Below are 57,671 nucleotides of genomic sequence, written 5' to 3' on the forward strand. Positions count from 1 at the left end.
GTTCCTTTCATAATCACTTTTTCACCCATTGTCACTTGACCATCGCCAGCCATCGCTAAATGACCTTGATGGCGGACAGCGACGATTGTAGTTGCTTCAAATTTGATTGGCATAATATTCCTCTTTTATCTATTAGTTTTTAATGAATCGTTATTCCTTGGAAAATATTTCTTGTAATCATCAAGTAAATGCCGCTTCGTAACGTGCGTATAGATCTGGGTAGTTGATAAGCTGCTGTGACCTAATAATTCTTGTACGGAACGCATATCAGCGCCATTATTTAACATTTCTGTGGCAAATGTATGCCTCAGCATATGGGGATGAATACTGGTGGTTAAACTACTTTGTTTGATAATCTCATCCATGATGTATTCAACTCCCCTAGATGTTAGCGGCTTCCCATAATGATTAACAAATAAGTACGAATGGTTCTGATGATAGCGTTTCATCAGTGGCGTTCTTGCATGCTGTTCATAATTGATAATCGCATTTTTAGCGTAATCGCCAAAGGGAACGTATCGCTGTTTATTTCCCTTTCCGGTTACTAGCAGAATTCGGTTATCCAAATCAATATCCAGTAATTGAATGCCGACACATTCGCTCACCCGAATTCCCGTTGCGTAAAGCAATTCAAGAACGGCACTATTTCTAGCTGCTAATTGCTTATCTGGTCCCTTCTTGGCAGCATCAAATAATGCCCGCATTTCGTTTTGATAGAAAAATCTGGGTAAGTGTCGATTATGACTCTTGAGGTGAACATATTCAAATGGATTGACCTTTATAACCTCATTTTTTACTAAGAAGTTATAAAAGGATTTTAACGCCGACACTTTTTGAGCAACTGAACTTTTAGCGTAATGATGATCGTACAAATGTGTTAAATATGATTCAACATCGTAAGCATCAATCTCGGTAAGCGGCTTAATATCTGTTGGGGTTGCTGCTAGAAATGCCATGAATTCCTCGATGGCAATTTGATATGCCCCAACGGTCTTGGCTGAATATCCTCGTTCACTTTTTAAATATTTCAAAAACCAGTTAACGTTTTTTTGATCAAGCATTTAGTTTCACCTACTTACTCACTATTTTGACATCACTAACGAATTTGTACCATGTAATCGTCATCATGCGCTAATACCATAATAGCAAATTAGACCAACTTTTGTCCGAAATTATGATAATAATTATGGTGGTAACCAATAATTTAGGGTCGGTATCATTGGTAAATGCTTAAATGCATGTTAAGCATTTTAACACTTTTTATCTAAATAAGTGGCTAAAAAACAAAAAAGGATTGAATCAAAGGTATCTGATTCAATCCAATCGTCATAATTATGAACGAGTTCTAAGTGATGCCCGAATACGAGCAGCCTTACCTTGCAATGCACGCAAGTAATAAAGCTTAGCACGACGAACGTGACCATGTCTGATGACTTCAATTTTGTCAATTCGTGGTGAATGAAGTGGGAAAATTCGTTCAACACCAACACCATTACTTACCTTACGAACGGTATAAGTGGCTTGAATGCCTGAACCCTTGCGTTTAATAACAACGCCTTCAAACAGCTGAATTCTTTCTCTAGTACCTTCAACAACCTTAACGTGAACTCGTAAAGAGTCACCTGCACGGAAATCAGGAATATCATCGCGTAGTTGTTCATTGTTGATTTTCTCAATCAATTGATTCTGTCGCATAAACAAATCTTCCTTTCACTAACATTCATTATCTGGTTTGACAGCGGAATGTTGTTTTGCGGCTTGCGCCAATGGCTAGTTTACCATAAATATTAGTTCTGTGTAAAGGGCTTTTTCTTGTCACCATTTGAATCGACTGCCCTTTCTTCCTCTTCAATCCTGACATCAGCGAGTAAATGTTTTTGGGTACTAGTCAGTTTTTGATGATCGATTAAATCTGGTCTCCGCCGATAAGTCCTTCGTAGTGCTTCCTTTTGATTCCAAAGAGCGATTTTTTTGTGATCACCATTCATTAAAACCTCAGGAACTTTCATTCCCCTAAAATCCGCCGGCCGCGTATACTGAGGCTCTTCTAATAAACCAGTTGAAAACGATTCTTCTACCTTAGATTGATTATTCCCTAAAACACCTGGAATTAACCTGGTAATAGCATCAATCATAACCATCGCCGGTAGTTCGCCACCCGTTAGGACGAAGTCACCAATCGAGTACTCATCAGTAACAATGGACCTAATTCGTTCATCGTATCCTTCATAATGACCACAAATAAAAGTGAGGTGATCATCCTGGGCAAGCGTTTCCGCCGCATGTTGGTTAAACTGTTTACCAGCAGGATCCAATAAAATAACCTTACCGGCAGCGACACCAGCATTCGCAGCCGCTGCTTTAGTCTGTTGATACGCATCAATAATTGGTTGGGCCTGTAGGAGCATTCCCGCACCACCACCAAACGGATAATCATCAACGTGACGATGTTTATCTTGAGTAAACTCGCGAAAATTTGTGACGTTAAAATCAATGATTTCATTTTCGATTGCTTTGCCAATAATTGAATCATGCATTGGCACAGAAAACATTTCTGGAAATAAGCTTAGAACATCAATTCTCATTCGTCTAACCCCTCCGGAATATCAACCAAGATCTGACCTTTATCAAGATCAACCTCCTTGATCACAGAATCAATTCTCGGCAGTAATAAATCTTTTTGGCCTTCTCGTTGTACAACCCACACGTCATTGGCCCCAGGAGATAGAATTTCTTTCACAATGCCGATTGGATGTTTATCGAGATCAATTACGTTAAGACCAATAATTTGATGATAATAGTACTCTCCAGGCTTTAAATCATCAGCTGACTGGGCAGTTTCATCGATCAATAGTTGAGATGGCTTCAAGAATTCAATATCGTTAATTGTTGGGTAGCCTTCAAAATGTAATAGAATAAATCCCTTATGTTTTCTAACACTATCAATTACCAGGGAAATTAATTTGGATTTCTTATCTATTTTGGCATAAACTGTATGACCGACTTGGAAGCGTTTATCCGGGAAGTCAGTTGTCGCAATTACCCTGACCTCTCCCTTAAGGCCTTGGGTATTCACAATTTTGCCAATGGTATAGTAGTTCATAAGGAATTCCTCCTTTTAATTTATGTATAAGAAAAAAGTTCCTAAACAAAACCTCCGTTTCGCTCAAGAACTCACTGTTTGCCATCGTCAACTATTAAACGAGCTTTCTTTTGACCCTCAACCGGAACGCTATACACGATCGTTCGAACGGTTTGAATAACGTGGCCATGTTTACCAATAATTCTACCAATATCATCTTCATTTAACCGAAGATGATATTCCATAAAACGATCGGACTCATTATGAGAAATCTCAATTTGTTTAGGATAATCAACTAATGGTGAGACAATCTTTTTTATTAATTCATCAATACTAACCATGATGTCTAATCACTCACTTACTTTTTTGAGTATTTAGCTTCGTGATATTTCTTCATGATACCAGCATCTGATAATAAGTTACGAACAGTATCAGATGGTTGTGCACCATTGTTTAACCAATTGAGGATTGACTCTTCTTCAAGAGTAACCTTAGCTGGTTGTGATAATGGGCTATAAGTACCAACGTTTTCGATGAAACGACCGTCACGAGGACTACGTGAGTCGGCAACAACAATACGATAGTATGGACGTTTCTTTGAGCCCATGCGCTTTAAGCGAATCTTAACTGACATGCATTTTACCTCCTATAATCATTTAACGATTAATAATATACCAGTAATTTGAAAGGTTGTAAAGGTTTTTTTCTTTACACCGTAAAAGAATGTTACCACGGGGTTAACGACGCTTCTTTTTCTTATTGCGGCGGCGTTTATTCTTTTTCATTTTCCGACTTAACTGCTTCATCGCTAACTTGGATAGTTTGCTGCCGCCCATTCCACCGGCATTCATCATGTTTTCCATTCCAGACATGTTGCCCTTGGAGACTTTGTTCATCATCGTTTTCATCTGACCAAATTGTTTGATCATCCGATTAACTTCTTGAATCGGTCGGCCTGAGCCCTTAGCAATCCGCCGCCTTCTTGATGGGTTTAAAACGTTTGGATCAGTTCTTTCCTGCTCAGTCATCGAATAGATAATGGCCTTTAAATGGTCCATATCCTTCGGATCCATATTGACGTTTTGAAGAGCCGGATTGTTAGCCATTCCAGGAATCATTTTCATGATCTCATCCATCGGCCCCATCTTTTGGATTTGAGATAGTTGATCCAAAAAATCATTAAAATCAAACGTATTTTCTTGGATCTTTTCCTGAAGTTCTTCAGCTTGTTTTTGATCGTACTCTTTTTGGGTCTTTTCAATAAGCGATAACATATCGCCCATTCCTAAAATTCGTGAAGCCATTCGATCTGGGTAGAAGACATCTAAGTCACTCATCTTCTCACCTTGACCAACAAACTTGATCGGTTTGTCAGTTACTGCCCGAATTGAAAGGGCAGCCCCACCACGAGTGTCACCATCTAGCTTAGTAAGGACCACTCCGGTAACGTCGAGGGTTTTGTTAAATCCTTCAGCAGTTGCAACGGCATTTTGACCAGTCATTGCATCAATTACCAGCAGAATTTCATCCGGATGAACCGCATCCTTGATATTCTTCAGCTCGCCCATCAACTTTTCATCAATCTGGAGCCGACCGGCGGTATCAATGATCACATAATCATTGTGATTTTCTTGTGCTTGTTGTAAACCACGTTTAGCAATTTCGACAGGATCAACGTCAGTTCCAAGCTGAAATACCGGGACGTCGATTTGCTGGCCAACCGTTTGTAATTGTTCAATGGCAGCTGGTCGGTAGACATCATCAGCGATTAACAGTGGTCGCGCATCCTGTTCATTCTTTAACTTTAATGCGAGTTTACCAACTGTTGTCGTTTTACCAGCACCTTGAAGACCAGACATCATAATAACTGTTGGGATCTTCTCGGATTTATTCAGGGGAACAGCTTGCTCCCCCATCATTTTCGTCAATTCCTCATCAACAATCTTAACGATTTGTTGTGATGGATTTAGACCTTCAAGCACCTTGGCGCCAGTTGCCCGTTGCTCAACAGTTTTGACAAATTGGCGAACCACTTGGAAGTTAACATCGGCTTCGAGAAGCGCTAACCGAATTTCACGCATCGTTTCCCGTAAATCAGCTTGGGAAACCTTGCCCTTTCCACGTAACTTCTTCATGGCATTTTGCAGCCGTTCAGTTAATCCTTCAAAAGCCATTATTTCACCACTTTCATTGTTCTTCCGTTGTTTCCAAGCTAGTGATTAATTTATTGAGCTTGGTATCACCTGGATAGTTCTTCTTAACGTATGTTTGGATTTTATCTAACTTATTATTTCGATCCACAAAACTATGGTATAAATTAAGTTTATCCTCATATTGCTGCAGAATTTTTTCTGAGCGCCGAATATTATCGTAAACCGCTTGGCGACTGACGTCATATTCCTCGGCAATTTCTCCTAGTGAAAAATCGTCAGCATAGTACAATTGAATGTAATTTGCTTGTTTTCTAGTTAGGAGCGGTTCATAAAATTCAAATAAGGAATTAATATAGTTATTCTTTTCCAGTTCCATTTTGAAACCCCTTTTATGATCCAATACGTACTCTAGATTACAGATTTTTCAACGGACCGTCAACAACAACTATCAAATAAATAATCAACCTATTCAGAAATCAATCCCTTAAATAAGCCATACACAAAATCATTCGGATCAAACGGTTTTAGGTCCGCGACCTGTTCGCCTAAACCAACGTATTTTACTGGTAAATGAAGTTCACTTCGAATCGCTAAAACAATCCCCCCACGAGCGGTGCCATCAAGCTTTGTTAAGACGATCCCAGTAACGTCAGTTGCTTCTTTAAACATCTTAGCCTGAGTCATCGCATTTTGGCCGGTTGTCGCATCAAGGACCAACAAGACTTCATGAGGCGCTTCAGGGATTTCGCGGGTTAAGATCTTTTTCATTTTACTTAACTCGTTCATTAAGTTAACTTTGTTTTGCAGTCGGCCAGCGGTATCGACCATTAACACGTCGTAATTCTCATCACGAGCCCTTTTAACAGCATCGAATACGACTGAAGCTGGATCGCTTTTGGCCTTACCCTTGACGATATCCACGCCATCACGTTCAGCCCAGACATTTAACTGTTCAATTGCACCAGCTCGGAAAGTATCCGCAGCTGCCAAAACAACCTTCTTACCCTGGTCCTTATACATTTTAGCCATTTTGCCAATGGTTGTTGTTTTACCAACGCCATTAACCCCAACAAAAAGTAAAACAGTTGGGCCGCTTTTAGCCATGTTGATAGCTGGATTTTCACCATTACCGGCTTTGTCGTACATATCAATTAGTTTTTTAACAATAACATTTTGAACGTCCTTAGGCTTCTTAGCGTTTTGCAATTTAACTTCTTCACGTAATTCATCCGTAATTCGCATTGACGTTTCAAAACCGACATCAGATTCAATCAGCATATCTTCCAAATCATCAAAAAACGATTCATCAACGTGGCGAAAATTAGCTAACAAAGCGTTTAACTTCTCGCCAAAGGTTGATCGCGATTTCTCAAGTCCTCGTTCGTAAGAAGCGGTTGCGTTGTCATCGCCGCCAGTCTGATCACTTTCATTAGTAGCAGCCAGTTGGTCTGATGAATCGCTAGCCGCCTGACTTGTTGCCGCCTGACTTTTACTTGAAGCAGTAACGGGCTTTGATTCGTCACTATCCACAGCGTCGGTTTCTGGTTCAGCAACCTTTTGAATCGCTTGTTGACTCGTATTTGATGAACCTGACAGTGTCTGGTCAGATGACCTGGAAGCAGCCGATTGTTCATCCCGTGTCTCCGATTTTGCTGCCGATGGGGCTAGTTGATCACTGGCCGTTGCTGATGATTCTGATGCAGTTGATTCTGAAGATGCTGATTTGGCAGCTAATGACTGTTCAAGCATTTGAGCATCAGAATTCGGTTTAGTAGCCACTTTCACTGTTGGTTGTTCTTTCTTTTCTTGTTCTACTTTCTTTTCAGCATTCTTTTTAGAACGCCGTTTAAAGATATCAAATAAGCCCATTAGCTCACCTCCGTTTGTAAATTATCTAAATTGACGGTTACGACTTTAGAGACTCCTGATTCCTGCATCGTAACCCCATAAAGTTGATCTGCGTAAATCATCGTTTCTTTCCGATGGGTGATTACAACAAATTGGGTTTCATCCTCAAACCGCTTCAAATACTTGGCAAATCTATCTGCATTAAACGGATCTAGTGCCGCTTCCGCTTCATCTAGAATGCAAAACGGCACCGGCCGAACCTTAATAATCGCAAAGAGCAGTGTAATGGCGGTTAAGGCTTTTTCACCTCCTGATAACAAGCTCAGGTTACGATAATTTTTGCCGGGTGGCTTCACCATAATTTCAATGCCCGTGGTCAACAAATTATCTGGGTCAGTTAAGACTAACTTAGCTTCGCCACCACCAAACATCTCCACAAAAACCTTAGAAAATGCCTCAGCAACTGCTCTGAAAGCAGAATTAAATTTCACACTAATTGTTGAATCCATGTCAGCCATTGTTGCCGTCAAATGATCTTTAGCGTCAACTAAGTCTTGTCGCTGCTTAATCAAGAAATCGTAACGTTTGGAAACGTCCTTAAACTCCTGAATTGCTGAAATATTAACGGGACCAATCTCATCGATACCCTTTCTTAGCATCTTAATTTGCCGGTTAACATGATCAACATCAATATCGGATTCAACGGCTTTTAACGCTCCCGGGGCAATGTGATAATTCGCTTGGAGCTGGTCGAAGTCCGCCTGAAGCTTTTGCTGATCTTGTTTTAGTTGAGCTAAAGTTTCTTGGTGCTCGTGGGTAGCATTATTCAAGTTTAGCTGATTGGTTTGAACTGCTTGACTGACCGATTCCAGCTTCTCATCATCGTTATTAATCTGCTGCTTGACTTTTTCTAGCTCAGCTTTCAAATGATCTTGACGGGAAGTTTGTTGGTTGATTTGAGCATTTAGCTCACCGGCAGCCATTGTTTCATTGAGAGCGTCCGTTTGCGCAGTCCACTGCTTGTGTAAATCAGCCAAACTAAGCTGATGTGATTTAATTTGGTCATCAAATTCTGTTTGCCGCCGACCAATTTGGGCAAGCTTCTGCTTAGTCACAACGACTTTGTCATGATAGCGTTGTCGACTTAGTGAAAGTTGCTCAGTCAGCTTTTTAACGTTGGTGAGTTGTGCTTTTTGTTCCGATAACTGCCCATTAGTGCGATCAAGCTCAATCTGTAAGGATTGATTTTTAGCATTCAAATCACCTTGATCAGCAGATTCCAAGTTGTTTGTAGAATTATTAATCGCCAGCTTTAAAGTCTGAAGTTCCCGTTGCTTTTGGCTTACCTGTTTGGTCATATCCTGACGCTGGACACGTTTACTTTCATATTGTTGCTTTAATTCAAAAACTTGTTGCCGGCCACGATTATAGGAATCCTCAATTTTTGCGAGTTCACTTTTAGCACTCGCAAGCGCTTTTTCCTTTTCACTTAACTGGCGATCCATTTCCTGAGTCGATTTAGTCAGTGATTCTAATTCGGTTTTTTGAATAAGAACGCCCTGATTTTCGCTGCGGTTAGCGCCACCAGTCAAGGAGCCGCCAGCATTGACGACTTGCCCATCTAAAGTAACAATTCGAGTCCGATGATGAATGGCTTTACTGATCGCAATCGCATTATCCAACCGTTTGGCAATAATTGTCGTTCCTAGAAGGAATTCTTTGATTTTGGTTAACTTGGTTGGCATCGATACTAGGTCACTTGCAATACCCACATAACCAGGAACTGTGCTAGCAGACCGAATCACATCAGAATTTAGATGACGCCCAGAAATGGTTGAAATTGGTAGTAAGGTAACCCGCCCCAACCGATTCTCAGTCAAATACTGAATTGCTGCAGAGGCACTTGCATTATTGGTAACAACCACGTGTTGAACCTGACCACCAAGAGCCGTGTTAACAGCCTTAACGTACTGATTAGCCACATCCAAATAATCGGAAACCGGGCCTAAAATCCCCGTCAGCTGCTCCTTATGACGCAATAAGTTGGAAACGCCGCGGTAAAACCCGCGATACGAATCATGCAATTGCTTTAGGGAGTCAGCTTTGGCCTTGGCTTGTTCGGCAACTTTTAGTGCCGCAAGCCAGTTGGCCTGATTACGATCAACCACTTGCTTATTGTGATTAAGGACCCCTTCGAGGTTGGACAGTTTCACTTGAGTCTCACTAAATTGGTGTTCACTTTTTTGAAGTTGCTCATCAAGATCTTGAGCTTGGGCGGTTAATTGAGTCAATTCTCGAGATGCTTTATTAACCCGCGCTTGTTGGGCGGCAGATCGCTCCTGGCTGCGTTGATTATCGTGTGCTCTTTCAGTAATTTGGTTTTTGACGTCCGTTTGCGCCTGTAAGAGGTCAACGTAATGATTTCTTAAATCATCGATTCGCTGCTCGATTGCTGAGACGCTATTTTGCTTTTCTTTGGCCGTAACTTTTTCTAGTTCAGCTGTTGCTTCATCTAGTTGACCAGCAAGCTGCTTTTGCTCGGCATTTGCCTGTTCCGACTTGACTTTGTAATCATCGATTTGGCTCTGGGTTAACTTGATTTGCTCGTTAAGTCGGTTTAAATCAGCATTTTTAAAGCTTTTTTCCTGTGCCGTTAATTGATGTTGGCTGTTAAGAGACTGAATTTTGTTAGAAACAGTTAGCAGCTGACTATTTAAATCATCAATTTGTTCACGACCATTGGCAAGCTGTTTCTTCAGGACCGCTCGCTGTTGTTCTCCCGCCGAAACTTGACCGCTTAGTTTGGTAACAATGGCTTGCTTTTCGGCTACCAAGGCCTTTGAGTGAGCGACCCGTTGAGCTAAGTTAGCCGTTGAAATAATTAACTGTTGCTTTACAAGGCCATCAAGACGTTTTTTTTGATCAAGATAATCCGTGGCTAGGCTGCTTTGTTCCTCTAATGGCTGCAAACGAACTTTTAATTCATGAACGATGTCCTCAACCCGGCTTAGGTTGTCAGCAGTCTCATCAATTTCTCTTTGAGCGGTCAATTTATGCTGTTTGTATTTATAGACGCCAGCCACATTTTCAATAATTGAGCGTCGTTCAATGGGCTTACTGTTAAAAATTTCTTCAACGTTTCCTTGAGAAATAATTGATAAGGAGCCTTGACCAATACCACTGTCCATAAATAGATCAGTGACATCCCTTAGCCGACATTGTTTATTATTAATAAAATAAGAACTATCGCCGTTACGAAACAACTTTCTAGAGATCAGCAACTCATCAGCCGGTGTGTCGATGTAGTGATCCGTATTATCCAGTGTGAGGGTAACTGAGGCCATGCTTAAAGAACGGCGATCTGCTGAGCCAGAAAAAATGACGTCTGGCATTCTTGATCCCCGCAAATTTTTAGCAGATTGTTCCCCCATTACCCAGCGAATGGCTTCAGCAATATTACTTTTACCACTACCATTAGGGCCAACGATTCCCGTCATCCCACCAGGGAAATCTATTCTGGTTTTGTCCGCGAAGGATTTAAAACCAATCATTTCGATGGATTTAAGCTGCACGTTGATTCTCCATTCTAAACAAGATTATCGCCCTCAGTATCAAAATGAGTGAGCGCTTGTTGAGCAGCCCGTTGTTCAGCCGCCTTTTTTGAGTGACCAATTCCGACCCCAAAGAGCTTGTCCCCAATTGAAACGTTAACCTTAAACGACCGATCATTGTCCGGACCAAATTCATCAATCAATTCGTAATCAATATCAACCGGGCCATCAGCCTGAGCAAGCTCTTGAAGTTCTGTCTTATGATCAAAGAACTCCGCAAACATCCCTTCATCCAGCTTAGGGAAAATGACCTGTTGGACAAATTTTTCGACCGTTGCTTGGCCCTGGTCAAGGTAAACGGCACCGACAAATGATTCAAAGATATCACATAGTAATGAATCACGATTACGGGCACCGGCCTTTTCTTCACCACGACCCAATCGAATATACTTATCGAAGGTACATTCACGCGCAAAAGTACTGAAACTTTTCTCATTGACCATCGCTGCTCTTAGTCGGGTAAGCCGTCCTTGTGGCATTTTGGGGTATCGTTGAAAAATATAGCTGGAAACAATGAGCTGAAGGACAGCATCCCCAAGGAATTCCAAGCGTTCGTAAAATTTAAGGTTTTGGCCCTTATGTTCATTAACGTAAGATGCTTGCGTAAACGCCTCGTCAAGCAAATCTTGATTATCAATATGAATGTTGAAACTTTTAGCCAACATTTCGTTCAAGCCTTTTATCAATCCATTGCCTCCAAATTTATTTCGTTAAACAGTAAAAAATTGAAATTATATCGGTTGCGAAATAATTTCAATTAACTAAATCATCACGAACGATACGATCGTTGTTAGAAAATCTCTTATTTTTGATGGCTGATGACATAATCTACCGCTTCATCAATGGTATTTAATTTTTCAGCATCTTCATCAGAGATTTCTGCGTTAAATGTATCTTCAAGGTCTAAGACAAACTCTACGAAATCAATTGAGTCTGCATCCAGGTCTTTTTTAAAATTGAGTGTTCCAGTGATCTTATCACGATCAACGTCAAATTGATCGGCAACTAAGTCTGCAATTTTGTTAAAAGCTTCTTTTTTATCCACTGTTATCCACCTATTCCAGTTTAATAATTAACCTAAGTCATATTATATCAAACTACTTACTGTTTTTGATACTATCTTTAATTTGTTTTAAGTCCTCAGCGTGATCAGTTAAATATGTGTTTAAATCGGAAATCATATTGGAATCAATAATGTCACGAATTTGGCCAATCGTATTCTTAATTGTCGGTGCCTTACTGCTGCCATGAGTTTTGACAACCGGCGCTTTGACACCTAGCAATACAGCACCGCCATATTGAGAATAATCCATTGAATTAGCAATATCACCAAACGTCCCTTTCAGCATTAATGCCCCAAACTTAGATTTAGTGCCACCAGCCATAATACTTCCTTTGATAAGCTTTAGCATCGATAGGGCAGTTCCTTCAATGCTTTTAAGCACTGCGTTACCGGTAAAACCATCGGTGACGACTACATCCGCAACCCCATTCAAAAGTTCGCGTGATTCCACGTTGCCAACAAAGTTAATATCTTTGTCAGCAGCCAGGAGATCGTGAACCTTACGATGGGCCATATCACCCTTATCGGCTTCGGTACCGTTGTTCAGTAAGCCGATACGTGGATTAGCCACCTTGTGAACGTTCTGGGCATAATACTTACCCATTAGGGCATATTGATAGATATTGAGAACCTTCGTATCAGCGTTAGCCCCCACGTCAATCATGACAAATTTGCCAGCATCCTTACCAGTGATGACTGGTAGTGTCGTGGTAAGTCCTGGGCGGTCAATCCCTTTGATCCGACCGACAATAAATAATCCAGCTGCTAGAATGGCACCGGTATTACCAGCAGAAAAGAAAGCATCCGCATCCCCTTCTTTAACGGCAGTAGCGGCCAAGACGATGCTTGATTGCTTTTTTGTGCGAACCGCTTTAACTGGCTCGTCACCCATTTCGATCACTTCATCGGCTTGAATAACATCGATGTTTTGATCATTTTTGAGATATTGTTTGATCTGATCTGATTTGCCAAACAATTGGAACGTCACGTCAGGATAAGCATCCCTGGCAAGTTCAATTCCTTGAACAACTTCCTTAGGCGCGTAATCGCCACCCATTGCGTCAACTGCAATTTTCATTTTTTATCCCCTTTAATCAGTGGTGATGGTTTGATTGTATTTTAAATACTTAGCTAATTGTACATTCTCTGGCTTTTTTTGCCAATCGTCATTAATAGTAATATTTTGGGCTTCTTGGTTAGCGACCGTTAAAATATTAAGATCTCCAACTGGATCAGCAACTTTAAAATCGGGCAAACCAGATTGTTTCAATCCCGTAATGTCACCCTGGCCACGAAGCTCAAGGTCCTTTTGTGACAAAAAGAAACCATCGGTACTGCTGGAAATAGCCTTCATTCGCTTCTTGCCAATTTCATTTCTGGGATCGGCAATCAAAATACAATACGATTGTTTAGATCCCCGGCCAACCCGACCACGAAGCTGATGGAGTTGTGCGAGGCCAAAATGATCAGCGTCAAAAATTAACATTGTGTTAGCGTTGGCAACGTCAACACCAACTTCAATCACGGTAGTCGCAACTAACACTTGAAATTGATTATCTTTAAAATCGGTCATTGCATCGTCTTTTTCTTGATTAGACATTCGCCCATGCAAAAGGCCCACTGTAAATTTTGGCTCAAAAATAGCTTTGAATCGTTCAAAAATAGCCATTGCATTCTTCACATCAACAGCTTCTGATTCTTCGATTAGTGGCGTCACTACGTATACCTGATTGCCAGCTTCAAGCTGCTTTTTGACAAACCCTAAGGCCGAATCAGTTTTAGCCGAAGTGATCCAGGTAGTTTTAATTGGTTTGCGGCCCTTTGGCAGTTCATCAATAACCGAAACATCCATATCACCATACATCGTAATCGCTAAGGTTCGCGGAATTGGCGTTGCCGTCATTGCAAGCATATTCGTGCTAGTTCCCTTTTGGCGAAGCGCTTGGCGTTGGTTAACCCCGAACCGATGCTGTTCATCAATGACTGCCAGACCAAGATTTTGATAATCAACCTGATCTTGGAAAAGCGCATGAGTACCAACAATTAAGTTAACCTCACCACTTTGAATACTCGGTAACATCGCCCGTCTCGCTAAAGCAGAGGTGGCCCCGGTCAATAAGGCAATATTGATATCAAAATCGGCGAACATCTTAGCAAAGCTGTTTGCATGTTGTTCAGCCAAAATTTCGGTTGGTGCCATGATTGCCGCCTGTTTACCGGAACTAATTGCTGCTAGAATTGCAATTGCGGCGACAACGGTCTTGCCACTACCGACATCTCCTTGCAACAAGCGATTCATTTCGATTGGTCGTTTGAGGTCATGTAGAATTTCATCCACAACTTTTTTCTGTGATTGTGTGAGTGAGAAGCTCAGACCCTGCTGAAAGTCGGTGATTTGTTTGGTGTCATAATCGATCGTTGCATGGGAGTCTGGTTTTCGATGGGTTGCTTTTAATATCTGAATTTTCATTGCAAATAAAAAAAACTCCATGAACTTTGCAGTTCGAAATGCTTTTTTAGCAGCAACGGGCGAATCTGGAAAATGAATATTCTTGATCGTATCATGAAAGCTTTCTAAACGGTATTTGCGGCGTAGCCAATCAGGAACGATGTCCACTAACTGGTTTTCATACTGATTGAAAGCTAACTGGATTAATTGCTTAATCGTCGCCTGCTTAACGGCTTTGTTACTTGGATAAATTGAGTCATAGGTGTCACTTTTATCACCATTTAAAACTTTCATTCCCTGAATCTGATTACGATTTTGGTTAAACGTTCCAAAGATGATAACCGCCGCTTCTAATACAAGCTGTTTTTTTAACCATGGCTGGTTGAAAAATGTCACCCCATAGATTTGATCGTTGATTTTTAACCGAAAACTTAATCGGCTTTTTTTACGACCGAAAAAAGTCAAAGTAGGTGCTGTAATCACCTGACCCTTTACGGTCACTTTTTGACCATCAACGGCTGTTGAAAGGTCTTTTAACGATAGGTCATCATATCGGCGCGGAAAATACGTCAACAAGTCGTTAATCGTATTAATGCCAAGTTTATTAAGAGCAGTCAACCGTTTTTGACCAACTCCCTTTAAGACTGAAACTGAATCGACGAGACTGCTCACATTACTTCCCTCACTTCAAAAATACAAATAAAAGTTTGGTCAGTTAGTGACCAAACTTTTAATGATTACTTATTCAACGGAAATCAAGAATGGGTATACTGGTTGGTCACCCTCGTGAACTTCAACCTCTAAATCTTCATCCATCTTGGCAACGGCTGTTTGGACTTTATCTGCCAAAGATTCACTGGCACCATCACCCCAAATAACGGTAATCGCTTCACTATCATCATCTAACATTTGGGAAACCATCTCAATGGTCGTTTGAACGAGATCTGCTCCGGTCGTGACAATATCACCATCGACAATGCCCATGAACTGGTCTTTTTTAATTGAGAAACCATTAATCTGGGTATCCCGAATTGCGGTGGTTACCTGACCAGACTTGACAGTCGGTAAATTGTCTTCCATTGCTTCTTGGTTATCCTCAAGTGAACTCTCTGGGTTAAAACCAAGCATGGCGGTTATCCCCTGAGAGATCGTTTTCGAATGAACAATAACGGCGGGAATATCAGCCACTTTTGCGGCTTGCTCAGCTGCTAGAAAAATATTTTTATTATTAGGTAAAACAATTGCTTTTTTTGCATGGGTATTATTAATTGCATTAACAATGTCTTCGGTACTTGGATTCATCGTTTGGCCACCGCTAACGATGTTATTAACTCCGAGGCTGTTAAACAGCTTGTTAAGCCCCTTTCCTGATGAAACGGAAATAACCGCAATATCTGACACAGGTTTGTTGGTATTATTGAGATCTGCAGCCTTATCAATTGGTGAGGCTGCCTCTGTGGCATCTTCCTCGTCATTTTCAATGATGGTCTCTTGCTGGAGACGCATATTATCAACTTTAACAGTTGCCAAATCACCAAACTCTTGACCCCAAGCAAGAACTTTACCGGGATGTTCCGTGTGGACATGGACCTTAACAATATCTTCGTCATTAACAACCAGCAATGAATCGCCTAATTTGGCAAGGTAATCATAAAAGGTTTGATAATCGAATTGATGATCGACTTCCCTGCCCTTACCGATCCGCACCATAATTTGGGTACAATAACCGTAGACGATATCTTCCGGGTTAAGCTTGCTTTGAACACTTTGATCAGCGGCATGAATCATTTGATTCAATTCAGCGTCATTGGGTTGATGTTCACCACTTTGAGCCTCAGTTCGGCCATTTAAAACATCATCAAAGGCTTCAAGTACAAAAGCAAGGCCTTGACCACCAGAATCAACAACGCCCACCTGCTTTAAAATGGGAAGTAAATCAGGCGTCTTTTCTAGGGCAGCTTTAGAACTATCATAAATTGCGTCCATTACAGCCACAACGTCATTAGTCGTGCCAGCTTTTTTCTTGCCTGCTTGAGCCGCCATCCTGACAACTGTTAAGATTGTCCCTTCAGTAGGCTTCATCACTGATTTGTAGGCAGTTTCTGTTCCGGCAACAAAAGCATCAGAAAGGTCTTGAGCGCTAAGTGTTTCCTTACCCTCAGTTGATCGCGAAAAGCCCCGAAAAATTTGGGATAAGATCACACCAGAGTTACCACGAGCACCCATCAATAGCCCTTTAGCCAGTGCACCAGCAAGATTACCAACGTTAGTGCTAACGTCCTTGTTAACGTATTTATAGCCACTTGCCATCGACAGGCTCATGTTGGTTCCAGTATCCCCATCTGGCACTGGAAAAACGTTTAATGAATTGATAAATTTAGAATTATTGTTTAATTTATTGGCTGCTGCTTGAACCATTGCCGTAAATTCGGTATTGGTAATTTTTGCTACTTTCAACTACTTGTCCTCCTTGGTCAATATCAGTAATTAATCAGTCGTTTAGTACTTGAACGCCTTGAACAATTACATTGACCGAATTTGCAGTTACTCCAAGCATGCTCTGCAGATTATATTTGACTTTTGCTTGAACGTTTTTAGAAATTTCAGAAATCTTATTACCGTATGCCACAACAATATAAACGTTAATTTCAATCTCATTATCGTGCTGTTTAACTTCAACGCCCTTAAAATAATTTTCTCGATTTAAAATAACGTTCACGTTATCACGGATTTGGTTACGGCTAGCCATTCCGACCACACCATAATTATCAGTAGCGGCGCCACCAACAACATTTGCAATTACGTCGTTATCAATGTCCACCGTTCCAAACTTAGTCTTAATTTTGACGGCCATAAACTGCAGCCTCCTTAAGTTTAATCTCTATTACTTATAACGATAGTTAATATTACCACAATCACAGCAAAAACCAAAGTAAACTTAACTGGATAAGTCACTGGTGTCAAGTATAATTACTTGAAAGAAAAGTATTGCAATGTCGGGGTAACTATGATAAATTGTTCTAGTGTAATGAATCAGAAAGTAACACTAAAATTGCAGAGAAGGGAGATTTGTTACCCATGGCTAAAGATTTTATTAATGGCAAGCGTACTCATTTTGGCAATAAGCGGTCACACGCTTTGAACTCAAGTCGTCGTAGCTGGAAGCCAAACTTGCAAAAAGTTCGGATCTTAGTTGACGGAAAGCCAAAGAAAGTATGGATTTCTGCTCGAACACTTAAATCAGGTAAAGTAACACGAGTATAATACTCACGGATCGATTAGTAATCGGTCTTTTTTATTGCCTACTTATAAAGAGCTAGCAACCGAAATCAATATCATGATTTCGGCTGCTAGCTCTATTTTGTTCATATAAACTGATCGAATGAACTTTTCAGATACATAACTTGCCTATTTAGTTAAAACGATCAATATCCTTACTTTGAATCACACACATAACACCACTGGCAAATTTAAATCGTGCTTCATTACCCACAAATTCATTGCTAGCGAGTGAAATTGGCCGCTTGACCTGATAATCGTCAAGTCGATACTTTTCATCAAATAATGTCAGGTGCTCCATAGGCGTTAACGCAACAAATGCCAAGTACTTTTTATCAGGTTCCTTGGAGATCGTGTAGTCTCCCGGCAAAAAGAACGTGATCGTATTTTGTTTATCAATCATTCTGATCTTAGGAGCGTATTCCTTAAACCGTGGTTCAAGAACCATCCAAAGATTAGCTAAAAAATGATCAAGTCGGCCCCCCGTTGCACCATAGATATCCAAGCGATCAGCATGATGTTCCTCAATTGCCACTTTAAGGCCTAACTGTGTATCAGTATCATCCTTTTCGGGAATTGATTGGCGAATATCACTTATATGGTCTTTTATTAGTTGAAATTCAGCTGGTTTGAGAGAATCGAAATCACCGATGGCAACTAACGGATCAATCCCCATATGAATGAGATGAAGGTTGCCGCGATCAACGCCAATCCAATCGCCTTTAATTTGCCCGTTCTTTAATGCTTGTGGCCATAAGTCGATTGGGCCACCAACTAGCAAATTTAATAATTTCATTTATTTAGTCGCGTCCTTTAATGCTTGAATTCTTGATACTGGATCGGCATCATCAAAAACATAAGAACCGGCAACCGCAACGGTGGCGCCAGCTTGATATGCAGCCACAACGGTCGAATCATTAACGCCGCCGTCAATTTCAATATCAAAATCAAGTCCCTGGGATTTTTTGATTTCGTTTAGTTCAGCAATTTTCTTAACCGTTTCTGGTAGAAACTTTTGGCCACCAAAGCCAGGATTAACTGTCATTACTAGCACTTGATCGACCATATACAATACGGGAGTGATGGCAGCAACGGGAGTTCCTGGATTAATAACAACTTCTGCCTTGACCCCCTTATTCTTAATCATTTGTAAGGCTCGGTGAATATGTGGGGTTGCTTCGGTATGGACACCGATAATATCAGCACCCGCGTCAGCAAATGTATCAATATAACGTTCAGGTGATTGAACCATCATATGAACGTCAAGGGTAAGATCTGTAATTGGCCGAATGGCTTTGACCCAACCTGGACCATACGATAAGGCTGGAACAAATGCCCCGTCCATAATATCAATATGTAATAGTTCAGCACCACCCTTATCAACCATTTCGATATCTCTTTGAAGATTGACGTAATCAGCGCTCAAAATTGAAGGTGCAACTTTAATCATAATTAACTTCCTCACTTTATTTTTTATAATTTGGTTTGCGATTCTTAATATCCGTGTACAACTGTAAATAATTAGTATACCTAGATTCCATGATTATACCATCACTAACTTCCCGTTTCACTTCACAATCAGGCTCATTAACATGAACACAACCCCGAAAACGACATTTAACTGAAGCCCGCTTAAATTCAGGAAAATAGTTGGCTAAGTCACGATAATCAATATCTAGTGTATCATACGATGAAAATCCTGGTGTATCCGCGATTAAACCAGTACCAACCTGAAGTAGGGCAACCTTTCTGGTTGTATGCTTTCCACGATTCAAAGCCGCAGAAATTTCGCCGGTCTTTAGATTAAGTTCCGGCGCCAAATGATTGAGCAATGTTGACTTACCAGCCCCAGTCTGACCCATAATGACGTTTTCCTTGCCAGCCAAAAGGGTTTGTAGTTCATCTAATGATGAGTCATCAAAAGCCTGTTCTGGAAAAATAACGTCGTAGGGAATTGCCTGATAACCCATTGCAACCGTTTGGAGCTGATCACGTTGTGCGGTGCTCAAAAGGTCCGTTTTGGTGAAATAGATGATTGGCTTGATATGACTAATCTCAAGAGCAATTAATTGTCTATCTAATAGGTTACTGGAAAATTCTGGTTGGGTTGCAGCCGTCGCCACAATTGCCTGATCGATGTTAGCGATTGGCGGTCGAACTAATGAATTTTTTCGCGGCAACATCCTTAGAATATATCCCTTATCGCCATCTTCAATTTGAAATTCAACGTCGTCACCAACTAATGGGGTTATTTTTCGTTTGCGAAAGTTTCCGCGGGCTCGGGTCCGGTAAACCTTACCATCCGCATGAACATCGTAAAAACCACTTAGAGATTGAAAAATTTTACCTTTTATCAATTAATCACCTCGAAAAAAAATTACTTCACCTTTCATTATAGGAGAAGTAACTTTAGTTTGCAGTAATTAATTATTGTGAATCTTGAGTAACGTTGTTATCACGGAGAATTGTTTTCCCATCTCGAACGATTTTGTAACGGCCAACCTCATTTTTAGTTAGCTTGAAAGGTAACATGACGGTCGTATCTTTGGTGATAACCATTTGTTTGTAAATGGTGTCAAAATCATGGTCATGGTCCTTCAGGTAAATAAAGACCACATTTTCGCTGCTGCCACTAGTTTGGGTAGCTTCAGAGCTATCGTCAGAATTAGTAGGTGCCGTCCCACTGTCATTACCTGCTAAAGGTTCTGAGCTGCTGGTAGCATCACTTTTTGCATCAAAGTACGGTATTGTTACCCGTACATTAAAGCTCTTTAGTGCATCTTTTTGACTACTTTTTGGTCCCCTGGACAGCCATACGGCAACGTTACCACCCTGCTGGATAATTTCATTAGCGCCTGGTGATTGCCGAACAACCTTGCCCTTAGGCTGGTCATTTGAATAAACATAGTCAAAGGTAGGATTGATTTCCTCCTTATTAGCGTAATTGACAACCTGGGCCTTTGTCATCCCCGTAAGGTCCTTTAGGGTAATTTGTTTAACCCCGGTCGAAACAACAAAGGTTAGTGTGTGTTTTGTTGGGGTTAATTTAGAACCAGACCTAAAGTCTTGTTGCAAAATTCGGCCTGCCTTAAAGGTTCCCGAAGGCGCATTTCGTTTGCGAATCTTAAACCCTTCTTGCTGCAGCCGTTGCTTAACTAAATTATAATTTTGACCAACGTAGTTACCAACCCTAACCTTTCTTGGACCAGAACTGACAACAAGCGCTACCTTCGTATTTTTCTTAACTTTAGTGTTTTCAGTTGGACTGGACGAAATGATTCGGTTACGATCAATCTTATCGCTGCTGTGATAACGAACTTTGCCAACTTGGAGACTGGCAGATTGGAGCTTTTGAGTAGCTTCACTTTCCGTCGTGCCTGTAATGACCGGCACCCTCGTTCGCCCACTTGCAGTGACGACCATAATGAATGTGATTAAAAGAACGAGCAGAGCCAAGACTGACGCGATAATAATTCGCCGCCGCTTTTTCTTCTTATTGGTCGCCTTCTTTGGCGTTTTATCTTTTTTAATTGTCCCAACTGATTCGTCTCGTTTATTGGTATCATTCTTAGCGGCAGCCGCATCGGATAATGGTGGAAATGGCATCACCCTTGTTTCCTCGTTAGGATCCGTATGATGTTCCGGAATCACAAACCTTGGCTCATTCGCCCGTGAGCGGTCTAGTGACGTATTTAAATCATCAGCCAGCTGGTCCACGTTAGCATAGCGGTCTTTAGGGTCCTTGGTGGTTGCCTTTAACACGACGTTTTCCATTGCTTGGGGAATTCGTGGGTCAAAGTCACGAACTGATGGGATGGCTTGTTGAGAATGTTTAATCGCAATAGAAACAGCCGTGTCGCCAGTAAATGGTACTTTTCCCGTTAATAATTCGTACAAGATAATTCCCAGAGAATAAATATCAGATTGCTGTGTTGCCATTTGTCCCTTAATTTGCTCGGGGGATAAATAATGAATTGACCCAATAATGGAGCGGGTCTGAGTCATGGTGTCTTCAGTCCCGGCTCTCGAAATACCAAAATCAGTGATCTTAATATAACCATTCTTATTAACCAGGATGTTTTGAGGCTTTAAATCTCGATGAATAATATTATGCCGATGAGCTTCACTAACTGCGGAACATATCTGTTCCATAATATTAACAACTTCAGCATATGGAATGGGAAAATGATCGTTAATGTACTTTTTAAGGTCTTCGCCGTCGATGTACTCCATCACCAAGTACTGCATCCCTTCAACTTCATCAACATCAAAGATGCCGACAATGTGGGGATTATCTAGTTGAGTCGCAGCCATGGCCTCGTGCTGGAACCGCTTTTTAGCTTGGGGATTATCCCGGAAATCTAGCCTTAAGAGCTTAACGGCCACTTTACGCTTTAAAATCAAGTCTTCAGCAAGGTACACATCGGCCATTCCGCCCTCACCTAAACGATCAATAATTTCATAGCGTCCATTTAATACATAGCCCTTATTCATCGGTTGACACCTCCGAATCATACTGAGCAATCAAAACGGTGATATTGTCTAACCCCCCGTTTTGATTAGCGGTGGCCACCAATAAATCGCACTTAGTCTGCAAGTTTTCATCCATCGCCAAAACTTTCTCAATCTCGTTATCAGTAACCATATTGGTCAATCCATCCGTACAGAGGAGAATTTGATCTTTGGGTGCTGCCACATAAGGCTTAAAATCAGCCGCAGAATCGTTATTAATGCCAAGACTCTTAGTGATGATATTTTTATACGGGTTATTTCTGGCTTCATCAGGTGTTAAATCGCCATGTTTAACGAGTTCATTCACATAAGAATGGTCTTCAGTGATTTGTGTTAATTGGCCATTAGCATATACATACCCCCGACTGTCGCCAATGTTAGCAATCAAACTTTGCTTACCATCAATTAATGCAGCAACAATTGTGGTTCCCATTCCTTCAAGTCGGCTGTCAGTATTGGATTCTTTAATGATTGTGCTGTTTTCTTCGGTTAGTTTATTTTCAAACCAGGTCTCCAACTCGTCCAAACTCTCAATGGACGTGCTTTTGAAGCTTTCACCAAAATGGGTAACAACCATTTGAGATGCAACCTCACCGGCGTTATTCCCGCCAATACCATCTGTAATGATCGCTAAAACCAATCCCTTTTTATTTGAAAATGAACCGACAGCATCTTCGTTCTTATCACGAACTTTGCCTGTCGATGATTGATACGCAATTTGCATGTAAATCAACTCCGTTAAGATTTCCTCACTAGGGAACTAACAAAGAAGCCATCAGAACCGTAGTCATCGGGATAAATTTTAAGCATTTGGTCATTTTCGCTTTCAAGGTTCAATGCCGTACGAGGGGCAGTAACCTCAAAGTTAGAATGGGTTTTGATAAATTTATCAATTACATCTTGATTTTCCTGGTTAACAATTGTACAAGTGCTATACGTAATCATACCACCAGTTTTGACCTTTGGCGCAACTGCGTTAAGAATTTGCAACTGAATTTCACTTAAGCGCTTAATGTCTTCAGGAGTCTTGTCGTATCGGATCTCAGGCTTACGCCGTAATAATCCTAAACCAGAACATGGCGCATCCACTAAAATTTGGTCAAACAACTCATCATCAAATTTTTGGTCAACCTTTCTCGCATCAAGTTCGAAGGTTTCAATATTCTTATCGACACCCATTCTGGTGGCATTCTTTAAGACCGTTTTCAATTTATTTTTATGAATATCTAAGGCAAACACTTTGCCACTCTTTAAGCGACTAGCAATTTGAGTCGTTTTACCACCTGGGGCGCTGCAGGCGTCCAGAATCATATCATCTGGATTGATTGGCATTGATTCAACTGGCAGCATTGCACTCTCATCTTGAATAGTTAATAAACCGTCCTTAAAAAACGAACTGTGAACGATTTGCCCATCTTTAATGATGATGCCCTCACTAGCAACTTGACTCTTCTCAACGTCAAAATCCGCAGCCGCCAACTTGGTGATTAAATCGGCTTGGGTCGTTTTAGTCGCATTTGCTCGAACGGATTGTTTAGGCGCCACATTAAGTGATTGGAGAATTGATTTGGCTTTGGCCTTACCCAGTTGTTCTTGAAGCATGGTTACTAGCCACGTTGGGACACTATAAGCAATTGATAACCGCTTATTCTCATCTTGAATCGCATTAACGTCAGCAACGCCCTTACGATCCATTTGATGCAAGATACCAGTCACAAACCGCCGTGTGCCATCGTGTCCCATTGATTTAGCAATTTTGATAGTTTCATCAAAAATTGCTCTCTTAGGAACCCGATCTAGATAGGTTAGCTGATACATTGCCGTATATAGTAATTCTTTCACCCACGTTTCGGTGTTTTGAGGCTCTCGAATAAATGGGTTTAGCTGGTATTGTAATGTCAATCGATGTTGAATAACGCCGTAAACGATATTGGTAAAAAGGGCTTTATCAGCTGCGTTCATCGATGTTGATTGGATGACCGCGTTAATTTGTAAATTAGAATATGACCCGTTGCTGGTTCTTACGAGCGTATCAACTGCAAGTTCTCTTGGATTGTTTGTTTTATACTTCATTTAATCACCTGTTGACCAACTTTTAATGATTGGCCGCTTCCATTTAAATAATCTGTAATTGTCTGTTTCGGCTTTCCGGCCGGCTGAACTTCCAATAATGTTACAACGGTACCACCACCAGCTGCCAAGGATAATTGGTGCTTAGTTCTCTGAACAACGGTCCCTGTTTCTTGACTCGTTTGCAAGTCACTGACCGCAGTTTTCCAAATCTTTGTTCGTTTACCGTTAAGTATTGCGTACGCCCCTGGATCTGGTCGTAATGCCCGAACTTTGGCGTCCACCAGAAAAGCTGACTGATTAAAATCAAGTGCCTCCTCACCAGGCTTAATGGTTGGTGAGAAGACCACTTCGTTTTCGGCTTGTTTAATAGGTTGAACCTCACCCGAGATAATCTTTGGCAGGGTCGTTAATAAAACATCACGCCCCACAAGACTCAGCTTTTCAAACATAGATTCAGTATCATCAGTCTTTTCGATTGGAATTGCCTTTTGGGCCAAAATATCGCCAGCATCCATCTTCTTAACCATGTAAATTAAACTAATTCCGGTTTCCTTATCGCCATTCATAATGGCATATTGAACTGGTGCCCCGCCACGATACTTTGGCAACAATGAACCGTGGACATTAACTGCGGCAATTTTGACAGCGTTCAATAGCTTGGTGGGTAGGAACTGACCATAAGCGGCAGTTACGATAAAATCAGGATGTAAGTCAATTACTCGCTGCATTTCAGGACTGCCACCGAGCTTATCAGGTTGAAATACCGGTATCTTCAGTTTCACAGCTAATTGCTTAACTGGTGTCTGCTGAATACGATGTTTTCTGCCAACCGGTCGATCCGGCTGAGTAACTGCTGCTAAAACATCATAGTGGTCATCAACTAGTCCTTGTAGAATTGGAACCGCAAATGCTGGCGTCCCCATAAATACGATAGTTGTCAAATTAATCGTTCCCTTCTCTACATAAAGTCTAATGGTTCGTTATCGATCGCAATTTGCAACCCATGCCGCTGTTTTTTCTGTGATTGCATCAGAATTTCATCAAGGGCGGGTTTTAAATTGGGTTCTTTACGATATTTAATAATAATTTGGTAATAGTAACGATTGTTAATTCGGGTAACTGCCTTGGGAGTTGGCCCTAAAATGATTGCTTGAGCCGACAAGTGGCTCTTTAAGTAGGTCAAAATGTCAAACATCTCCGAAGCAGTTTGGTTTTCACTGGGAGAATTACCCGTTAGTTTAACCGTAAAATAATAAGGTGGGTATTTGCCATCATGGCGAACCCGCATCTCAGTTGCGTAAAATCGTTCATAATCCTGCGTTTGGGCTAACTGAATTGCATAGTGATCCGGGTTAAAAGTTTGAATCACAACTTCCCCTTGTTTATCAGCCCGCCCTGACCGGCCAGAAACCTGGGTAAGGAGCTGAAAGGTGCGCTCACTAGAACGAAAATCAGGGAATTGAAGCGCAGAATCAGCATTCAACACGCCCACCAATGTCACCTCAGGAAAGTCGAGGCCCTTGGCAATCATCTGCGTTCCTAAGAGAATGTCAGCTTTATGGGCACCAAATTTATCGATAATCGCCTCATGAGACCCTTTTTTGCGCGTTGTGTCAACATCCATTCTAAGGACTCTGGCGGTTGGAAATAGTTGCTTAACCTGTTCCTCTAGTTGTTCACTACCGACACCGAAAAAGCGAATCCGCTTACTATGACACTTTGGGCAAACCGTTGGAATCGGCTCTTTATGACCGCAATAATGACAATTGAGCGAGTGCGTATTTTTATGCATGGTTAATGAAATATCGCAGTTAGGGCATTTGGGAACGTAACCGCAATCCCGACACATTAAAAACGCTGAATACCCTCTCCTGTTAAGCAGAAGGATAATTTGTTCATGTTTATCGAGCCGATCTTGAATTGCATTCGAAAGTTGATTGGAAAGAATACTCCGGTGCTTAGCCATTTCTGTTTTCATGTCAATAATCGAGACATGTGGCAAAGCATGTCGATTAATTCGATGCGGAAGCGTTAATAGCTTGTAGACCCCCTTCATCGCCCGCGCTCGAGATTCTAACGACGGGGTAGCACTTCCTAGAACAACTGGGCAATGATTGTAAGCAGCCCGCCATTTTGCAACGTCCCGAGTTTGGTAACGTGGATTATCAGTTTGCTTGTAACTACTGTCATGTTCCTCATCAATGATAATTAACCCGATATTTCTTAAGGGGGCAAACACCGCTGAGCGAACACCTACCACCACCTGAGCCTGACCTGAATTAATCCGCTGCCATTCATCGTAGCGCTCTCCATTTGACAAAGCGCTATGTAGCATTGCAACCTGATTGCCAAACCGACTGCGAATCCGGCCAACAATTTGGGGAGTAAGCGTAATCTCTGGTACTAGCATTAGCGCGGTCCTTCCAGTTTCAAGGGCATGGGCAATTGATTGGAGATAAACTTCTGTCTTACCAGAACCAGTTACCCCTTCTAATAAAAAGACTTGGTCCTGCTTACCAGAGATAGCCTGATTAATCCGGGTAACCGCCTGTTTTTGATCGGGCTGTAAAGTCAATGGGTTGGTATGGGCAACTGAGCGCAAAAATGGATTTCTAATATGTCGTTTTAGCGTTTGCTTAAGCCACCCGTTTTTCTCACCCGTTTTAATTGCTGATTCCGTCACCCCTTGAGTAATTAACTGATTCCGTAAAAATGTTTCATGGGGGTGAGCAGACAAGATGCTCAGTAATTTGAGCTGGCCCTTAGCGTTCTTTCTAACGACCGCAAGTTGGCTGTCAGCTTGCCCTTGATCAAGTTGGCCTTGGTAAGCTTTCATCATAATCGGTTTAGCATGATGAGTGAGATTGTATTCAACTTGGATTTTGCCTTCCTTTTGTAGCCGAATAATCTGAGCAATCGATTTATCCGTTAATTTTTGCCGATTATAATCAATTTCATGATTGCCATCAAAAATTTCTGGATGTTGATTAACAACTGAATCATCATTAGCAATTAAGCGTTTCTTATTTTTTATCCGCATCCCACCGGGAAGCATTGTTTGCAGACAACTGATTTTAAATGAATATGTTTCATCAGCCATCCAGGATGAGAGTTGTAATAATTCTTCGTTGATAACTGGGGAGAAATCTATCAGTGAACTGATTGGCTTGAGCTTACCCGCAAAATCCGAATTATTGACAATTGCAACCACAAAACCGGTAATTTTACGATTACCAAATGGGACTTCTACCCGCATCCCAGGAACAACCTGATCTACCAAGTAATCCGGGATTAAGTAACTATATGGATTATTTGTTTGACGAGTTGGAATATCAACGATTACTTGGGCAATCTGCAAAGTGGGCTGCTCCTTTCATTTTATTTGGCTTGATTGAAAAAGCGCTTATAAATAGTATCAATTAAATGGCTCGCAACTTCCCGCTTGCTCTCAATGTCAGTCTTAACCTGCTGGCCATTTGCAAACAAAAAAGTTGCCTGATTATTCTCAGAGTTAAAGCCAATTTGAGGGTTTGAAACGTCGTTAGCAACAATCATATCTAACTTTTTTGCTTTTATTTTTTTGGCTGCATTGGCAAGTAAATCATTAGTTTCAGCAGCAAAGCCAACAATAATTTGGTCATCTTGTTTAATTTTGGAAATGGTTTGAAGAATATCCGGATTCCTAACCAGTTTGAGATTGATTGTCTGATTGTCAGTCCGTTTTTTAATTTTTGTACTAGCAACGTGTTCAGGACGATAATCGGCAACTGCGGCAGCCATAATTAAAATATCGGCTGATTGGAATTGTTCCTCAACGGCTGCCAATAGTTCAGCAGCCGTTTGAATTCTGACCAAGTTCACATTGGTAGGAGTTGGCAATACAGCATTTGCTGAAATTAACGTGACGTCTGCTCCTGCTGATTGGGCTGCTTCAGCAATTGCGTACCCCATTTTTCCCGAGGAGCGATTGGTTAGGTACCGGACGGGGTCTAATGGCTCTCTTGTACCACCGGCAGTCACAATAACCCTTTTGCCGGCCAATAGTTGTTTGGCTGGCTGATATGTATTACTGATCCAGTCAAAAATCTCCGATGGTTCAGGCATTCGGCCACGGCCGGAATACCCCTCTGCCAAAAAGCCCTGCGCTGATGGCATTACTTGCACGCGATGTTCAGCTAATTGTTGGAGATTGTTCTGAGTCGCAAAGTTTGCCAACATGTGTGTATTCATCGCGGGCACAACAAATATTGGTTTGCTCATTGCAAGTAGGGTCGCTGACACGACATTATCCGCAAGCCCAGTTGCCATTTTAGCAATCGTATTGGCCGTTGCTGGGGCAACAATTGCCAAGTCAGCATCGTCAGCAACTTTAACGTGCGGAATTGATTTAGGATTCTCACCAGAAAAGTCATTAGTAATAACACGATTTTTACTGAGTACTTCAAATGTTACTGGGTTAATAAATTGCTGTGCTGACTCAGTCATGAGGACATGAACATCGTTATGATGTTTAACCAATAATCTCGTCAGCAGCAAAGCTTTGTAGGCCGCAATACTGCCGGTTACAAATAAGGCAACGTTTTTTCCTTGAAGCAAATCACTCACCACCATTTAATAATTCATCATTAATTGTAACAAATATTTTCTACGGAAATAAAGAAGCTGGTTCAAAACAAACAATTGTTTTGTCCCAGCCCTTCATCATTGATTAATTAAAATCTTTTTCTTTTGGATCAATTTTTAAAACGCCAGCAGCAATTTCTTCTAATGCCTTACCGTCTGACTTTTGTGATTTGTAACTATCTAATAGTGGCTTTGCGCCGGCATCTAATTCATGTGCTCGCTTACTTGCCAACATGATTAACGAATAACGAGAATCAATTTGATCCAGCAACTTATCAACTGATGGGTAAAGTAACATAATTAATCTTCTCCTAACATTGATTCATAATCGGGCATTACCCGAGCAACTTTTAATCGTTCGCTTCTAATAATTGATTTAATTCGATCAACAGCCAGTGGTACCTTATCATTCAAAACAGCATAATCATAATTCCGCATCATACTAATTTCGCCGACCGCCTTCTTAATGCGTCGATTGATAACGTCCATTTCATCGGTCCCACGCCCGATTAATCGGTGCTTCAATTCCATAAGATCCGGCGGGGTTAAGAAAACAAATACTGCATCAGGACAGTTGGCCCGTACTTGCATCGCACCGTTAACTTCAATCTCTAAAAAGACATCTCTACCAGACTCTAATGTCTTATTGACGTATTTTAATGGCGTTCCATAGTAATTGTCAACGTATTTTGCGTATTCCAGCATTTCACCATCTTGAATGTTCTTCTCAAATTGCTCCTTGGAAACAAAATAGTAGTCAACACCGTTTTTCTCACCTGGTCTGGGTTGTCTGGTGGTCATTGATGTTGAATATTCAAAATCAACATCTGGTTCCTCAAACAGTGCTTTTCTGACTGTTCCCTTACCAACCCCTGATGGACCTGACAAAACAATCAACATTCCTCTTTTAGCCATTGAAAAAATCCCTTCAATTATTTATAGTACCCACAATTATCGCCCTTTTTGTCCAATTTGACAAGTCCTACCATCGTTTAATATTAAGTTGGTCGGATTTAAAACAACTTTATGAAATAATGACAGCGTCTAAGTATTTATAATTGCTAATCTATCCTGAAACCCATTACCAAGGTTTAGGCTAAAAATACGCGATGCACTGTAAAAGTTATCCTTGCATTTTCGAACAGTTGTTCGTATAATGAAATCACAAACAAACGTTCGGGGTGAACAAAATGCAAAACAAACAATCCTATTTATCGGAACTAACTAAAACCGTCAGAGATAATTATAGTCGTTTTTTTGAACTAAATAACAGTCAAGTCAAACAAATGCCGACTTTCCAACTTAACTTATTTATTGAAAAAGCCTTAGTCAATAACTTCCCAGTGATTGTTCAATTTAACGACCAAACACCAGATACCGCTGGATACTTAAAGCAAATCGCTAAGGGGCGCTTTTTGATCACTTCTGCAGACAAACGTTTTCACCGACTCTTTTCCGTTAGTGAACTTCAAGCAATTAAAAAGTTTTAAGCAGCGTACCATTAAATCGATAATAATTATCATCTTAGTAAGGTTGTAGTCAAAACAAAATGACTGCAGCCTTATTTGTTATCATTGAGCAAATAATTATTTATGATTGGCTAATTTTTTGTTTCTCAACATCCGCCAAGTTTAGCAGTTCGCCAGCGTGCTCCTTTGTTAATTTAGTAACCGCAGTCCCAGCTAACATTCTAGAAATCTCAGTCACACTTTGCTGGGCAGTTAGCTCTGTGATTGTCGTTGTTGTCCGATTATCGTTGATTTTCTTTTCAATGAAGTAATGATGATCACTCATCGCCGCAACTTGGGGGAGATGAGTGATACAAAGAACCTGTGATTTTGTTGAAATTGTGTAAATTTTGTTACCAATCGCTTGAGCAACTCGGCCTGAAACTCCTGTATCGACCTCATCAAAGATAATCGAAGTTACCCCCGCCGCCCTAGCAAACATTGTTTTAAGGGCCAGCATGATTCTGGATAGTTCACCACCCGAAGCGGATTTTACAAGTGGTAACATTTTCTCGCCAGGGTTTGTCTGAATATAAAACTCGACGTGATCAGCCCCTAGTCTATTAAGTGCCTGATTCTGCTTAATGTTGACTTCAAAAACGGCTTTGTCCATATATAAGTCAGCGAGTTGTTTATGAACGGCTTTTTCTAATTCTTTAGCAGATTTTCTTCTAATTGCGCCAATCTTTTTGGCATCCTTAATCAGGGACGCTTTGATCACTGTAAGCTGTTCATCAAGATCCTGGTCTTTACTGACACTACCGGACATATCATTGAGCTCTTTTCGAATCTTGTTAAGATACTTGAGGATCTGATCAACAGAATCACCATATTTATGCTTGAGTTGATAAATCGTGCTCAGGCGCTGTTCAACCTGATCCAACCGATCCTGATCAAACTCAAGGCTGCTAAGTTGGTCCGAAATTTGGCTGGCAACATCTTGCAACGTAAAGAAAGCGCCCGATAAATTGTCCGAAATTTGTTTATAATCTGAATCCAAATCTTCAATTTCCTGCATTGAACTCATTGCTGAGCCAATCGAATCTAATGGGCCTGAATCTTCACCGTTGATTCCTTCATAGCTACTTAACAGGGCATCATGAATTTTCTGAAAATTATTCAGCTGGTCTCGCTCAGCGATCAACTCAGTGTCTTCATTTTCATGTAAGTCAGCAGCCTGAATTTCTTTAATCTGAAACTTGAGCATATCCACTCGTTGCGCCCATTGTTTTTCATTTTGATGCTTTTTTTCATTCAGTGCCCTAAGTTTGATAAACTTGTCATACTTTTCTTGGTATGATTTCAAAGTAGTGGTAAGGTCATCATCAGCAAAATCATCTAATAACTGAATGTGGCGTTCAGGTTTCATTAATTCCTGATGTTCGTTTTGACCCTGGATGTCAACAATCGTTTCACCAATTCGCTTCAAAGCAGCAATATTGACCATGATACCATTGACCCGACTGCTGTTTCGGCCGTTAGCAAAGATTTCACGTTCAATAATGATATTCCCATCACTATGCTCAATTCCAAGGTCGTCAAGAACCTCATACGTTGGATTATCATCATGAAGAATAAAGTTACCCTGGATCACAGACTTTTTGGCGCCGGTTCGGATTAAATCGTGAGAACCACGACCACCAACCAGCAAACCAACGGCATCAATAATAATCGATTTACCAGCCCCGGTTTCCCCGGTTAACACAGTCATTCCAGATTGGAATTCAATATCTAAATGTTCAATGATTGCAAAGTCAGTAATTGATAATTCAAGTAACATAGATTAACCCTTTCAGTGATTATTATTCCGTACTTAACATACTATTGATTTGGCCACGAAAACTGAGGGTATCAGCCTCCGTCTTACAAATGATTAAAACAGTGTTATCATCACCAATTGTTCCAAATATTTCACTATAGTTCATCTGATAAAGTAAGCTTGAAATAATTGGTCCACTGCCGGGCAACACTTTTAAGAAAACAAATTTATCCTGTGAGTCAACAGACACAAACGAGTCTCGAATTGTTTGAACTAATTTCTTTTCGGTATCAATATTTTTTTGCGTCGGTAAGCTGTATCGATAACCACCAGTTACAGACGGAACCTTCACCAGCTGCATATCCTTAATATCCCGGGAAACCGTTGCCTGGGTGACGTTAATTCCCTGTTTTTCTAGTAAAGCAACAAAGTCTTCTTGTCGCTGGATATTATTGTTGTTTAATAATTGTTTAATTAATCGCTGGCGTTCTTTTTTGCGCATACCTTCACCCCCAAAAGTTAATGAAAAGGGCGATTACCCTTTTAACTCAGAATAAGCGTTTTCAATCACTTTATCAATTGAAACATTTGCTGCCATGACTGGGGCATCAACTGATCGGAGTTCAACTAGGAATTCAATGTTACCAGCACCACCCTTAATTGGCGAATAATCGAGGCTTTCAACGGTATATCCAGTGGCAACGGCAAAATTCAGAATCTTTTCAAGCACCATCCGATGAACTTCAGGATCTTTGACAATGCCGTGTTTTCCAACGTTTCGCTTACCAGCCTCAAACTGGGGTTTAATCAAAGCGACGACTTCACCGTTAGGAATCAGGATAGATTTTAGAACAGGTAAAATTAGCTCTAATGAAATAAACGACACGTCAATAGATGCAAATTGCGGCTGACCATGAGTAAAATCAGCTAACTTACTATAACGGAAATTCGTATGCTCCATAACGATTACTCGTGGATCTTCCCGCAATTTCCAGACTAATTGATTGCTACCAACGTCTAAAGCATAGCTTAGTTTGGCACCGTTTTGGAGCATCACATCGGTAAACCCGCCAGTTGACGACCCAATATCTAAAACCGTCAAGCCGTTGACGTCAATGCCAAAAGCTTTAAGCGCCTTTGCAAGCTTTAAGCCGCCACGACTCACGTAAGGCATCGGTTTACCTTTTAAATGCAATTCTGTGTCAACGGGAATCTTAGTTCCTGGCTTGTCCAAACGTTCTTCGTTATTGCCGAGAATTTCACCCGCCATTACGGCACGCTTGGCTCTTTCCCGGGTATCAAATAATCCCTGAGTCACTAATAAAACATCAACTCGTTGTTTTTCCATTTTATTTTTCATCCTTAAATTCGAAATAATTGCAGAAATCAGCTAATAGTGAGAGGTCGCTTGAAAGTGTTTCAGATGCTGATTTAAGCGACTGTCTGGCACTATTAACGGTTGTTTGTAAAACGGCATATGATTTATCTAACCCCAATAAATTGGGATAAGTGTTTTTAGTGGCGTCTTGATGCACAGGCTTGCCAATTTGTTGTTCAGTCCCAACAACGTCCAAAATATCATCGTATATTTGAAAAGCAACCCCGTATGCTTCAGCAAACTTGAGTAAGTCTTTTCGTTGCGTACTTGGGACATCAGCAATTATTAGGCCCGCATTAATTGCATAACGAATCAAGGCTCCTGTCTTATTCCGATCTAATTTTTGCAGGCCGCTCAACGTCAATTTTGTTCCTTCAAAATGAATATCATCCGCTTGACCAGCAACCATCCCATGCGGACCAGCCGCTTTAGCCAATTCTAAGACAAGCTCACTTTTAATAGCACTTGGTAAGTTATTATCAACAAGCCATTGAAAGGCCAGTGGTTGTAAGCCATCTCCCGCTAAAGTTGCCATTCCCGCGCCATAAACGACGTGATTAGTCGGCTTACCACGGCGCAACTCATCATTGTCCATGGCAGGCAAATCATCATGAATAAGGGAATAAGTATGCATTAATTCTAACGCACAGCAGGCTTTTAAAATATCGTGATCAATTGATTGGCCTAGACTAGTTAAAACAGCTAAGCTAAATAGAGGTCGCAGCCTTTTTCCGCCAGCGTTAACTGAGTAGCTCATTGATTGGGCCAAAGTCTCCTGATCCGTATCAGGAATAATCTCATTTTCTAGAACATCATTAATTTTAGGAAGCCACCGTTTCTGAAAGTCTTTAAGCTTGATTGCCATTACGATCATCCTTTGGCGTTTGTGACTCAACTGGTGTTTCAAAGTCGACTTCATTGCCGTCCTTGTCCATCATTTTGGCCATGGTATGTTCAGCTTTTGTCAAGGTATCTTGTAGTTGTTCGCTTAATTGAATGCCGGTTTTAAATTTTGCCATTGAATCTTCCAGAGAAACGTTTCCCTGTTCCAACTGGGTTACAATTTTTTCTAATTGGTCCATCTTTTGTTCAAAAGTTTGGTTAACTTCTTTGCCATCAGCCATGTTGGTTATCTTCCTTCTTTGTTATTTTAGTGACATTCGCCACTACAATTCCATCAGTAAAGTGAACGTTAATCGCTTTAGACTTAAGCTGAGCTGTTTTGCTGATAAGGTGGTTTTTGTCATCGGTTGTATAAGTATATCCTCTGCTCAGAATCTTCAGCGGGCTCAAATGATCAAGTGATCCCACCAACATTTGGTATCTTTGACGAATATTTTTAACGTCTTGAATCATTGATTTATCTAGACGAGCCTGTAAGGTTGTCAATTTTTGTTGCTGCTCTTTGATTGTGTATGTTGGGGCAACGAGTCTTAAGCGCATTTTTAAATCAGCAAATCGTTCCTTACGCTTACCCGTGATTTTATCCGCTTGATTGGCTAAACGTTGAGTCAATAAATCTAAACGTTGGGAAAAAGTTTCGTAAATTCGTTGTGGCGCTGTGAATACAGTGGATTGTTGCAATCTTTTTAGACGTAATTTGTTTTGCTCAATAATTTGGTAGGTCGCATTAACAATTCGGTTTTGCGTTGTTTTTAAATCAACTAAAACCTGATCCAACCTAGGAACCGCCAATTCGGCAGCTGCCGTTGGCGTAGCAGCTCTGACGTCAGCAACCAGATCAGCAATTGTCGTGTCAGTTTCGTGCCCGACAGACGAAACAACCGGGATTTGGCTGCCAACAATTGCTCGAGCGACAGTCTCTTCGTTAAATGGCCACAGGTCTTCAATTGAACCGCCGCCGCGACCAACAATTAAAGTATCAAAATTCCCCAGGCCATTAACCCGATGAATTTGGTTGACAATATCTCCGCTTGCTTCCGTTCCCTGTACCAATGCAGGAAAAAGGACAATCTGCGCAATCGGATATCGCCGCCGAACCGTTGTAATAATGTCTCGAATAACCGCCCCACTAGGTGAGGTGACAACCGCAATTCGTTTTGGAAACTTGGTTAGGGGCTTCTTAGGAAGATTAAACAAGCCTTCATCTGCTAACTTTTTTTTGAGCTGTTCATAAGCTTGATAGAGTTGGCCGACACCGTCAGGCTCCATTCGTTCAACATAGATTTGATAGCTCCCAGTTGGCTCATAAACCGAAATATGCCCAACCACCAATACCTTCATACCCTCTGCAGGTGTGAATTTAACCTTATTAAAAGCAGATTTAAACATGATCGCACTAATTTTAGCGTTATCATCCTTTAAGCTAAAGTATTGGTGTGCATTTGGCCGCAATCGAAAATTAGATATTTCACCCGTTAGGTATACTTTAGATAAATACGGATCAACGTCAAACTTTCTTTTAATATATTTAGTTAGTGCGCTAACCGTCAGGTAGTCATTTGTTACTGCATCACTTGTCACTGCGAATACTCCATTCTGCTAAATCAACACTTTGTTGCATCAAAGTTGCAATTGTCATGGGACCAACCCCACCAGGGACTGGTGTAATGTAAGCAACTTTCTCGAAAAGGTCGTCATAATCAGTATCACCAACTAAGTGGCCCGCTTCGTTAATATTTTGCCCCACATCAATGACAACAGCTCCAGCTTTAACCGCGTCCTTTGTCAAAGTATGCAAATGACCAGTTGCTGAAACAATAATATCGGCATTCTGGGTGTATTCAGTAATGTCTCTAGTATACCGGTGAAGAATTGAGACGCTGGCACCAGCATTTAACATCAAAGCAGCCATGGGCTTGCCGACAATTGCACTTCGACCGATCATAACCGCGTTTTTACCTTTTAAAGAAATATGATACTCAGAAAACATGGTCATAATTCCCTTGGGCGTACAAGATACCGGGTAATTAGTTGTGTCATTCAAATATAATTTACCAACGTTGACGGGATGAAACCCATCAACGTCTTTTTCCGGTAAAATTGCTCGGGTAATATTTTTTTCATTAATTTGTTCTGGTAGCGGATCCTGCACCAAAATACCATGAATAGCTGGATCAGCGTTGTAATTGGCAATAAGCTGCAAAAGCGTTTCTTCTGAGGTCTCCGCCGGTAGTTGATTAACCGTTGAATTGATCCCAAGACGCTTGGCCGTTCGATTCTTATTTCGAACATATCGCTCGCTAGCCGGATCATTGCCGACAATGATAACGACTAGCCCAGGCGTTATCCCAAACTGAGATTGTAATTGTGCCACCCGTTTACTTGTTTGCTGATTTAATTTTTTTGCAAGTGCCTTGCCGTCGATAATCGTTGCCATTTAAAAATCTCTTCCTCTCTTAAAAACATTTCCGATAAACTTTATGTATAAAAAAATAGACTTACACATGTGTAAATCTATTTTACCAGTTCTTCTAAAGCATGTGACAAAATCCCGTTAACAAATTTTCGTGAACGGTCATCACTATACTTCTTTGCAAGTTCAATTGCTTCATTGATCGATACCTTCGCGGGCATGTCGTCAACATAGATCATCTCATATAAAGCGATCTCAAGAATAATGAGGTCAGTTTTAGCAATCCGATTTAGTGACCAACCAGAAATGAGGTATTTTTCAATCAGCTTATCGATTTCTGATTTATTTTCCAAAACTCCTGATATTAATTGATGCAGGTATGAAGGATAATCATCCCCATACTTGCCGTCAGTTAAAACCTGATAAAAGTCTTTCCAGTCGGTTTGCTCGTTAGTGTTCAACGCAAATAGCGTTTGAAACGCCAGTTCTCGGATATGATGCCGGGTTAATTCCACTAGTTCTCACCGTCTTCTTCGTCATCGTCAGTAGCGAAAGGATCGTTAGGGTCAACTGAACTCGTTGTCTTTTCCGGGATAACGCCTTGGACATGAACGTTAACCTCATGAACTTTTAAATCAGTCATAAAATATAACTGTTGTTCAACTTGGCTTTGAATTTCAAGTGCAACCTTAGGAACAGAAACACCGTAGTTCAAATAAACGTAAATATCAACCACTAATTCTTCGTTTGTATATGTTAGTTTAACGCCCTTACTATGTTCCTTACGTCGGCCCAGCAATTCATTAACACTGTTTGAAAATGAGCCACGCATGCGGTTAACCCCGTCTACTTGGGTGGAAGCAACGCCGGCAATAATCTCAAGAACGTTTGGCGCAATTTCAATTTTTCCTAACTCGGAATCATTAGTATGCAGGGCAATGTTCGTATCTTCAGCCATTTTAAAGCCTCCGTTTTCAATCAAATCAGTCAATCTTAGTGTTAAGCTCGGGAAATATAGGTACCGTCAGTTGTGTTAATTACTAACTTATCACCCTGGTTAACAAAGAAAGGTACTTGCAAGGTTAAGCCAGTGGTCATTGTAGCTGGCTTAGAGCCACCAGAAGCAGTATCGCCCTTAATTCCTGGTTCAGTTGACGCAACTTCTAGTGTCACTGTATTTGGCAATTCAACGCCTAACGTTTCATTACCATACTGGATAACACTTACTTCCATATTTTCTTGAAGATAATTTAGTTCAGCCTTAATTTGTTCAGCTGGAATTGAGATTTGATCATAAGTATCCATATCCATAAAGACATGCTGATCACCATCTGCATATAAGTACTGCATATTACGAGTATCAATTTGAGCTTGTTCCATCTTTGCACCGGAACGGAATGTTTTTTCTTGAACCGCACCTGTTCTCAAATTCTTTAGCTTTGAACGAACAAACGCGCCACCCTTACCAGGCTTTACGTGTTGAAAACTTAAAATTCTCCAAATTGCACCATCAACTTCAATGGTCAAACCATTCTTAAAATCAGCAGTCGAAATTGCCATTTTTGTTCCTCCTAAATGTAAAGTAACATACTTAATTATATAATACTTTACTCCTAAATATCCAATTTTAATGGATTAATAAATCTTTTTCAATCATTAAAAAAACTGGGAAGCAAAACCACCGTTTTGTCCCAGCTCTTCATTGATTCATAATGTTAAACGATTACTTAGCAGCTTCAGCAACTGGATAAACTGAAACCTGACGCTTGTCACGGCCTTTTCTTTCAAAGCGAACAACACCGTCAACTAAAGCAAATAACGTGTCATCATTACCACGGCTAACGTTGTTACCCGGATAAATATGAGTACCGCGTTGTCGATAGATAATTGAACCGCTGTGAACTGATGAGCCATCAGCAGCCTTAGTACCTAAACGACGACCAGCAGAGTTACGACCGTTGGCAGTTGATCCACCACCTTTATGGTGAGAGAAGAACTGTAAGTTCATTGCTAGCATAGTTACACCTCCGAATATAATTTAATTAATTTGCTATGTTTAATTCAATATATTGACGATAACTTGAAGCTATGTCAGCCATGCCATTTTGGAAAGTATTAAGAATTGCATCAGCTTGAATACTTTTCTTGGAATCGGCAATGACGGGAATATTAACTGAAAGATAACCACCATTTTCATCATCACTATCCACATCAACGTCTAAGCCAACAACTTCTTGAAGTCCATTTACGGTCGTAATACTGAGCACCGAAACAGCTGAGCAAACAATATCTTGCCCATATTCACCCGCATCAGCATGACCAGCAATGGTAAATTGACTCACATGATTGTGGTAGTGGTTAATAGTCGCTTTAATCATCTATCAGTCACCTCAAATATAAAATTAAGCTTTGATTGAATCAATAACAACCTTGGTATATGGTTGACGATGACCCTTCTTTGAACGTGAACCCTTCTTTGGCTTGTAACGGAAGATTGTAATCTTCTTTTGACGCCCCTGTTTTTCAACAGTTGCAGTAACTGATGCGCCATCAACTAATGGAGCACCAACCTTAACTGAATCGCCACCAACCATGACAACTTGATCAAAAGTAACCTTGTCGCCTTCGTTTGCGTCGAGCTTTTCAACGTAAATTGCATCGCCTTCAGATACTTTGTATTGTTTACCACCTGTGGTAATAACTGCGTACATATTGTGCACCTCCTTATAATTTTTGCTTAGACTCGCCGATACAGAGCGCCCTTTACAGAGACTTTCTGGCTCGAATCGAGCGGTTGTAGCTGTGGAAGCCACAATTACAACGTTACTAGTATACCTAATGGGAGATTATCCGTCAATACTAATGCACGAGAAAAAAAGACGGATCCCAACAATGCTGATATTAACGCGTAATTAACGCCTATATCTGCTATCGTTTGGAATCCAAATGTCTTTTTAATTTTTACTTTCTTTGAGCTAAATGCTTGCCGTTCCCCCGTATGGATGTTGAAGAGCCGGCAAAATATTGAAAAATTCCAGTTACAATAAAAATAAAAACAATAAATATGACGAATCCCACAACTTCCACCTCCTAACAAAGTCCTATTGAAGACTATATGTTTATTATGAAACGATTAACCCAGTGGAATCAAATTATTAATTCAAAACACATGGTAACTTAATAAAAAAATAATAATATTAACAAACCACTATTCCAGTTCAAAACATTATGATATTAGACATTGACTCATCCAACAATATCCCATATAATTATTAGTGTTGATTTGTCGCAATAGCTCAGCTGGATAGAGCAACGGTCTTCTAAACCGTAGGTCGAGAGTCCGAATCTCTCTTGCGACATAATCACCACCTTTCATAGGTGTCGATACAACGCACTCAATCCTGATGGGCTATGGGTTGAGTGCGTTTTTTTGTTGTCTTTAAATTACTGTTATTTGCCCTTAATTTCCCGCTTTTGTAGAAATATGTCCACAAAGACTTGAAAACAAAATAACTCTTCCAGACCATTTCACGATGATTCGGAAGAGTTATTTTGTATATTAAGTGGTAACCATTCTTAATAGTTACTATCCTGACGTTCTTCATTAATCTTATTCTTGTCATTGAAGGCATTTTCAATTTCGTCTTCCCGATAACCAAAATCTACTAACCCAAATTTTAATAACAGGCGCCAAGAGTGATTAAAACTATCACCACTATGATTAAAATAAGCATCAAATAGCATCCGTTTCATAGCTAAGTATTGCTTATCCAAATTGTCTTCCCTTTTAAGGGCCTCAATTTTAGAAAGATCCTTTTCAGAATTCAAGATGAAATGATTCCAATTTTTGAGGTTGGCAATTAACAAATAAAAATCCATTGCATCAACGTATTCGTAAAGTAGCGTTTCTCTTGGTGTCTTGTCGGGATCGTGTTTTCCCTTGTGAATTTTCCAAACTTTGAACCATTCGGAAGTATTCGCCATCTCAGATAATTCAACATCCAAGGCAACAAATGCATTCTTAACCCGCGCTTCGTTTGACCAATGAAGCTGCTGCTTGTTCTCAATTTGGCGATTTAAAAATACTGAAGAAGAAAGTAATGATTGTAAATCCATTTAATACCCCTTATCCAAATATAAACTGATTTGAAAGAATCTCCAATTGTTTCTTATTATCCAAATACCATTCTTGAATAAATGGATAATCAAGAAGCAAATACAGCCAATTTTCCGTTTGATTTGTATCGTGAATTGCTGCGCCCCACTTTGGTCGGTCGGAACTACCACGGTTGTAGACTTGTAATTTAGTATCATTATCAAGGGTTAAAGAAGCGCCGCCATTTTGATCAGCCATCAAAATAAATTGCTGGTCAGCTGATTTGACAAACAGCTCATCCATAATGGACTCCGGAATATCACCAGCGGCAAATTCATAAAATTCACCATTAATGCCATCCAAAACATTAAAATCAATTTTAAACCCAAAGCTCTCCTTCAAAATTTCTGCTAACTTAAGGAGGACTCCCAACGCAGCCTTAAGATCGATCACATCGGTTCCTTCTAAATCAACGACAAAATAGTCAATTAACGAGGACCCATGGAACAGTAATTCCTTTGTTTGTAAATTCAAATAAAAGAGCGGTCGGTTATAGTTTGTTGGCCCAAAGAAAAAGCCGGTTGGGTTTTTGCCAGATTTAGTAAATGTGAAGGTATTATCACCTAATGATGTAAATTTACATAGCAACTTTTGAACGTGTTCCGGATTGCTAATCTGTAAACCACCCTCAAGTCCTGAAAGACTCAATAGGCGTTCCAAAAACACCAACTGAACATCCTCATCAGAGAATTGGTGGGGAAAAACAACAAAGTCAGTATTCAATTTATAATTGGTCAGTTTAACGGCCGCCGCAAGCAGATCTTCCTTTTCAGTTGTGTTGTTCAATTGGTTAAACGCATTAACATAGTTAGTCCCATTAGTTAATCCCGTTTTAATTGAATTACTATACTGCTTGAGTAAATCGTTAGTCGTTAGAACCTTTTTTTCAGTCTCATTACTCACCGTCGCTCACCTGCGATTCTTCGGCTAAACTTTCAAGATAGTTTGCATATAGGTGATCATTGTTATTATTAAAAGCATCAAAACTGCCAAATGATGCCCGAATATTTTGCTTTTCTAGATTCAAAATGGTCTCTTCCTTAGATAAAGCCAAAATTTTGTTTTCATTTTGCTTGATTTTGGGCCGACCATTAGCTGCCTGCTCATCAATATTGGTTAACTCTAGTAGCGCATCATTTAGCCGTTGATGTTCTTCCTTAACCTTACCGGCTTCCCAAGGCATTGGAGATTTTTCTTCGTTTTCCTTTAACTGCTTTCTAATCGTTTCCTTTTGATGATCACGTTTATCTTGATCGCCAATCAATTGAGTCAACTTCTCGTTTTCTTCACCGAGTTGGCGCATTTCGTCGTCATTTACCCGTTTATTTTCAAGTTCTAGTTGGAAAGACTGGGCCAAGACGTTATATTCTTCTTCAGAAAAATTAAATCGGACGTTAATTGGGTCAAGATCCCCAAACATCCGGTGATCCCACCAATTACCAAAATAAATGTGAAACTTGCCTAACTCGTACTCATGATAATAAAAGAAAGGGTATGTCTTGCCCAAATACGTAATTAATTTATCACTTAAATGGTGGCTAAGCTGGGCATTTAAATCAGCTGCTAAACTATAATGATCTGGTTTAGCTTCGGTTAACTCTTCCCCCTTTGCCTCAGTTGCGTATCGATTTGGATCGATTAATTCATATATTTTAAGATCATTGCCCTTAATTATTGATTCATTGAGATCATTCAGATAGGTCATCTTTTGGCTTAATGCCGAAGATAAAACCGTATCATTTTGACTGAATTGATCTTCCTCAGTTTTTCTATCCATTACTATTGCCTCATTTTCCCCGATATTTATACACTTAATGTTATCTGAAAACCACTGATAAATAAAGGGCTAATCCAATTATTGCGAAATGTTTTATGATTTTGAAAAGATTTTTAATTAAATCAACAAAAAAAGTTCCCATCAAACGTGCCAACAAGAAATGACATGTTCGATGAGAACTAACACAAACCACGATTATTTTATTAATGAAACGAGAAGTCGATAATCAAGATAACCATTAATACTTTTCAAGGTATTGATCACGTTCCCAACCAGATACTTGAGTCCGATATGAGTCGTATTCCAAGTTCTTTGCTTCGATAAAGCTGTGGTAGAGTCGTTCGCCAAGGGCCTTTTCCATTGTTTCATCAGCAGACAGGTCCTTCAAGGCATTATGCAAAGTGTCTGGTAAGTTTTGGATATGGCTCTTTGCCAGTTCATCAGTGTTCATTCGATAAATGTTTCGGTCGACACTGTCTTCTGGTTGGATTTTGTTTCTCAAACCATCAAGGCCAGCTTCCAAAACGGTTGCAATTGCCAAATATGGATTGGCTGCAGGATCAACGCTTCGAAGTTCCAACCGAGTTGAATTGCCCCGAGCACTTGGAATTCGAATAAGTGGTGATCGGTTCGAACCTGACCAAGCAACATAAACTGGCGCTTCATAACCAGGTACTAATCGTTTGTATGAATTGACGATTGGGTTACATACCGCAGTGAATGAACGAGCATGCTTCAATAAGCCACCTAAGAAGTAATAGGCTTCTTGTGAAAGTTCTAATTCGCCATCTTTATCGTAAAAGGTATTTCCAGAATCGTTAAATAATGACATGTTAATGTGCATCCCAGAACCATTAATACCACTGAGCGGTTTTGGCATGAATGTTGCGTATAGGCCATATTTTCGAGCAACGGTTTTAACAACTAGTTTAAATGTTTGAATGTTATCAGCGGCTGCTAACGCATCAGCGTACTTAAAGTCAATTTCATGCTGACCAGGAGCAACCTCATGATGGGCAGCTTCAACATCAAAGCCCATTTCTTCGAGAGTTAGCACAATCTCTCGACGGCAATTTTCACCAAGGTCCATTGGGGCCATGTCAAAGTAGCTCCCCTTATCGTTCAAGTGTAAAGTTGGTTCACCATTTTCACCCATCTTAAATAGGAAGAATTCAGGTTCTGGCCCAATGTTAAACGAAGTAAAGCCAGCCTTACGCATATCTCCGAGGACCCGAATGAGATTGTTTCTAGGATCAGCTTCAAATGGCTTGCCATCTGGCGTATAGACTTCACAAATAACACGGGCAATTTTGCCTCGATCGGTGCTCCAAGGGAAGATCATCCAAGTTGATAAATCTGGATATAGGTACATGTCACTTTCTTCAATTCGAACAAACCCTTCGATTGAAGAACCATCAAACATTAACTTGTTATCAAGTAATTTATCGAGTTGACCAATTGGAATTTCAACGTTCTTAATTGTTCCAAACAAATCGGTGAACATTAATCGTAAGAATTTGACGTCCTCATCTTTGACCATCTTTCGAATATCGTCTTTTGTGTAATCGTGTTTCGTAGCCATTTATTCAGCGCTCCTATCAGTTATTAAATTTACTAAAATTATTCGGATCATCAAATGTCGAAGAAGGTGGCTTTAGGCCGCCAATATTAAGAAATTCGTCCTGAAGGATCTTTCGAACATCGCTATCCGTCAAACCCTTCTTCATATTCCGCTTTCGTTCATCTTCTAGTTGAGATTGCTTCTTATAAACTTCCTTAATTCCGGAAATATTCAAGCCATCAGCTAAGTAATCTTTGATTTCCAAAAGGCGGTCAACGTCATTCAGTGAATACATTCTTCGATTCCCTTCATTTCTAAGGGGTTTGATCAAATCCTGCTGTTCGTAATATCTTATTTGCCTTGCGGACAAGTCAGTTAACTTCATCACCGTTCCAATCGGCAATACTGACATTGAACGCCGTAGTTCCTTCTCTCGCATTGTTCACCTCCTGAATCTTGTAATCATAATAACATTCTTAAAATCAATGTCAATAGCTAATGTCATGTTTTGTAACATGAGTAGTCGTCATTTTGAAGTTAACCAATTGTCAACGTCCGCCATCAGCCGTTGAACATCCACTGGATTTTCGATAACGTTATACCAATTCGGGCGCGTTTTATTTCTGAACCATGTCAATTGACGCTTCGCATAGTGTCGTGAATCCTTTTTTATCTGTTCGACTGCTTCGTCAAACTGGCAGTTACCAGCAAAATAGTTAAAGAGTTCACGATACCCAATTCCCTTGCCTGATTGAAAATTAACACCACCGCGGTCAAATAGCATACGAGCTTCATCAACTAATCCAGCCGTTATCATTTGGTCAACCCGCCGGTTAATCCGTTGGTATAAAAGCTGACGATTGGTATTTAATCCGATTACAAACGCGTTAAATAATTGAGGTGTATCTTCCTGATCAGAAAAGCGATGACCTGTTTTTATGTAAACTTCCAGTGCTCGGACAACCCGACGAACATTGTTAACGGGAATTTGTTGAGCAGTTTGGGGATCAACCGCCTCTAACCGTGCGTGTAATTTAGCGTTACCTTTCGTATCAGCGTATTGTAATAGTTCCTGACGCAGGCGATCATCAGTATACTGATCGCCACCCAATTGCAGGCCGTTAAGTAACGCTTGGAGATAAAAACCAGTTCCACCAACGATTATGGGTAGCTTTCCCTTATTAGTGATTTTTTTAATCTGATCATTGGCATCTTGAACAAAATTGGCAACTGAGTAACGCTCATCAATATTTCGAATATCAATAAGGTGATGAACAATCCCCTGCTTTTCTGCGTTAGTTACCTTTGCAGTTCCAATGTCCAAGCCTCGATAAACTTGCATTGAATCACCAGAAATAACTTCACCATTGAATTTCCGAGCAATTTTAATTGACATTGCCGTTTTTCCAACCGCAGTTGGGCCAACGATTGCTAAAACCCTTTCCACATTAATCACCTCGCATTTCTTCTCTTAACTGAACCGCCCGCGCTGGATAATCAGTAATGATTGCTGCCATATTTCGCTTAAAACAGTATTGCATATCCTCAGTAGAATTAACCGTCCATGGTCGTAAATGCTTCACAGACGCAAAAAACGGGTGTCGCTTTACCCACCGGATATCTGGATGAAAGTCCTCAATTAATTTACTTTTCTTGAGCGTTTTGGCTTGCTTGGCAGCTGTTTTAAATAATTTGGCTCGGTATGCTTGCGGATCGATGTTATTTAAAATTTCCAATGAATGCGCATTGAAGCTTGAATAGATTAACTGAAAAGGATACTGAATTGAAGCAAAGTATTCATAGACAGCTTGCTCAATACCAGGATACTGAACTTTATTGGTTTTTAATTCCAGATTAAAGATCCCATGAAAATTATTTTGAATTAACAAATTAACAACTTCTTGAAGAGTTGGGATTGTTGTCCCCTTAAATTCCTCAGAAAACCGAATTCCAGCGTCTAGATGTTTTAGCTCAGCTAAGTTCTTTTCATAGATCAAGCCACTACCATTGGTCGTTCTGTCAACTGTTTCATCATGCATGATGATGAACTGACGATCTTTTGAAAAATGCACATCAGTTTCAATTCCATCACAACCGTCGTCAATCGCCGCTTGAAAAGAAATCAGGGTATTTTCAGGCCGCGTTCCCTTACTGCCACGGTGAGCAATTATTTTGGTATCAATTTTCATGTTTTTCTCCTGTAATATTAGAATAATTAGACATTAAACTAGATATCTGTTCTTAAATAACGCATAATGAAGGTATTAAGTGACATTGGAGGGTTGGATATGAAGCATTTTACAAGTGGTTTAGTTGTTGGCGTAATTGGAACAGTCGCCGCAGGACTTGGCGCCTTAATGACCTTTAAAAAGGCGGTTGTTGACCCAATTGAGGACGAAGAAGAAAAGTTCGAATCAAACCGCAAAAAGGCACTTCGCAAAAGTCGAGCTGCTCATCACGGATAACTTAAACCCACAACTTGAGAACTTTTATAATTATTGACGCACCATTTTGAATAAGACGAGGCTGAGGACAAAAGAAATTTTGTCAACAACCTCGTTTTTTATGGCGTCACAACACTATTAATACGTTAATTCATAAAACTCGGCTATTTAAGCTAATAGCGCAACCACTCCTAAATCGAATGCCTGCGCTATTTATTAAGCCTGAAGCTACTTAAGCTTCATTAGTATTCAATTTAAATGATCTAATTGTTACTCTTTTTCTCTTTGCCATTCCAATTTTGGTAACCAGACTTCAGAATAAAGATTTCTTGGTAACCCTTTTTATTCAGAAACAGAGCAGCTCGTTTACTGATAGTTTTGCCTTGATCATATAAATAAACTGGTAAGTCAGAGCGAATCTGACCGTAAAAGTTGCGAATGGTAGAAAATGGCACGTTTCTGGCGCCTAAAATATGGCCATCCTTAAAACTCTTCTGTTCACGCAAGTCAATAACCTGCGCCTTTCTCATTCCCTGTTGAAACTCATCATTAGACAAATACGTGGCGGCTTTTTTCACCCGCATGTTTTGAATGAGTGTGTAGCAAAGCCAAGCTGCAATGATGATTAATAAAATGATCGACATGATGATATTTGGATTAACTGCGGCAATTATCACTTGTAATAACATCCCTTTACTTTGTATTAAATGGTTGCGTATTCCGGAATTGCAGTGCCAATGAAGCAGCACCGATTACACCAGCATCGTTACCTAATTGCGCTAACTTCAGCTTAGTTGAATCACGAACTGATGGAAAGGCATTTTCTTGGAAATAACGAGTTGTTGGCTGCAAAAGTGTGTTACCAGCATTAGAAACGCCACCACCAATAATGATATTTTCAGGATTTAACGTATTACCGATATGTGATAGGGCCAAACCAAGGTATGAACATACGCGGTCAACAATTTGGTTAGCAAGAATATCACCGTTGTCAGCAAGATAAAAGACCATCTTAGACGTTAGTCCCTCATCGCTATCGATTAACTCGATAATTCGTGACTTGCCAGTAAATTGTTTGGCAAGGTCTTTAGCAATCCGAACCACACCAGTTGCTGAGGCATATTGTTCAAGGCATCCCCGTTTACCACACGTGCAAAGATAGCCACCAGGCTGAACGGTAATATGGCCAATTTCTCCAGCCCCACCGTTAATTCCGTGAACTAAATGGCCATTGGTGACGACACCACCACCAACGCCAGTTCCAAGGGTAACAAATACGACATCATCAGCTTTGTCGCCAGCACCCTTCCAGAATTCACCTAATGCAGCGCTATTGGCATCGTTATCAATCATAATTGGTAGTTGAAGATTTGCAGAAATGGTGGCGCCAACCGGTTGCACAATTTTCCAGCCTAAGTTAAAGGCGCCCACAACAGTTCCTTTTTCACGGTTGACAGCACCGGGTGTTCCCATCCCAATTCCAAGAAAGTCTGCAGCATTATAGTCTTCTTTTCGCATCTGATCACTAATGGACTTAATGATGTTAGGAACAATGTTACTACCTGCATTACTAATATCAGTTGGAATTCGCCACTTAGCGAGGATATTTCCTCCTTGGTCAATAAATGCAAATTTGGTCGTGGTCCCACCTAGATCAATTCCGATTAATTTCTTTGCCAATGTTACTACCCCTACTTTCATTTTTTTCTTCGACACGATGTTCACGATTTAGAATCAACTTAGCTTGAATAAATTCCTTATGGGTTATTACCTGTGCATCGTGAAGATGATCTAACTCCAGCGCCATCACTTCAATATCCCAAAGTCGCTTGCCAACGTAGACATAAATATCAAACTTTTTTAACAACTGTTGAACATCATATAGCGTTTTCATTATCTCACATCCTAAATAAAAATTCTCTTGAAATTGAAAAATATTAAAGATTACCTTGCATCCCTAAAACAAATAAACCAACAGCAACAACTACCAGCATTATCCCGGCAATTATTCGCTTAATTGGGCTAACCTTCCCAAAACTCACGCCAACAACGTAGGCAATGAGAAAGCCACCAATTAACCCGCCAATATGGCCAGCAATATCAATTCCCTGCACAAAGATATCGGTCCCAATATTTAGGACGATAAATAGCAAAAATGTTTTAGCCATCGATGTAATGACTGGATTTTTGGAAAAACTTTCACCAAGCATCATAAATGCACCAAAAAGGCCGAAAATTGCTGTACTAGCACCCGCAGATAACCCATAACTAAACACAAAACTGGCCAGGTTACCAACAATGCCAGACACAAGAAAAATCGTTAAAAATCGCCAGTGGCCAAAAAGCTGTTCTACGTATTCACCGATAAAATACAACGTAATCCCGTTCATGAGGATATGAGTAAACCCAATATGAATAAACATGGGCGTTATTAGTCGCCAATATTCTCCCGCTCGAATAGCCGGATTATACTTAGCCCCAAATCGAACGAGGGTTCCTGGATCAGTCGTCCCACCCATAACGGTCATTGTTAAAAACACGATCACCATAATCGCTAGTAATCCATACATGATGAATGGCTTATCTCTTAACCTACTCATTCTATCTCCTTAGCTTTAAAAGACTCAATAAATAATTTTATCCATTAATATATCATGGGATTCAACTGGCCAGGTTGGCACCTCAAATAGTTGGGGCGGCAAAACTAACGCCAAACTTTCCCCAGCAAAATCAGCCAGATAACGATCATAAAAGCCACCACCATAGCCAACCCGATAATGATTCTTTGAAAATGCCAGTCCCGGAACAATCAGCATCTCTAAGTCAGCTTTATCGACGATCTCGCCGCTCGTAGGTTCGGTTGTTCCAAAAGCGGTTTTGACTAACTCAGTGTCCGGTTCAAGTAACACAAAGGCCATTTGCCGATGAGGTAACGTCCGTGGAATTGCAATCCGCTTCCCATTATGGTGAGCTTGGTCAATGATGGGCGCCGTATCAAGTTCACCAGGCATACTAAGCGTTATGCCAATTGTTTGGCTATTTAAATAGTCGGGATCAGAATACAACCGTGAATATAAACTGTTAGCAATTTCCTCAGCATCTTCACGCTGTAAAAAGTCATGCAAACGTTGCTCTTGAACCGCTCGTAATTGCTGCTTAGTGACTTTATCTGCACTCATTTACTCACCAACATTTCATTAATCTTCTCATAAAAACTTCAATACCAATTGGGAGCGGTATCTCCATTCTCAATTTAAATAAAAAAGGTTTGGGTTAAATTACCCAAGCCTTATTTGGTTTCTCGATGTAATGTCACTTTACGTTGACGTGGGCAATACTTTTTAAGCTCCAAACGGTCGGGGTTGTTACGACGGTTCTTGCTTGATAAGTAAGTACGTTCGTGGCATTCTGTACATTCCATTGTAATGTGTACTCGCATGGAATAGACCTCCAAACTTATTTTTAATACAGCTACTCTATTAGCCTTAACTTAAAGTATTTTATCATCAATCACGATAAATTACTAGGACTAAATAAATAATTGTTAAGGGTTTTTACTTAACAGTCGTTGTTGACTGGACATCCTTCCAATAAGCAGCGTAGATCCGCTTTGCCAACTGCATGTTATTACTTTCGGCATTAACACCTAAGTTCGGCATTGCCAAAGCAACAACAACTTGCGGGTTAGTGGATGGTGCATAAGAAGCTAAACTCAAGGTGACGGTCTCATTACCATTATAGAATGTTTGAGCGGTACCGGTTTTAGCAGAAATTTCTGGTTTAATACTGTCTAATTCACCACCGGTCTTATACGTATTAGTTCCGTGAACAACGTCGTACAAACCTCTTTTAACGACAGCCCGTTGAGCTGCAGTCATATCAATGTGATTCAAAACATTTGGCATGACAGTATCTTTAACTTGGCCTAATTGACCGGTTTTCGTCGTTCCTCTGATTGACTGAACAACGTGAGGGGCAATTCGGTAGCCACCATTTGCAACTGTTGACATGTATTGAGCAACCTGCATCGTTGTATAGGCATCATAGTTACCAAATGCAAGATCCAGGGCACTTCCAATGTGTGATCGCCCACTCTTCCCTTTCAATCCGGTAGATTCGCCAGGAATATCAATTCCCGTATCAACACCTAGGCCAAACTGGTTAAAGTAGCCACGCATCGTATTGAAGACGTTAGGGCTCATTGTGAGCGCGCCACCTTCAACGTAATTGAAATGGCCTTCCTTCATCGCCAATTGCATCATGTAGGAGTTTGATGACACTTCAAGTGCACCACTTGCGTCAACGGCGATATTGGCGTTACCACTATGGTTAAACCACGAAGACTTTTTAACCCCACCGGTCGTAATTGGTTGATCAGTTAATGTACTATTTGTTGGGGTAATAACGCCATCCATCAGAGCGCCAGAAACCATAGCACCTTTGACAACGGATCCCATAACGATCGAACTATTAATTGTTCCCAAAACGTTATCGGTAATCTTAGAAGTCTTAGGGTCTCGATTAACGCCCCCCATACCAACAATCGCCCCATTATTAGGATTCATGACAACTGCATAGGTACCGGTTGAGTTACCACCAGCTCCAGATTCAGCAGAACGAACAAGGGATTGAAGGTCTTTTTGGAATTTGGCATTAATCGTTAATTGTAGGTTATCTCCCTTTTGACCACCATACTTTTTGATTTCCTTTTTAATTTCATTATCACTATTCAATACAATTTGGGTTTGGGACTTAGTTCCCCGAAGAACCGGCTCATACTGCCGTTCCAAGTAACTTTGACCAACACTATCGTTACGGGAGTATCCTTCAGCTAAAAGTTCATTAACTCGATCACTTGGCAACCCGGTTTTTTCATTAGAGACGGTTCCAGTGATTCCCTGAATTGCCCGGCCACTTGGATAGTTTCGGCTCCAGCTAGTACCCACGTTAACTCCGGGCATATCAGCCAAATGTTCCCCAACCTCAGCCACTTCAGCTTGGGTAACGCCACTATCCTTAATATTAACGGTAGAAAGTTGATAGGCCCCACTCATTTTCGCAAAAATGGTTGCGGCCACTTCCATCGAGTGACTGAAGGTGCTGGCTGGCATCTTCTCAACATAATCAACCGCCTTAGTGTATTGGGCGTCTTCACTTTCACCAGAAACTCCGGGCAACTTTTTTTCAATGGCTTCTAGCTTGTTAGAATCAGCTAAATAGTAATCTGCCAATTGACGCTTGGTTAGGCTTGCTGTGGAAATTGTAATATAGTTGCTCAACCGATTAGCAGTTCGATAAAGGTCAGTAGTCAAATCGTTAACACCTTTTGTGAAAATGATCGCCTGGTGAGCAGAATTTCCTACTAAGATATGGCCCGTAGAGTCATAGATCATCCCCCGCTGGACGTTGCCATTGACCACCGAAGTGTCCGAGCGGTTAACCTCTGCTTTAAACTTAGAACCATACATTACTTGTAAGTACGCGAGCTGAGTTAACAATGCAACAAACAGGATCCCAACAATGATAAAAATGATATTAATTCGAAAGGGAAGTGATGCTGCTTTCCCTTTTTGTGTTCTTTTGTTTCTCTTTTTAAATATTTTCACGATATTTACTCCTTGCCATGAGTTCAATTCTATCAAATTTTTCCCGCAAAAACTAGAACCGTTCCCCATTCTTTAATTAATTATGATATTCTAAACAATGATATTTATTTTTGAAAAAAGGACGTTGTTTTATGAAAGCCAAAAAGACAAAAAGAATCATTATTTATGCCATGTGCTTTTTAGTACCCCTGGCAATTGCAACTTGTTACTTTATTTACCGCAAATTTGCCCCATTTGGTAACTCATCAATTATGACAGTGGACATGGGTCAGCAATACATTGACTTTTTTGCTCACTATCGAGATACCCTTCTACATAACCCAAGTGGTTTTATTTATTCCTTTGCCAATGCACTTGGCGGCGGAATGATCGGGACTTGGAGTTACTACTTGATGAGTCCTTTGAACCTACTCATCCTATTATTCCCAATCTCCAAATTACCGAGCGTTATTGCTGTTATTACGCTTCTAAAGTATGGTTTAAGCGGCTTAAGCTTTGGTTATTTCTTGATTAAATCAAAGAAATACGTTAGCTGGTCAGTTGTTGGTTTCTCTACCGCATACGCATTGATGGGCTGGATGATTGCGAACCAATTCAATACACTATGGATTGATGCGGCAATTATTCTACCAATTATCTTCTTAGGTTTCCAAAAAGTCCTGCGCGATAAATCCAGTGTCCTTTATGTAGTTGCTTTAACAGCTATGTTTATTATTAATTACTATATGGGTTGGATGATTGCCCTATTTTTAACCGCTTATATGGTCATCTATGGGATTGCAAGGGCTTATCCGGTTGAAACCAAGCAATATGGTCACGTTATCTTCAAGTGGCTTAAAGCTTCTATTTTAAGTGCAATGTTATCCGCATGGTTACTCATCCCAACTTTCTTTTCATTACTAGCAGGGAAAACTCATTATACCAGAAATCAGTTTCAAATTCGCTTTGAGTACAATCCACTGGATATGATTGGTAAGTTTTTCAATGGGTCAGTCGACTTTAAACAGTTACCTAGTGGAACTGCCAATATCTTTGTTGGTAGTATTGTCGTTGTTTTATTTATATATTATTTCTTTATCTCAAGCATCAAAAAGAATATTCGGTTTGCTAACCTAGGTTTGACAGCCTTCATGCTACTTTCAATGGTCTTTCAACCGCTTGATTTACTCTGGCACGGCTGGCAGTTGCCAGTTTGGTATACGTTTAGGTTCTCATACCTTTTCTCTTTCTTGATGATTATGACCGCCTTTACCGCCTTTCTCCATATTCTAGACGAAGGACTTGATTCAAAACGCTTCTCAATTACCCTAGGAATTATCTTACTTGGTGTTGCATACGTGGGCATGTTCAAGAAACACTTTGAATATTTACGTACTGATAATTTTATCTGGGGCTGCGTTTTCTTGATAATCGGCATCGGTGTTATCATCGCCTGTGCAATTTATAAGAAGAGCCTATTGTTATCGGTAGCTGTTTTTGTCGTCATGGCCGGTGAAATGAGCCTTAACATGGTAACTTCACTTAATAACCTCGACTACTTGAAGAGCCACGACTTCACAACCTATACGAAAATGTTGCGGAAAGAAGTTGCCCAGGTCAAAAAACAGGATAAGAGTTTCTATCGAATTGGAACGACCTTTGCCAGGACAAAAAATGATGCGTTCACCGCTGATTTTAACGGCGGTTCAATTTTTTCATCAACGCTGGAGGCGAATACTTCCAAATTCTTCAAACACATTGGGCAGCCAAATGGTGACTCATTTGTTTTCTATTCAAACGGAACCATGTTTACCGACTCCCTTCTTGATATGAAATATTACATGAATCAGCAAATTCCTGAAAATAATCCAAACAAAAAGCACCAAAAAGAACCCGTCCCACCTTTAACCAGAAAACCAGATTTAAATAATTATGAGCTACTCTCACAGGACAAACTAATTGGTACTTACAAAAACCCATATGCGCTGCCACTTGGCTTCTTGGCACCAAAGAGTGGCATGAACAACAGTAAGGTTCCAGCTGATCCAATCAAATATCAAAACGAATTAGCACATCGATTGGACCCCAATATTAAGAGCCTCTATCAGCCCGCAAATTACTCACATATCAAATATAATAATATTTACAAAATTTCTCAGTTGAACAACGCGATCTTGAAAAAGAAGAATATGATGGAACTTTCATATATCACATTGACCGTTCCTGTGCAACGAGATACTTCTTATTACATGACGCTAGGAACTAATTTCAACAAAGGGCAAATTTCAATCTCTGTTGATGGTCAAAGTCAGACCCAGTTTACCCCTTCTGAGAGAACAATTATTGCCAACATTGGTAATGAACAAATTGATGGCAATATTAACATTCAAATTTTCGTCAATGCAAGTAGTACGATGCTAAGGGATGTCCGCTTATACAAGGTCCATAATAGTAAAATTGCCAAGTTCTCTAACGATATGAAAGCTAACCCCTATAAGATCAGTAAATGGAATGAACGATCAATGACTGGGACTGTTAACGTTAAATCTAACAACCAGGCATTAACCACGACAATCCCTTACTCTAAGGGTTGGCACGCCAACGTTGACGGCAAATCCGTTACGCCGAAAAAGTGGGAAAATATGTTCCTTTACGTTCCAATGACAAAGGGCCATCATCATGTCAAATTAAGTTTCTGGCCTGAAGGATTAACAGCTGGTCTCATTATCGGCATCATTGGTTGGCTACTCGTTGGATTTGAATTCTATCGTTCCAAGTTGAGAAAAAAACAGCTAACTTCCAAAACAAATGATGTAAACGATGCGTAATTTCTTACCGTAAATGCTCCATTTCAACGCAAACACCAAACAAGGCCGTCAACGATTTCTAGTCGCTGACGGCCTTGTTTGGTGTCTGATACTAATTATAATTCACCATTTTCATGATACGTATAAATCACATTTTCTGGATCCTTCTTAGGATCAAAATCAACCTTCAAGTCGTATCCCTTAAAGAACCAGCGATCATTTTCGTTGACAAAGTAATTGATACCGTCCTTATTGGTTTGAGCGTAAACTTCACTTGGGCTGTCATCCCGCATCAACGCCAACGAAAAGCCTTCATGAACTGGCGTTTTCCCGTACACTTTACCATAGAAGCTGACGCCATTCCCATTACTTAATCCCATTTCCCTTTGGAACCACTTGCTTGCAGAATCAGTAACTTCAATTTTCATTTTTAGTCACACTCCTAAGATTGATCGTTATTAATCACTGCATTAAGTATATCATCGTCAGGATATTTCACAAACTTTTTGAATAGTTGTTGATAGGCTAAAGGGCTTGAGTGAATTGATTTTCACTCAAGCCCTTTGTGATTGCTAACTTCTAACCTTGTGAAGTTAACACAATTAAGCTATTCAACTTTTAAAATCTTAACTTTCATATTACCTGCTGGGATCTGAATGATGACCTCTTCATTAAGTTTATGACCTAACAACCCTTTAGCTATTGGTGAATCGTTAGAAATTTTGCCAGACATTGGATCCGCTTCAGCAGCTCCTACGATTTGATAAGTTTCCGGCTCTTCATCTGGTAATTCTTTAAAAGTGACATGTTTGCCGACAGTTACTTCATCCTTGTCACTCGCGTTAGAATCAATAATTTGCGCATACTGTAGCATATGGTCGATTGTGTTAATTCGACTTTCCAGCATACTTTGCTCATCCTTAGCTGATTCGTATTCAGAGTTTTCAGATAAGTCACCGTAACTCCGAGCAATTTTAATTCTTTCAACCACTTTTGGTCGTTGATTTACTTTAAGGTCTTCCAATTCTGCCTTAAGCTTATCACGCCCTTCAGCAGTCATTGGATAAGATTCTTCTTTAGCCATTTAGTAATTCCCCTTTTTGCTTATTATTAAATTGTTGAATCAAAATTATTGTCAATCTGTTTGTTTCCCCGCTTCATTAAAATAGAACGCATCTTAGTTGTCAAGAGATCAATGGCAACCTGATTTTCGCCACCCTCTGGCACAATGATGTCTGCGTAGCGTTTAGTTGGTTCCACAAACTGATGATACATTGGTTTAACAGTTGTCAAATATTGGTTAATAACACTATCAAGCGATCGGCCACGTTCTTTAGTATCCCGTTCAATTCGTCGGATAAGCCGAATGTCATCATCCGTATCAACAAATACTTTAATATCCATTAAATCACGTAATCGTTTATCGTCAAGTATTAAAATCCCCTCTAGGATGATAACTTCCCTGGGATCTTGATGAATCGTTTCGGTACTCCTAGTAAACATATTGTAATCATATACCGGCTTTTCAATTGCTTGATAATGAAGTAATTGGGTTAATTGTTTAACCAACAAATCATAATCAAACGTATTTGGATGATCATAATTGACTTGTTTTCTTTCAGCCATCGTCATTTGAGCCTGATCATTATAATATGAATCCTGCTGTAAAATCATGATGGAATAATTTGATAATTCATCAAATATTTTACGACTTACAGTCGTTTTACCACTACCTGAACCACCGGTTACCCCAATAACAACGGGCCGTCTTTTCTGAGTTACCATTAAGTTATCCCTTTCAGTCAATTAATCATCTTTTTTATTCGCAGAGTGTTTCTCAATTTGTGCTTGGTGCTGGGCATAGGTCTTTGAATAATAGACTTTTTGTGTTTTAGTGTTCGCAAAGAAGTAAAGATAATCTTTAGATCGATCAAGTGGGTGTAAAACAGCCTCAATGGAACTAATGCTTGGACTATCAAATGGCCCAGGCCCGAAACCAGCATTCACATAAAGGTTATATGGCGAATCAACCTGTAAATCTTTGGCGGTCAACGTCTTATTATCTTTGTGAATTGCGTACAGCACGGAAATGTCAGATTGAAGCGGCATATTAATCCTAATTCGATTAAGGAAAACGCCCGCCATCTTCCGCCGATCAGTTTGATTAACCCCTTCTCGCTCAATCAAGGAAGCTAACGTCATAAATTCTTGCATCGTTATATTTGTTTTTTTGATTCTAGAATAGTAAGGCATCATCACTTGATTAGTCTTAGCAACCATCTGCTCAACTAATGTCTTTAAAGACATGTTCTTTTTAACTTCATAGGTTGCTGGGTACAAGTATCCCTCCAACCGATAACGGACACCGTCAGATTTCATTGCTGAACTTAATAGTTTGGGATATTGGTTAGCGAGCTGGTTGATAAATGCTTTATTTTTCATTAAGGAAAGAAAATCGGCTTTCCCAAAATCAGTAGTTGCACTCACCTGCTTTGCAATTTGGTCAATATTTAAACCTTCACGGACTAACAACTTTCCCTTGGTGCTCTGAATTGGCTGATCCGTACCTCCCTGTTGAAGTCGAACCGCAATTTTCTTCAAGCTCATTGCTGGTGTTAATTGATAGTATCCCGCTCTAAAGTTAGCCATATTATTTGATTTGACATAATAATCAAACACCATGCCAC

At 40.3% G+C, this 57,671-nt stretch carries 63 protein-coding genes, 1 tRNA gene and 1 other annotated feature (2 of these 65 running past the window's edge); of the genes, 5 read left to right on the plus strand and 59 right to left on the minus strand.

Annotation, left to right across the window (positions count from 1 at the left end; genetic code table 11):
• The 17 genes from hslV to FC98_RS00895 form a co-directional block, all read right to left on the minus strand.
• On the minus strand, positions 1-113 hold the 5' end (the start) of the coding sequence (gene hslV / locus FC98_RS00815) for an ATP-dependent protease subunit HslV (RefSeq protein ID WP_008856814.1). The gene continues 430 nt to the left of window position 1, outside the view; only the first 113 of its 543 coding nucleotides appear in the window; it begins with the start codon at positions 111-113; its stop codon lies beyond the left edge, outside the window.
• A gap of 12 nt (positions 114-125) precedes the next feature.
• Positions 126-1,061 (minus strand): tyrosine recombinase XerC, encoded by a 936-nt coding sequence (xerC, locus tag FC98_RS00820; protein ID WP_008856815.1) that lies wholly within the window; start codon positions 1,059-1,061, stop codon positions 126-128.
• 271 nt (positions 1,062-1,332) lie between these two features.
• Complete coding sequence (gene rplS, locus FC98_RS00825; RefSeq protein WP_008856816.1) at positions 1,333-1,695, minus strand: 50S ribosomal protein L19; 363 nt, start codon at positions 1,693-1,695, stop codon at positions 1,333-1,335.
• A 92-nt stretch (positions 1,696-1,787) separates the two neighbouring features.
• Positions 1,788-2,585, minus strand: coding sequence for a tRNA (guanosine(37)-N1)-methyltransferase TrmD (trmD, locus tag FC98_RS00830; RefSeq protein WP_054654255.1), 798 nt, complete (start codon positions 2,583-2,585; stop codon positions 1,788-1,790).
• Complete coding sequence (gene rimM / locus FC98_RS00835) at positions 2,582-3,103, minus strand: ribosome maturation factor RimM (RefSeq protein WP_008856819.1); 522 nt, start codon at positions 3,101-3,103, stop codon at positions 2,582-2,584. The genes trmD and rimM overlap by 4 nt, the downstream gene beginning before the upstream one ends.
• A 71-nt stretch (positions 3,104-3,174) precedes the next feature.
• The gene (locus FC98_RS00840) at positions 3,175-3,423 is read right to left on the minus strand and encodes a KH domain-containing protein (protein WP_008856820.1); all 249 of its coding nucleotides are present in this window, start codon (positions 3,421-3,423) and stop codon (positions 3,175-3,177) included.
• Positions 3,424-3,440: 17 nt separating this feature from the next.
• On the minus strand, positions 3,441-3,716 hold the full coding sequence (gene rpsP, locus FC98_RS00845; RefSeq protein ID WP_008856821.1) for a 30S ribosomal protein S16: 276 nt from the start codon (positions 3,714-3,716) through the stop codon (positions 3,441-3,443).
• Positions 3,717-3,819: 103 nt separating this feature from the next.
• Positions 3,820-5,256 carry a signal recognition particle protein gene (gene ffh, locus FC98_RS00850; protein ID WP_056949024.1) on the minus strand — a complete coding sequence of 479 codons (1,437 nt, stop codon included), beginning with the start codon at positions 5,254-5,256 and terminating at the stop codon, positions 3,820-3,822.
• Positions 5,257-5,269: 13 nt separating this feature from the next.
• Positions 5,270-5,611 (minus strand): putative DNA-binding protein, encoded by a 342-nt coding sequence (locus FC98_RS00855; protein ID WP_008856823.1) that lies wholly within the window; start codon positions 5,609-5,611, stop codon positions 5,270-5,272.
• A gap of 89 nt (positions 5,612-5,700) precedes the next feature.
• A complete protein-coding gene (gene ftsY, locus FC98_RS00860; protein ID WP_056949027.1) occupies positions 5,701-7,104 on the minus strand; it encodes a signal recognition particle-docking protein FtsY in 1,404 nt (467 codons plus the stop codon).
• Positions 7,104-10,655: a chromosome segregation protein SMC gene (smc, locus tag FC98_RS00865; protein WP_056949029.1), complete on the minus strand. Its 3,552-nt coding sequence runs from the start codon at positions 10,653-10,655 to the stop codon at positions 7,104-7,106. The genes ftsY and smc overlap by 1 nt, the downstream gene beginning before the upstream one ends.
• Positions 10,656-10,669: 14 nt before the next feature.
• A complete protein-coding gene (gene rnc / locus FC98_RS00870) occupies positions 10,670-11,380 on the minus strand; it encodes a ribonuclease III (RefSeq protein ID WP_040471516.1) in 711 nt (236 codons plus the stop codon).
• 116 nt (positions 11,381-11,496) lie between these two features.
• Entirely contained in the window at positions 11,497-11,739 is a 243-nt protein-coding gene (gene acpP, locus FC98_RS00875; RefSeq protein WP_008856827.1) for an acyl carrier protein, read from the minus strand.
• A 52-nt stretch (positions 11,740-11,791) separates the two neighbouring features.
• The gene (gene plsX / locus FC98_RS00880; protein ID WP_008856828.1) at positions 11,792-12,835 is read right to left on the minus strand and encodes a phosphate acyltransferase PlsX; all 1,044 of its coding nucleotides are present in this window, start codon (positions 12,833-12,835) and stop codon (positions 11,792-11,794) included.
• A gap of 12 nt (positions 12,836-12,847) precedes the next feature.
• The gene (gene recG, locus FC98_RS00885) at positions 12,848-14,878 is read right to left on the minus strand and encodes an ATP-dependent DNA helicase RecG (protein ID WP_008856829.1); all 2,031 of its coding nucleotides are present in this window, start codon (positions 14,876-14,878) and stop codon (positions 12,848-12,850) included.
• A gap of 69 nt (positions 14,879-14,947) precedes the next feature.
• The gene (locus FC98_RS00890) at positions 14,948-16,663 is read right to left on the minus strand and encodes a DAK2 domain-containing protein (RefSeq protein WP_008856830.1); all 1,716 of its coding nucleotides are present in this window, start codon (positions 16,661-16,663) and stop codon (positions 14,948-14,950) included.
• A 34-nt stretch (positions 16,664-16,697) separates the two neighbouring features.
• Positions 16,698-17,060, minus strand: a complete 363-nt coding sequence (locus FC98_RS00895) for an Asp23/Gls24 family envelope stress response protein (RefSeq protein ID WP_008856831.1) — start codon at positions 17,058-17,060, stop codon at positions 16,698-16,700.
• Between the two features lie 224 nt (positions 17,061-17,284).
• On the opposite strand from FC98_RS00895, the gene rpmB reads away from it, so the two are divergent.
• Positions 17,285-17,470 carry a 50S ribosomal protein L28 gene (gene rpmB, locus FC98_RS00900; protein WP_008856832.1) on the plus strand — a complete coding sequence of 62 codons (186 nt, stop codon included), beginning with the start codon at positions 17,285-17,287 and terminating at the stop codon, positions 17,468-17,470.
• Positions 17,471-17,618: 148 nt separating this feature from the next.
• Here the strand turns inward: rpmB and FC98_RS00905 are convergent, their stop codons facing one another.
• The 11 genes from FC98_RS00905 to gmk form a co-directional block, all read right to left on the minus strand.
• The gene (locus tag FC98_RS00905; protein WP_008856833.1) at positions 17,619-18,281 is read right to left on the minus strand and encodes a thiamine diphosphokinase; all 663 of its coding nucleotides are present in this window, start codon (positions 18,279-18,281) and stop codon (positions 17,619-17,621) included.
• Positions 18,282-18,935: a ribulose-phosphate 3-epimerase gene (gene rpe / locus FC98_RS00910; RefSeq protein ID WP_008856834.1), complete on the minus strand. Its 654-nt coding sequence runs from the start codon at positions 18,933-18,935 to the stop codon at positions 18,282-18,284. It lies immediately after the preceding gene.
• Between the two features lie 16 nt (positions 18,936-18,951).
• A complete protein-coding gene (gene rsgA, locus FC98_RS00915; RefSeq protein WP_056949032.1) occupies positions 18,952-19,842 on the minus strand; it encodes a ribosome small subunit-dependent GTPase A in 891 nt (296 codons plus the stop codon).
• A 70-nt stretch (positions 19,843-19,912) separates the two neighbouring features.
• Positions 19,913-21,979, minus strand: a complete 2,067-nt coding sequence (gene pknB, locus FC98_RS00920) for a Stk1 family PASTA domain-containing Ser/Thr kinase (protein WP_056949034.1) — start codon at positions 21,977-21,979, stop codon at positions 19,913-19,915.
• Complete coding sequence (locus FC98_RS00925; protein ID WP_008856837.1) at positions 21,972-22,721, minus strand: Stp1/IreP family PP2C-type Ser/Thr phosphatase; 750 nt, start codon at positions 22,719-22,721, stop codon at positions 21,972-21,974. The genes pknB and FC98_RS00925 overlap by 8 nt, the downstream gene beginning before the upstream one ends.
• A 14-nt stretch (positions 22,722-22,735) precedes the next feature.
• Complete coding sequence (gene rsmB, locus FC98_RS00930) at positions 22,736-24,070, minus strand: 16S rRNA (cytosine(967)-C(5))-methyltransferase RsmB (protein WP_008856838.1); 1,335 nt, start codon at positions 24,068-24,070, stop codon at positions 22,736-22,738.
• Positions 24,067-25,011: a methionyl-tRNA formyltransferase gene (gene fmt / locus FC98_RS00935; RefSeq protein WP_040471517.1), complete on the minus strand. Its 945-nt coding sequence runs from the start codon at positions 25,009-25,011 to the stop codon at positions 24,067-24,069. Before fmt ends, rsmB begins: the two co-directional genes overlap by 4 nt.
• 17 nt (positions 25,012-25,028) lie before the next feature.
• On the minus strand, positions 25,029-27,428 hold the full coding sequence (priA, locus tag FC98_RS00940; RefSeq protein ID WP_008856840.1) for a primosomal protein N': 2,400 nt from the start codon (positions 27,426-27,428) through the stop codon (positions 25,029-25,031).
• A gap of 20 nt (positions 27,429-27,448) precedes the next feature.
• Positions 27,449-28,681: a bifunctional phosphopantothenoylcysteine decarboxylase/phosphopantothenate--cysteine ligase CoaBC gene (gene coaBC / locus FC98_RS00945; protein WP_008856841.1), complete on the minus strand. Its 1,233-nt coding sequence runs from the start codon at positions 28,679-28,681 to the stop codon at positions 27,449-27,451.
• Positions 28,682-28,778: 97 nt separating this feature from the next.
• Entirely contained in the window at positions 28,779-28,991 is a 213-nt protein-coding gene (gene rpoZ, locus FC98_RS00950; protein WP_008856842.1) for a DNA-directed RNA polymerase subunit omega, read from the minus strand.
• A gap of 2 nt (positions 28,992-28,993) precedes the next feature.
• Complete coding sequence (gene gmk / locus FC98_RS00955; RefSeq protein WP_008856843.1) at positions 28,994-29,608, minus strand: guanylate kinase; 615 nt, start codon at positions 29,606-29,608, stop codon at positions 28,994-28,996.
• A 275-nt stretch (positions 29,609-29,883) separates the two neighbouring features.
• Between gmk and FC98_RS00960 the strand changes: the two genes are divergently transcribed.
• Complete coding sequence (locus FC98_RS00960; RefSeq protein ID WP_008856844.1) at positions 29,884-30,183, plus strand: hypothetical protein; 300 nt, start codon at positions 29,884-29,886, stop codon at positions 30,181-30,183.
• 100 nt (positions 30,184-30,283) lie between these two features.
• Here the strand turns inward: FC98_RS00960 and recN are convergent, their stop codons facing one another.
• From recN to rplU, 13 genes are all read right to left on the minus strand, one after another.
• Positions 30,284-31,981 (minus strand): DNA repair protein RecN, encoded by a 1,698-nt coding sequence (recN, locus tag FC98_RS00965; RefSeq protein WP_008856845.1) that lies wholly within the window; start codon positions 31,979-31,981, stop codon positions 30,284-30,286.
• A gap of 22 nt (positions 31,982-32,003) precedes the next feature.
• Positions 32,004-32,462, minus strand: a complete 459-nt coding sequence (locus tag FC98_RS00970; protein ID WP_008856846.1) for an arginine repressor — start codon at positions 32,460-32,462, stop codon at positions 32,004-32,006.
• Between the two features lie 33 nt (positions 32,463-32,495).
• A complete protein-coding gene (locus FC98_RS00975) occupies positions 32,496-33,308 on the minus strand; it encodes a TlyA family RNA methyltransferase (protein ID WP_054654259.1) in 813 nt (270 codons plus the stop codon).
• 1 nt (position 33,309) lies between these two features.
• On the minus strand, positions 33,310-34,203 hold the full coding sequence (locus FC98_RS00980; protein ID WP_082602689.1) for a polyprenyl synthetase family protein: 894 nt from the start codon (positions 34,201-34,203) through the stop codon (positions 33,310-33,312).
• Positions 34,187-34,462, minus strand: a complete 276-nt coding sequence (locus FC98_RS00985; RefSeq protein ID WP_008856849.1) for an exodeoxyribonuclease VII small subunit — start codon at positions 34,460-34,462, stop codon at positions 34,187-34,189. The genes FC98_RS00980 and FC98_RS00985 overlap by 17 nt, the downstream gene beginning before the upstream one ends.
• Positions 34,455-35,822 carry an exodeoxyribonuclease VII large subunit gene (xseA, locus tag FC98_RS00990; RefSeq protein ID WP_056949036.1) on the minus strand — a complete coding sequence of 456 codons (1,368 nt, stop codon included), beginning with the start codon at positions 35,820-35,822 and terminating at the stop codon, positions 34,455-34,457. The genes FC98_RS00985 and xseA overlap by 8 nt, the downstream gene beginning before the upstream one ends.
• Positions 35,812-36,678 (minus strand): bifunctional 5,10-methylenetetrahydrofolate dehydrogenase/5,10-methenyltetrahydrofolate cyclohydrolase, encoded by an 867-nt coding sequence (locus FC98_RS00995; protein ID WP_056949038.1) that lies wholly within the window; start codon positions 36,676-36,678, stop codon positions 35,812-35,814. The genes xseA and FC98_RS00995 overlap by 11 nt, the downstream gene beginning before the upstream one ends.
• A 77-nt stretch (positions 36,679-36,755) precedes the next feature.
• Positions 36,756-37,169 carry a transcription antitermination factor NusB gene (gene nusB / locus FC98_RS01000; protein WP_008856852.1) on the minus strand — a complete coding sequence of 138 codons (414 nt, stop codon included), beginning with the start codon at positions 37,167-37,169 and terminating at the stop codon, positions 36,756-36,758.
• Positions 37,169-37,612, minus strand: a complete 444-nt coding sequence (locus FC98_RS01005; protein WP_040471521.1) for an Asp23/Gls24 family envelope stress response protein — start codon at positions 37,610-37,612, stop codon at positions 37,169-37,171. The genes nusB and FC98_RS01005 overlap by 1 nt, the downstream gene beginning before the upstream one ends.
• Before the next feature lie 41 nt (positions 37,613-37,653).
• Positions 37,654-38,214, minus strand: coding sequence for an elongation factor P (gene efp, locus FC98_RS01010; protein ID WP_008856854.1), 561 nt, complete (start codon positions 38,212-38,214; stop codon positions 37,654-37,656).
• A 163-nt stretch (positions 38,215-38,377) separates the two neighbouring features.
• Positions 38,378-38,671: a 50S ribosomal protein L27 gene (rpmA, locus tag FC98_RS01015; RefSeq protein ID WP_008856855.1), complete on the minus strand. Its 294-nt coding sequence runs from the start codon at positions 38,669-38,671 to the stop codon at positions 38,378-38,380.
• A 25-nt stretch (positions 38,672-38,696) separates the two neighbouring features.
• Complete coding sequence (locus FC98_RS01020) at positions 38,697-39,032, minus strand: ribosomal-processing cysteine protease Prp (protein ID WP_054654263.1); 336 nt, start codon at positions 39,030-39,032, stop codon at positions 38,697-38,699.
• Between the two features lie 24 nt (positions 39,033-39,056).
• Positions 39,057-39,365, minus strand: coding sequence for a 50S ribosomal protein L21 (gene rplU / locus FC98_RS01025; protein WP_040471522.1), 309 nt, complete (start codon positions 39,363-39,365; stop codon positions 39,057-39,059).
• An 18-nt stretch (positions 39,366-39,383) separates the two neighbouring features.
• Positions 39,384-39,460 (minus strand) — a sequence feature (ribosomal protein L21 leader region).
• Positions 39,461-39,939: 479 nt separating this feature from the next.
• Between rplU and FC98_RS01030 the strand changes: the two genes are divergently transcribed.
• Positions 39,940-40,013, plus strand: a tRNA-Arg gene (locus FC98_RS01030).
• 217 nt (positions 40,014-40,230) lie between these two features.
• On the opposite strand, the gene FC98_RS01035 is transcribed toward FC98_RS01030, so the two are convergent.
• The 7 genes from FC98_RS01035 to FC98_RS01065 form a co-directional block, all read right to left on the minus strand.
• Entirely contained in the window at positions 40,231-40,770 is a 540-nt protein-coding gene (locus tag FC98_RS01035) for a dUTPase (protein ID WP_008856858.1), read from the minus strand.
• Positions 40,771-40,780: 10 nt separating this feature from the next.
• A complete protein-coding gene (locus FC98_RS01040; RefSeq protein ID WP_008856859.1) occupies positions 40,781-41,713 on the minus strand; it encodes a hypothetical protein in 933 nt (310 codons plus the stop codon).
• Entirely contained in the window at positions 41,706-42,587 is an 882-nt protein-coding gene (locus FC98_RS01045) for a hypothetical protein (RefSeq protein WP_056949040.1), read from the minus strand. Before FC98_RS01045 ends, FC98_RS01040 begins: the two co-directional genes overlap by 8 nt.
• A 238-nt stretch (positions 42,588-42,825) precedes the next feature.
• Complete coding sequence (gene glnA / locus FC98_RS01050) at positions 42,826-44,169, minus strand: type I glutamate--ammonia ligase (protein WP_056949042.1); 1,344 nt, start codon at positions 44,167-44,169, stop codon at positions 42,826-42,828.
• A gap of 16 nt (positions 44,170-44,185) precedes the next feature.
• A complete protein-coding gene (locus FC98_RS01055; protein ID WP_008856862.1) occupies positions 44,186-44,587 on the minus strand; it encodes a MerR family transcriptional regulator in 402 nt (133 codons plus the stop codon).
• Positions 44,588-44,674: 87 nt separating this feature from the next.
• Positions 44,675-45,595, minus strand: a complete 921-nt coding sequence (gene miaA / locus FC98_RS01060; RefSeq protein ID WP_054654310.1) for a tRNA (adenosine(37)-N6)-dimethylallyltransferase MiaA — start codon at positions 45,593-45,595, stop codon at positions 44,675-44,677.
• A 1-nt stretch (position 45,596) separates the two neighbouring features.
• Entirely contained in the window at positions 45,597-46,337 is a 741-nt protein-coding gene (locus FC98_RS01065; protein WP_056949044.1) for a glycerophosphodiester phosphodiesterase, read from the minus strand.
• Between the two features lie 99 nt (positions 46,338-46,436).
• Between FC98_RS01065 and FC98_RS13985 the strand changes: the two genes are divergently transcribed.
• On the plus strand, positions 46,437-46,613 hold the full coding sequence (locus FC98_RS13985) for a DUF3042 family protein (RefSeq protein ID WP_040471523.1): 177 nt from the start codon (positions 46,437-46,439) through the stop codon (positions 46,611-46,613).
• Between the two features lie 242 nt (positions 46,614-46,855).
• Here the strand turns inward: FC98_RS13985 and FC98_RS01070 are convergent, their stop codons facing one another.
• The 7 genes from FC98_RS01070 to FC98_RS01095 form a co-directional block, all read right to left on the minus strand.
• Positions 46,856-47,281: a rhodanese-like domain-containing protein gene (locus FC98_RS01070; protein ID WP_008856868.1), complete on the minus strand. Its 426-nt coding sequence runs from the start codon at positions 47,279-47,281 to the stop codon at positions 46,856-46,858.
• Between the two features lie 4 nt (positions 47,282-47,285).
• Positions 47,286-48,293 (minus strand): ROK family glucokinase, encoded by a 1,008-nt coding sequence (locus FC98_RS01075; RefSeq protein ID WP_040471524.1) that lies wholly within the window; start codon positions 48,291-48,293, stop codon positions 47,286-47,288.
• Positions 48,247-48,486, minus strand: coding sequence for a YqgQ family protein (locus FC98_RS01080; protein ID WP_056949046.1), 240 nt, complete (start codon positions 48,484-48,486; stop codon positions 48,247-48,249). Before FC98_RS01080 ends, FC98_RS01075 begins: the two co-directional genes overlap by 47 nt.
• A 43-nt stretch (positions 48,487-48,529) precedes the next feature.
• Positions 48,530-49,192, minus strand: coding sequence for a rhomboid family intramembrane serine protease (locus tag FC98_RS01085; protein WP_054654265.1), 663 nt, complete (start codon positions 49,190-49,192; stop codon positions 48,530-48,532).
• A 24-nt stretch (positions 49,193-49,216) separates the two neighbouring features.
• The gene (locus FC98_RS01090; RefSeq protein ID WP_008856872.1) at positions 49,217-49,771 is read right to left on the minus strand and encodes a 5-formyltetrahydrofolate cyclo-ligase; all 555 of its coding nucleotides are present in this window, start codon (positions 49,769-49,771) and stop codon (positions 49,217-49,219) included.
• A gap of 110 nt (positions 49,772-49,881) precedes the next feature.
• Positions 49,882-50,031, minus strand: coding sequence for a 50S ribosomal protein L33 (gene rpmG / locus FC98_RS13990; RefSeq protein ID WP_081467807.1), 150 nt, complete (start codon positions 50,029-50,031; stop codon positions 49,882-49,884).
• 115 nt (positions 50,032-50,146) lie between these two features.
• Positions 50,147-52,198 carry a peptidoglycan D,D-transpeptidase FtsI family protein gene (locus FC98_RS01095; protein ID WP_056949049.1) on the minus strand — a complete coding sequence of 684 codons (2,052 nt, stop codon included), beginning with the start codon at positions 52,196-52,198 and terminating at the stop codon, positions 50,147-50,149.
• Positions 52,199-52,329: 131 nt separating this feature from the next.
• Here FC98_RS01095 and FC98_RS01100 point away from each other — a divergent pair, with 131 nt between their 5' ends.
• Positions 52,330-55,005 carry a YfhO family protein gene (locus FC98_RS01100; RefSeq protein WP_056949051.1) on the plus strand — a complete coding sequence of 892 codons (2,676 nt, stop codon included), beginning with the start codon at positions 52,330-52,332 and terminating at the stop codon, positions 55,003-55,005.
• Positions 55,006-55,100: 95 nt separating this feature from the next.
• Here the strand turns inward: FC98_RS01100 and FC98_RS01105 are convergent, their stop codons facing one another.
• The 4 genes from FC98_RS01105 to mltG all read right to left on the minus strand — a co-directional run.
• Positions 55,101-55,412 carry a HesB/YadR/YfhF family protein gene (locus FC98_RS01105; RefSeq protein WP_008856875.1) on the minus strand — a complete coding sequence of 104 codons (312 nt, stop codon included), beginning with the start codon at positions 55,410-55,412 and terminating at the stop codon, positions 55,101-55,103.
• 179 nt (positions 55,413-55,591) lie between these two features.
• Positions 55,592-56,068 (minus strand): transcription elongation factor GreA, encoded by a 477-nt coding sequence (gene greA / locus FC98_RS01110; protein ID WP_008856876.1) that lies wholly within the window; start codon positions 56,066-56,068, stop codon positions 55,592-55,594.
• A gap of 26 nt (positions 56,069-56,094) precedes the next feature.
• Positions 56,095-56,769 carry a uridine kinase gene (gene udk, locus FC98_RS01115; protein WP_008856877.1) on the minus strand — a complete coding sequence of 225 codons (675 nt, stop codon included), beginning with the start codon at positions 56,767-56,769 and terminating at the stop codon, positions 56,095-56,097.
• 21 nt (positions 56,770-56,790) lie between these two features.
• A protein-coding gene (mltG, locus tag FC98_RS01120; protein ID WP_056949053.1) for an endolytic transglycosylase MltG crosses the window boundary here: on the minus strand, positions 56,791-57,671 show its 3' portion. It continues 247 nt past the right edge of the window; only the last 881 of its 1,128 coding nucleotides appear in the window; the start codon falls outside the window, past its right edge — the gene reads right to left on this strand; the stop codon is at positions 56,791-56,793.

This window comes from Lentilactobacillus kisonensis DSM 19906 = JCM 15041 (assembly GCF_001434135.1).
GTDB classification, from domain to species: domain Bacteria; phylum Bacillota; class Bacilli; order Lactobacillales; family Lactobacillaceae; genus Lentilactobacillus; species Lentilactobacillus kisonensis.

Bases quoted from the DNA above. Each gene is read 5' to 3' on its own strand.
- FC98_RS00970 (WP_008856846.1), bottom strand. From the start codon at position 32,462: ATGCGCAAAAAAGAACGCCAGCGATTAATTAAACAATTATTAAACAAC.
- rpmB (WP_008856832.1), top strand. From the start codon at position 17,285: ATGGCTAAAGATTTTATTAATGGCAAGCGTACTCATTTTGGCAATAAG.
- FC98_RS00960 (WP_008856844.1), top strand. From the start codon at position 29,884: ATGCAAAACAAACAATCCTATTTATCGGAACTAACTAAAACCGTCAGA.
- FC98_RS00980 (WP_082602689.1), bottom strand. From the start codon at position 34,203: ATGGCAATCAAGCTTAAAGACTTTCAGAAACGGTGGCTTCCTAAAATT.
- rpsP (WP_008856821.1), bottom strand. From the start codon at position 3,716: ATGTCAGTTAAGATTCGCTTAAAGCGCATGGGCTCAAAGAAACGTCCA.
- trmD (WP_054654255.1), bottom strand. From the start codon at position 2,585: ATGAGAATTGATGTTCTAAGCTTATTTCCAGAAATGTTTTCTGTGCCA.
- FC98_RS01005 (WP_040471521.1), bottom strand. From the start codon at position 37,612: ATGGCTGAAGATACGAACATTGCCCTGCATACTAATGATTCCGAGTTA.
- FC98_RS01065 (WP_056949044.1), bottom strand. From the start codon at position 46,337: ATGAAAATTGATACCAAAATAATTGCTCACCGTGGCAGTAAGGGAACG.
- FC98_RS00895 (WP_008856831.1), bottom strand. From the start codon at position 17,060: ATGGCCGTCAAAATTAAGACTAAGTTTGGAACGGTGGACATTGATAAC.
- rimM (WP_008856819.1), bottom strand. From the start codon at position 3,103: ATGAACTACTATACCATTGGCAAAATTGTGAATACCCAAGGCCTTAAG.
- rpe (WP_008856834.1), bottom strand. From the start codon at position 18,935: ATGATTAAAGTTGCACCTTCAATTTTGAGCGCTGATTACGTCAATCTT.
- FC98_RS01055 (WP_008856862.1), bottom strand. From the start codon at position 44,587: ATGCGAGAGAAGGAACTACGGCGTTCAATGTCAGTATTGCCGATTGGA.
- rplS (WP_008856816.1), bottom strand. From the start codon at position 1,695: ATGCGACAGAATCAATTGATTGAGAAAATCAACAATGAACAACTACGC.
- FC98_RS00925 (WP_008856837.1), bottom strand. From the start codon at position 22,721: ATGCAAATTGCGTATCAATCATCGACAGGCAAAGTTCGTGATAAGAAC.
- FC98_RS00855 (WP_008856823.1), bottom strand. From the start codon at position 5,611: ATGGAACTGGAAAAGAATAACTATATTAATTCCTTATTTGAATTTTAT.
- FC98_RS01105 (WP_008856875.1), bottom strand. From the start codon at position 55,412: ATGAAAATTGAAGTTACTGATTCTGCAAGCAAGTGGTTCCAAAGGGAA.
- FC98_RS01045 (WP_056949040.1), bottom strand. From the start codon at position 42,587: ATGGATAGAAAAACTGAGGAAGATCAATTCAGTCAAAATGATACGGTT.
- FC98_RS00995 (WP_056949038.1), bottom strand. From the start codon at position 36,678: ATGGCAACGATTATCGACGGCAAGGCACTTGCAAAAAAATTAAATCAG.
- FC98_RS01070 (WP_008856868.1), bottom strand. From the start codon at position 47,281: ATGTTATTACAAGTGATAATTGCCGCAGTTAATCCAAATATCATCATG.
- rsmB (WP_008856838.1), bottom strand. From the start codon at position 24,070: ATGAAGTATAAAACAAACAATCCAAGAGAACTTGCAGTTGATACGCTC.
- FC98_RS01020 (WP_054654263.1), bottom strand. From the start codon at position 39,032: ATGATTAAAGCGACTATTAACCACTACCACAATCATGTGAGTCAATTT.
- plsX (WP_008856828.1), bottom strand. From the start codon at position 12,835: ATGAAAATTGCAGTTGACGCAATGGGTGGCGATTACGCGCCTAAGGAA.
- rplU (WP_040471522.1), bottom strand. From the start codon at position 39,365: ATGTACGCAGTTATTACCACAGGTGGTAAACAATACAAAGTATCTGAA.
- FC98_RS01075 (WP_040471524.1), bottom strand. From the start codon at position 48,293: ATGAAAGTAGGGGTAGTAACATTGGCAAAGAAATTAATCGGAATTGAT.
- ftsY (WP_056949027.1), bottom strand. From the start codon at position 7,104: ATGGGCTTATTTGATATCTTTAAACGGCGTTCTAAAAAGAATGCTGAA.
- coaBC (WP_008856841.1), bottom strand. From the start codon at position 28,681: ATGGTGGTGAGTGATTTGCTTCAAGGAAAAAACGTTGCCTTATTTGTA.
- FC98_RS01035 (WP_008856858.1), bottom strand. From the start codon at position 40,770: ATGGATTTACAATCATTACTTTCTTCTTCAGTATTTTTAAATCGCCAA.
- FC98_RS00840 (WP_008856820.1), bottom strand. From the start codon at position 3,423: ATGGTTAGTATTGATGAATTAATAAAAAAGATTGTCTCACCATTAGTT.
- FC98_RS13985 (WP_040471523.1), top strand. From the start codon at position 46,437: ATGAAGCATTTTACAAGTGGTTTAGTTGTTGGCGTAATTGGAACAGTC.
- FC98_RS01100 (WP_056949051.1), top strand. From the start codon at position 52,330: ATGAAAGCCAAAAAGACAAAAAGAATCATTATTTATGCCATGTGCTTT.
- recN (WP_008856845.1), bottom strand. From the start codon at position 31,981: ATGTTACTTGAATTATCAATTACTGACTTTGCAATCATTGAACATTTA.
- FC98_RS00975 (WP_054654259.1), bottom strand. From the start codon at position 33,308: ATGGAAAAACAACGAGTTGATGTTTTATTAGTGACTCAGGGATTATTT.
- xerC (WP_008856815.1), bottom strand. From the start codon at position 1,061: ATGCTTGATCAAAAAAACGTTAACTGGTTTTTGAAATATTTAAAAAGT.
- glnA (WP_056949042.1), bottom strand. From the start codon at position 44,169: ATGGCTACGAAACACGATTACACAAAAGACGATATTCGAAAGATGGTC.
- FC98_RS01090 (WP_008856872.1), bottom strand. From the start codon at position 49,771: ATGAGTGCAGATAAAGTCACTAAGCAGCAATTACGAGCGGTTCAAGAG.
- pknB (WP_056949034.1), bottom strand. From the start codon at position 21,979: ATGAATAAGGGCTATGTATTAAATGGACGCTATGAAATTATTGATCGT.
- FC98_RS00905 (WP_008856833.1), bottom strand. From the start codon at position 18,281: ATGAAATTATTAAATTTGCTAGTTGGTGGCCCAATCGACTTATGGCCA.
- rpoZ (WP_008856842.1), bottom strand. From the start codon at position 28,991: ATGTTACTTTACCCATCAGTTGATAAGTTGCTGGATCAAATTGATTCT.
- ffh (WP_056949024.1), bottom strand. From the start codon at position 5,256: ATGGCTTTTGAAGGATTAACTGAACGGCTGCAAAATGCCATGAAGAAG.
- rpmA (WP_008856855.1), bottom strand. From the start codon at position 38,671: ATGCTAGCAATGAACTTACAGTTCTTCTCTCACCATAAAGGTGGTGGA.
- udk (WP_008856877.1), bottom strand. From the start codon at position 56,769: ATGGTAACTCAGAAAAGACGGCCCGTTGTTATTGGGGTAACCGGTGGT.
- FC98_RS00985 (WP_008856849.1), bottom strand. From the start codon at position 34,462: ATGGCTGATGGCAAAGAAGTTAACCAAACTTTTGAACAAAAGATGGAC.
- rpmG (WP_081467807.1), bottom strand. From the start codon at position 50,031: ATGCGAGTACACATTACAATGGAATGTACAGAATGCCACGAACGTACT.
- FC98_RS01085 (WP_054654265.1), bottom strand. From the start codon at position 49,192: ATGAGTAGGTTAAGAGATAAGCCATTCATCATGTATGGATTACTAGCG.
- efp (WP_008856854.1), bottom strand. From the start codon at position 38,214: ATGGCAATTTCGACTGCTGATTTTAAGAATGGTTTGACCATTGAAGTT.
- FC98_RS01080 (WP_056949046.1), bottom strand. From the start codon at position 48,486: ATGAAAACGCTATATGATGTTCAACAGTTGTTAAAAAAGTTTGATATT.
- greA (WP_008856876.1), bottom strand. From the start codon at position 56,068: ATGGCTAAAGAAGAATCTTATCCAATGACTGCTGAAGGGCGTGATAAG.
- gmk (WP_008856843.1), bottom strand. From the start codon at position 29,608: ATGGCTAAAAGAGGAATGTTGATTGTTTTGTCAGGTCCATCAGGGGTT.